The 57,671-nt window shown below is 40.6% G+C and carries 56 protein-coding genes and 4 pseudogenes (1 of these 60 running past the window's edge); 20 read left to right on the top strand and 40 right to left on the bottom strand.

Annotated features, from left to right (window positions below; all coding sequences use genetic code 11):
• From ETB99_RS10285 to ETB99_RS10190, 20 genes and pseudogenes are all read right to left on the bottom strand, one after another.
• Positions 1-170: the start of a serine/threonine-protein kinase gene (locus ETB99_RS10285; RefSeq protein WP_171700546.1), read on the bottom strand. 1,279 nt of this gene lie to the left of the window's left edge; 170 of the gene's 1,449 nt are visible here — the first part of the coding sequence; the start codon lies at positions 168-170; its stop codon lies off the left edge, out of view.
• Positions 171-175: 5 nt separating this feature from the next.
• Complete coding sequence (locus tag ETB99_RS10280; protein ID WP_141603161.1) at positions 176-781, bottom strand: hypothetical protein; 606 nt, start codon at positions 779-781, stop codon at positions 176-178.
• The gene (locus ETB99_RS10275; protein ID WP_171700545.1) at positions 774-2,462 is read right to left on the bottom strand and encodes a helicase HerA domain-containing protein; all 1,689 of its coding nucleotides are present in this window, start codon (positions 2,460-2,462) and stop codon (positions 774-776) included. Before ETB99_RS10275 ends, ETB99_RS10280 begins: the two co-directional genes overlap by 8 nt.
• Positions 2,462-3,625, bottom strand: coding sequence for a hypothetical protein (locus ETB99_RS10270; RefSeq protein ID WP_171700544.1), 1,164 nt, complete (start codon positions 3,623-3,625; stop codon positions 2,462-2,464). Before ETB99_RS10270 ends, ETB99_RS10275 begins: the two co-directional genes overlap by 1 nt.
• Positions 3,612-4,421 (bottom strand): hypothetical protein, encoded by an 810-nt coding sequence (locus tag ETB99_RS10265; protein ID WP_171700543.1) that lies wholly within the window; start codon positions 4,419-4,421, stop codon positions 3,612-3,614. Before ETB99_RS10265 ends, ETB99_RS10270 begins: the two co-directional genes overlap by 14 nt.
• Positions 4,422-4,423: 2 nt before the next feature.
• On the bottom strand, positions 4,424-8,479 hold the full coding sequence (locus ETB99_RS10260; protein ID WP_171700542.1) for a hypothetical protein: 4,056 nt from the start codon (positions 8,477-8,479) through the stop codon (positions 4,424-4,426).
• A gap of 13 nt (positions 8,480-8,492) precedes the next feature.
• Positions 8,493-9,572, bottom strand: a complete 1,080-nt coding sequence (locus tag ETB99_RS10255) for a hypothetical protein (protein WP_171700541.1) — start codon at positions 9,570-9,572, stop codon at positions 8,493-8,495.
• Entirely contained in the window at positions 9,569-10,654 is a 1,086-nt protein-coding gene (locus tag ETB99_RS10250) for a hypothetical protein (protein ID WP_171700540.1), read from the bottom strand. Before ETB99_RS10250 ends, ETB99_RS10255 begins: the two co-directional genes overlap by 4 nt.
• A 32-nt stretch (positions 10,655-10,686) precedes the next feature.
• Positions 10,687-12,072, bottom strand: coding sequence for a restriction endonuclease subunit S (locus ETB99_RS10245; protein ID WP_171700539.1), 1,386 nt, complete (start codon positions 12,070-12,072; stop codon positions 10,687-10,689).
• A gap of 187 nt (positions 12,073-12,259) precedes the next feature.
• Complete coding sequence (locus ETB99_RS10240; protein WP_171700538.1) at positions 12,260-12,775, bottom strand: hypothetical protein; 516 nt, start codon at positions 12,773-12,775, stop codon at positions 12,260-12,262.
• Entirely contained in the window at positions 12,772-14,028 is a 1,257-nt protein-coding gene (locus ETB99_RS10235; protein WP_171700537.1) for an AAA family ATPase, read from the bottom strand. Before ETB99_RS10235 ends, ETB99_RS10240 begins: the two co-directional genes overlap by 4 nt.
• Before the next feature lie 4 nt (positions 14,029-14,032).
• Complete coding sequence (locus ETB99_RS10230; protein ID WP_216366154.1) at positions 14,033-15,910, bottom strand: HsdM family class I SAM-dependent methyltransferase; 1,878 nt, start codon at positions 15,908-15,910, stop codon at positions 14,033-14,035.
• Between the two features lie 14 nt (positions 15,911-15,924).
• Positions 15,925-16,284, bottom strand: coding sequence for a hypothetical protein (locus ETB99_RS10225; RefSeq protein WP_171700536.1), 360 nt, complete (start codon positions 16,282-16,284; stop codon positions 15,925-15,927).
• Between the two features lie 264 nt (positions 16,285-16,548).
• Entirely contained in the window at positions 16,549-17,316 is a 768-nt protein-coding gene (locus ETB99_RS10220) for a transposase (RefSeq protein WP_171700535.1), read from the bottom strand.
• Positions 17,317-17,609: 293 nt separating this feature from the next.
• Entirely contained in the window at positions 17,610-18,098 is a 489-nt protein-coding gene (locus ETB99_RS10215) for a hypothetical protein (protein ID WP_163151121.1), read from the bottom strand.
• A 401-nt stretch (positions 18,099-18,499) separates the two neighbouring features.
• Entirely contained in the window at positions 18,500-19,858 is a 1,359-nt protein-coding gene (gene rlmD, locus ETB99_RS10210) for a 23S rRNA (uracil(1939)-C(5))-methyltransferase RlmD (RefSeq protein ID WP_171700534.1), read from the bottom strand.
• Between the two features lie 11 nt (positions 19,859-19,869).
• Positions 19,870-20,058, bottom strand: a pseudogene (locus tag ETB99_RS10205) (DNA-3-methyladenine glycosylase 2 family protein); the annotation flags it as partial.
• A 50-nt stretch (positions 20,059-20,108) separates the two neighbouring features.
• Positions 20,109-20,873 (bottom strand): delta-lactam-biosynthetic de-N-acetylase, encoded by a 765-nt coding sequence (pdaA, locus tag ETB99_RS10200; protein WP_253263614.1) that lies wholly within the window; start codon positions 20,871-20,873, stop codon positions 20,109-20,111.
• A gap of 103 nt (positions 20,874-20,976) precedes the next feature.
• Complete coding sequence (locus ETB99_RS10195) at positions 20,977-22,500, bottom strand: fumarate hydratase (protein WP_171700533.1); 1,524 nt, start codon at positions 22,498-22,500, stop codon at positions 20,977-20,979.
• Between the two features lie 91 nt (positions 22,501-22,591).
• Complete coding sequence (locus ETB99_RS10190) at positions 22,592-22,786, bottom strand: SE1561 family protein (protein ID WP_035020549.1); 195 nt, start codon at positions 22,784-22,786, stop codon at positions 22,592-22,594.
• A gap of 112 nt (positions 22,787-22,898) precedes the next feature.
• Between ETB99_RS10190 and yfkAB the strand changes: the two genes are divergently transcribed.
• A complete protein-coding gene (yfkAB, locus tag ETB99_RS10185) occupies positions 22,899-24,023 on the top strand; it encodes a radical SAM/CxCxxxxC motif protein YfkAB (RefSeq protein ID WP_171700532.1) in 1,125 nt (374 codons plus the stop codon).
• Between the two features lie 34 nt (positions 24,024-24,057).
• Here the strand turns inward: yfkAB and ETB99_RS10180 are convergent, their stop codons facing one another.
• Positions 24,058-24,810 carry a YfkD famly protein gene (locus ETB99_RS10180; protein ID WP_375153717.1) on the bottom strand — a complete coding sequence of 251 codons (753 nt, stop codon included), beginning with the start codon at positions 24,808-24,810 and terminating at the stop codon, positions 24,058-24,060.
• Between the two features lie 174 nt (positions 24,811-24,984).
• Between ETB99_RS10180 and ETB99_RS10175 the strand changes: the two genes are divergently transcribed.
• Both ETB99_RS10175 and ETB99_RS10170 read left to right on the top strand, forming a co-directional pair.
• Positions 24,985-26,157, top strand: a complete 1,173-nt coding sequence (locus ETB99_RS10175; protein ID WP_171700530.1) for an MFS transporter — start codon at positions 24,985-24,987, stop codon at positions 26,155-26,157.
• A 65-nt stretch (positions 26,158-26,222) separates the two neighbouring features.
• Positions 26,223-26,369: a BH0509 family protein gene (locus tag ETB99_RS10170; protein WP_003398616.1), complete on the top strand. Its 147-nt coding sequence runs from the start codon at positions 26,223-26,225 to the stop codon at positions 26,367-26,369.
• A 206-nt stretch (positions 26,370-26,575) separates the two neighbouring features.
• Here the strand turns inward: ETB99_RS10170 and ETB99_RS10165 are convergent, their stop codons facing one another.
• The 3 genes from ETB99_RS10165 to ETB99_RS10155 are packed head-to-tail and all read right to left on the bottom strand — an operon-like array spanning position 26,576 to position 28,176.
• A complete protein-coding gene (locus tag ETB99_RS10165; protein WP_006322010.1) occupies positions 26,576-27,409 on the bottom strand; it encodes a YihY/virulence factor BrkB family protein in 834 nt (277 codons plus the stop codon).
• 19 nt (positions 27,410-27,428) lie between these two features.
• Positions 27,429-27,692, bottom strand: a complete 264-nt coding sequence (locus ETB99_RS10160; protein ID WP_077429720.1) for a glycine/betaine ABC transporter substrate-binding protein — start codon at positions 27,690-27,692, stop codon at positions 27,429-27,431.
• A 13-nt stretch (positions 27,693-27,705) separates the two neighbouring features.
• Entirely contained in the window at positions 27,706-28,176 is a 471-nt protein-coding gene (locus tag ETB99_RS10155) for a low molecular weight protein-tyrosine-phosphatase (RefSeq protein WP_006322008.1), read from the bottom strand.
• A gap of 75 nt (positions 28,177-28,251) precedes the next feature.
• Here ETB99_RS10155 and ETB99_RS10150 point away from each other — a divergent pair, with 75 nt between their 5' ends.
• Complete coding sequence (locus tag ETB99_RS10150) at positions 28,252-28,470, top strand: DUF1128 domain-containing protein (protein ID WP_004888858.1); 219 nt, start codon at positions 28,252-28,254, stop codon at positions 28,468-28,470.
• Here the strand turns inward: ETB99_RS10150 and ETB99_RS10145 are convergent.
• Positions 28,465-29,442 (bottom strand): HD-GYP domain-containing protein, encoded by a 978-nt coding sequence (locus ETB99_RS10145; RefSeq protein WP_077429719.1) that lies wholly within the window; start codon positions 29,440-29,442, stop codon positions 28,465-28,467. The two genes, ETB99_RS10150 and ETB99_RS10145, sit on opposite strands and share 6 nt — an antisense overlap.
• Before the next feature lie 181 nt (positions 29,443-29,623).
• Between ETB99_RS10145 and ETB99_RS10140 the strand changes: the two genes are divergently transcribed.
• Genes ETB99_RS10140 through ETB99_RS10110 form a run of 7 tightly spaced genes read left to right on the top strand, consistent with a single transcriptional unit; the run spans position 29,624 to position 35,095 of the window.
• Positions 29,624-30,331, top strand: coding sequence for a phosphoadenylyl-sulfate reductase (locus ETB99_RS10140; RefSeq protein ID WP_006321999.1), 708 nt, complete (start codon positions 29,624-29,626; stop codon positions 30,329-30,331).
• 13 nt (positions 30,332-30,344) lie between these two features.
• Positions 30,345-31,391 (top strand): sulfate permease, encoded by a 1,047-nt coding sequence (locus ETB99_RS10135; RefSeq protein ID WP_129000894.1) that lies wholly within the window; start codon positions 30,345-30,347, stop codon positions 31,389-31,391.
• A gap of 44 nt (positions 31,392-31,435) precedes the next feature.
• Complete coding sequence (gene sat, locus ETB99_RS10130; protein ID WP_171700529.1) at positions 31,436-32,512, top strand: sulfate adenylyltransferase; 1,077 nt, start codon at positions 31,436-31,438, stop codon at positions 32,510-32,512.
• Positions 32,512-33,099 carry an adenylyl-sulfate kinase gene (cysC, locus tag ETB99_RS10125; protein ID WP_091702987.1) on the top strand — a complete coding sequence of 196 codons (588 nt, stop codon included), beginning with the start codon at positions 32,512-32,514 and terminating at the stop codon, positions 33,097-33,099. The genes sat and cysC overlap by 1 nt, the downstream gene beginning before the upstream one ends.
• A 9-nt stretch (positions 33,100-33,108) precedes the next feature.
• On the top strand, positions 33,109-33,882 hold the full coding sequence (cobA, locus tag ETB99_RS10120) for a uroporphyrinogen-III C-methyltransferase (RefSeq protein WP_171700528.1): 774 nt from the start codon (positions 33,109-33,111) through the stop codon (positions 33,880-33,882).
• A 3-nt stretch (positions 33,883-33,885) separates the two neighbouring features.
• Positions 33,886-34,593, top strand: a complete 708-nt coding sequence (locus ETB99_RS10115) for a sirohydrochlorin chelatase (protein WP_077429714.1) — start codon at positions 33,886-33,888, stop codon at positions 34,591-34,593.
• A 4-nt stretch (positions 34,594-34,597) separates the two neighbouring features.
• Positions 34,598-35,095, top strand: coding sequence for an NAD(P)-dependent oxidoreductase (locus tag ETB99_RS10110; RefSeq protein WP_077429713.1), 498 nt, complete (start codon positions 34,598-34,600; stop codon positions 35,093-35,095).
• 24 nt (positions 35,096-35,119) lie between these two features.
• Here the strand turns inward: ETB99_RS10110 and ETB99_RS10105 are convergent, their stop codons facing one another.
• Positions 35,120-35,851: a DUF4397 domain-containing protein gene (locus ETB99_RS10105; protein WP_216366156.1), complete on the bottom strand. Its 732-nt coding sequence runs from the start codon at positions 35,849-35,851 to the stop codon at positions 35,120-35,122.
• Between the two features lie 113 nt (positions 35,852-35,964).
• On the opposite strand from ETB99_RS10105, the gene ETB99_RS10100 reads away from it, so the two are divergent.
• A complete protein-coding gene (locus tag ETB99_RS10100) occupies positions 35,965-36,243 on the top strand; it encodes an acylphosphatase (protein WP_128999410.1) in 279 nt (92 codons plus the stop codon).
• 16 nt (positions 36,244-36,259) lie between these two features.
• Here ETB99_RS10100 and ETB99_RS10095 read toward each other — a convergent pair whose 3' ends face one another.
• From ETB99_RS10095 to ETB99_RS10085, 3 genes and pseudogenes are all read right to left on the bottom strand, one after another.
• Positions 36,260-36,406: a FeoB-associated Cys-rich membrane protein gene (locus ETB99_RS10095; RefSeq protein WP_012574027.1), complete on the bottom strand. Its 147-nt coding sequence runs from the start codon at positions 36,404-36,406 to the stop codon at positions 36,260-36,262.
• Between the two features lie 14 nt (positions 36,407-36,420).
• Positions 36,421-36,685, bottom strand: a pseudogene (locus ETB99_RS10090) (ferrous iron transport protein B); the annotation flags it as partial.
• A 21-nt stretch (positions 36,686-36,706) separates the two neighbouring features.
• Positions 36,707-37,423 (bottom strand): arginase family protein, encoded by a 717-nt coding sequence (locus ETB99_RS10085; protein WP_128999411.1) that lies wholly within the window; start codon positions 37,421-37,423, stop codon positions 36,707-36,709.
• A gap of 181 nt (positions 37,424-37,604) precedes the next feature.
• Between ETB99_RS10085 and cdr the strand changes: the two genes are divergently transcribed.
• Positions 37,605-40,046, top strand: a complete 2,442-nt coding sequence (gene cdr / locus ETB99_RS10080; RefSeq protein ID WP_171700527.1) for a CoA-disulfide reductase — start codon at positions 37,605-37,607, stop codon at positions 40,044-40,046.
• A 129-nt stretch (positions 40,047-40,175) separates the two neighbouring features.
• On the opposite strand, the gene ETB99_RS10075 is transcribed toward cdr, so the two are convergent.
• Entirely contained in the window at positions 40,176-40,865 is a 690-nt protein-coding gene (locus ETB99_RS10075) for a TerC family protein (protein WP_077429709.1), read from the bottom strand.
• 225 nt (positions 40,866-41,090) lie between these two features.
• Between ETB99_RS10075 and ETB99_RS10070 the strand changes: the two genes are divergently transcribed.
• Positions 41,091-41,540 (top strand): C40 family peptidase, encoded by a 450-nt coding sequence (locus tag ETB99_RS10070; protein ID WP_171700526.1) that lies wholly within the window; start codon positions 41,091-41,093, stop codon positions 41,538-41,540.
• Between the two features lie 188 nt (positions 41,541-41,728).
• On the top strand, positions 41,729-42,298 hold the full coding sequence (locus ETB99_RS15070; protein ID WP_253263610.1) for an EAL domain-containing protein: 570 nt from the start codon (positions 41,729-41,731) through the stop codon (positions 42,296-42,298).
• On the opposite strand, the gene ETB99_RS10060 is transcribed toward ETB99_RS15070, so the two are convergent.
• Both ETB99_RS10060 and ETB99_RS10055 read right to left on the bottom strand, forming a co-directional pair.
• The gene (locus ETB99_RS10060; protein ID WP_171700525.1) at positions 42,215-43,696 is read right to left on the bottom strand and encodes a methyl-accepting chemotaxis protein; all 1,482 of its coding nucleotides are present in this window, start codon (positions 43,694-43,696) and stop codon (positions 42,215-42,217) included. The genes ETB99_RS15070 and ETB99_RS10060 overlap by 84 nt on opposite strands.
• 117 nt (positions 43,697-43,813) lie before the next feature.
• Positions 43,814-44,875 (bottom strand): nitric oxide synthase oxygenase, encoded by a 1,062-nt coding sequence (locus ETB99_RS10055; protein WP_171700524.1) that lies wholly within the window; start codon positions 44,873-44,875, stop codon positions 43,814-43,816.
• 234 nt (positions 44,876-45,109) lie between these two features.
• Between ETB99_RS10055 and ETB99_RS10050 the strand changes: the two genes are divergently transcribed.
• Entirely contained in the window at positions 45,110-45,457 is a 348-nt protein-coding gene (locus ETB99_RS10050; RefSeq protein WP_171700523.1) for a hypothetical protein, read from the top strand.
• 5 nt (positions 45,458-45,462) lie between these two features.
• Here the strand turns inward: ETB99_RS10050 and ETB99_RS10045 are convergent, their stop codons facing one another.
• On the bottom strand, positions 45,463-46,677 hold the full coding sequence (locus tag ETB99_RS10045) for an MDR family MFS transporter (protein WP_171700522.1): 1,215 nt from the start codon (positions 46,675-46,677) through the stop codon (positions 45,463-45,465).
• A gap of 639 nt (positions 46,678-47,316) precedes the next feature.
• Here ETB99_RS10045 and ETB99_RS10040 point away from each other — a divergent pair.
• From ETB99_RS10040 to ETB99_RS10030, 3 genes are read left to right on the top strand one after another with little or no spacing between them, the layout of a single operon-like run.
• The gene (locus tag ETB99_RS10040) at positions 47,317-47,898 is read left to right on the top strand and encodes a TetR/AcrR family transcriptional regulator (RefSeq protein ID WP_253263609.1); all 582 of its coding nucleotides are present in this window, start codon (positions 47,317-47,319) and stop codon (positions 47,896-47,898) included.
• Positions 47,891-48,223 carry a DMT family transporter gene (locus tag ETB99_RS10035; RefSeq protein ID WP_128999419.1) on the top strand — a complete coding sequence of 111 codons (333 nt, stop codon included), beginning with the start codon at positions 47,891-47,893 and terminating at the stop codon, positions 48,221-48,223. Before ETB99_RS10040 ends, ETB99_RS10035 begins: the two co-directional genes overlap by 8 nt.
• Positions 48,223-48,537, top strand: coding sequence for a DMT family transporter (locus ETB99_RS10030; RefSeq protein ID WP_091702949.1), 315 nt, complete (start codon positions 48,223-48,225; stop codon positions 48,535-48,537). The genes ETB99_RS10035 and ETB99_RS10030 overlap by 1 nt, the downstream gene beginning before the upstream one ends.
• 65 nt (positions 48,538-48,602) lie before the next feature.
• Here ETB99_RS10030 and ETB99_RS10025 read toward each other — a convergent pair whose 3' ends face one another.
• The 3 genes from ETB99_RS10025 to ETB99_RS10015 form a co-directional block, all read right to left on the bottom strand.
• Complete coding sequence (locus tag ETB99_RS10025; protein ID WP_216366153.1) at positions 48,603-49,115, bottom strand: IS630 family transposase; 513 nt, start codon at positions 49,113-49,115, stop codon at positions 48,603-48,605.
• Between the two features lie 65 nt (positions 49,116-49,180).
• The gene (locus ETB99_RS10020) at positions 49,181-49,657 is read right to left on the bottom strand and encodes a helix-turn-helix domain-containing protein (protein ID WP_253263608.1); all 477 of its coding nucleotides are present in this window, start codon (positions 49,655-49,657) and stop codon (positions 49,181-49,183) included.
• A gap of 319 nt (positions 49,658-49,976) precedes the next feature.
• The gene (locus ETB99_RS10015) at positions 49,977-50,768 is read right to left on the bottom strand and encodes a TerC family protein (protein ID WP_171700521.1); all 792 of its coding nucleotides are present in this window, start codon (positions 50,766-50,768) and stop codon (positions 49,977-49,979) included.
• A gap of 543 nt (positions 50,769-51,311) precedes the next feature.
• Between ETB99_RS10015 and ETB99_RS10010 the strand changes: the two are divergent.
• Positions 51,312-52,083, top strand: a pseudogene (locus ETB99_RS10010) (IS630-like element ISBs2 family transposase); the annotation flags it as partial.
• Positions 52,084-52,105: 22 nt separating this feature from the next.
• Here the strand turns inward: ETB99_RS10010 and ETB99_RS10005 are convergent.
• From ETB99_RS10005 to ETB99_RS09990, 4 genes and pseudogenes are all read right to left on the bottom strand, one after another.
• Positions 52,106-52,489 (bottom strand): annotated as a pseudogene (locus tag ETB99_RS10005) (IS110 family transposase); the annotation flags it as partial.
• 295 nt (positions 52,490-52,784) lie between these two features.
• Positions 52,785-56,126: a DEAD/DEAH box helicase family protein gene (locus ETB99_RS10000; RefSeq protein WP_171700520.1), complete on the bottom strand. Its 3,342-nt coding sequence runs from the start codon at positions 56,124-56,126 to the stop codon at positions 52,785-52,787.
• A gap of 48 nt (positions 56,127-56,174) precedes the next feature.
• Positions 56,175-57,056, bottom strand: a complete 882-nt coding sequence (locus ETB99_RS09995) for a restriction endonuclease subunit S (RefSeq protein WP_375153716.1) — start codon at positions 57,054-57,056, stop codon at positions 56,175-56,177.
• Between the two features lie 123 nt (positions 57,057-57,179).
• Positions 57,180-57,671, bottom strand: a 492-nt coding sequence (locus ETB99_RS09990) for an IS66 family transposase (RefSeq protein ID WP_171700518.1), incomplete at its 5' end; no start/stop codon positions are given.

Here is a 57,671-nt window from a genome sequence, read left to right as displayed (position 1 = left end):
CCACGTTCTTGGTTTTTCGGGATTTTTAACGCTACGATTTCTTCATCTTCACAGCGAAGGGCTTTCCATACATATCCGTATGACCCTTCGCCTATCATTTCTTGCAAAATATATTTATCCCCGATATTCATATCCTTTTTTGGTTGAATAGAATAACGCTTACGGACCATGATTGTTACCTCACTTGAATCCATTCATTTATGGTGAGATTTTCCTTCGTTCCACTTGCTACTGCTTGAAAAACGAGGTAATCGGTAACAAACGAATTAATCCCTGGAATAAAGCGGCCGTTCGGTAACGTGAACCCTTCATCAAAAATGCTAATGTATTTATCGATATTTTTCGGAATAGCCCCGCTGTAAGACCAGTAGACAAAAAGAATCAATGGTAAATCGCTACCAAGTTGATGATATGCTAATAATAAATTTTCAATCTTCTCTCTTAGTTTATCATGCTTACCCTTTGAATTTTCAAATCGTTCAAACTCTGAAACGAGAATTGGCTTTACGTCTTGTTGGCGATACCATACAGAATCCGGTCGAACTTCTCGAGTAATGCTATGACCATATTGTTGGTTAATTGGATAAACAGGGCATTCAGATAAAGCTGTTACTCCTTGAATATGTCTACCGATTTCCGTAATATAATTCAGTCCTGCTGAATGAACGGTTTCCGAATAATCACGAATCCCATGAACGGAGAGCATAGGAAAAAGTGAATCGCGAATTTTTCCATTCTTAAACTCTTCAATAATCATTTCCTTTAATTGCTCTTTATCCACCGAATACGCCCCATTCTTTGACAACTTCCGGCGATTGACCACCATGAACTAACGCTTTTGTTCCAACTTTCACTAATAGTGGAGCTGGAATCGAACGCCCCGTAATTAATGCTTCCCCTGTAGATAATGATGGAAGTTCGTCAATATCTGCTTTCGTTAACATATCGGATGTTTTCGTAATGAAACGCTGATCATCCGGATTTTTTAGACGCATAGTAATAATCGTGTTGCATTGCGATGTAACATCCGCATCCAATTTAGAAGGACGTTGTGAAACAATGGCAAAACCTACCCCGAATTTACGACCTTCTGCGGCAATTTTTTTAATAATTTTTTTCGAAATCGTTGGTGTGCCTGCTGGAGCGTAGTTATGACCTTCTTCATATACAAGGAAGCAAGGACGAATCGGACGTTGTTTATCTGCCGCTGCACGCATAATTTCACTGGATACAAGCGCCGTGACAATTTGCTTTGCATCGTCTGACAATCCTTGCAAATCAATAATGATTAATCGACCATATTTTTCGTTCATTTCACCAATTAATTTATAAATATCCGTCGGTTCACCAATCGCTTTTGTGTAAAAGCTTCGCGCTTCGTTAATGACGCGATTCAGCTTCATCGAAGCGACCGCTGCACTTCTGCCGCTTAAAGCTCTTGCTTCTGCTTCCGTTATTTCATCCCACCCCCGCAATTCTTCTAAATCACCCGAAAGCAACTCACGTAAATCTTTAATATCGCGAGGCGGATGTGGATATTTATATTTCCAATAACGAATCGCTACATCGAGTACCCGTTGCTGCGGTTCGGTTAAGCCAGGCAAAATCTCTTCGAAATCGTCCATTTCAAAACGGTCAAATTGCAACGCGAGGTGCTTATTTTTTCCAGCGTATTTGTAATCAAACTCTTCCATTTGCGGCGTATATACATGAATACCGCCTCCTGCCGCTTGTAAAGCGCGAAAACGTTCTTGAATAAATAAAATGCTTTCCCGATCTTTTTCATCTTCAATATGATCAAGGTTCGTATTGAAATGAATATCCCCTTTTTCAAATGCCTTTCCATACTCACCGTGCGTATCAAATACAACAACGGTTCCATTCATCTGCGCCACTAGTCGTTCGATGATACGACCGACCGTATAAGACTTTCCTGAACCAGTCATCGCTAAAACCGCTAAATGTTCTGTCACTAATTTATTGACATCCAAGTAAACAGGAACAATATTTTCCCCACGTTCATAACCGATTAAGTTGCCAATCGCAATGCTTTTATTTTCATCAAATTGATAAAACTTAGAAAGAAATTCATAATCAACACCATATACTTTACCTCCCGGATCTAACGGGCGACGCGGAATGCGAATTTGTCCTGTGGCTGCTTCCTTGTAACCGACAAGGTCAATAGAAGCAAATAATGTCTCTCCAGTCATTTGTGTTCCGGGTAATAATTCGATCGAATTCAATCCTTCTCCAAGATCGCTGTTATATAAAATATTACTGCGGGAAATAGAGGTAATCCGCCCAAGAACATATGTCGGCTGTTCATCCGGACGTTCTTGATGTAAAATTTTCACAAACTCGCCACGGCGTGCGGAAAAGCTATCTTGAAGCACCATTTTTAAATCATTCGGATTTCCGGTATTCCCAATCAGTTTACCGATATATTTTTCTTGACTCATTATTCATCCTCCCCGAAAAAGTCTACTTCCTCGGTCCAAACATTTTCTACTTCTTCCTTTTTGATCATTTCGCGTGCCTGTGTTTTAAAATAATGAATAATAGCACCACTTCGAATTGGTTTTAGTGCGTATTCGGCATACCAAAGCGGCAACGGGAGTGCCTTTGGTTGATCGAGCGTATAAAGCGAAACGAGATAGGATGTAAGCTCATCTAAACTTTGAGAATTCCATTCTTGAGCGTTTCCCATTATCTCTACTAATAAAGGTTGTGTATGCATCCCTGCCCGGAAATGAAAATTGATAATCCCTAGATTTCTCATTTCTTTAGGTTCCAACTGATTGGTTTGGACTAATAAATCGTATTGATAGGCAGCCGTGCGCGTTCTTCGAGTTAAAACACCGTGCAACAGTTTTTTTACGCCAACCTTTTTAATTTTGTATAACGATTCATTGTTTTGCTCGATATCGTTAAAACTCACTTCATCTACAATATACATCTCTTTATTTTTATTTTCAGAAAAGAGACCGTAGAAGATAGAACCGAAACGTTTAGTACTCACTGAAACAAGCCGAATACCGTTTCGATTAAAAGGAAAAATAAAATGTTGATATGTCTCCCAAAAATTTTTGATTCTTTCTACACAGTTTTGATAGTCAATATATAATTGGCCATGTGTATCCATTGGCGCGTCAGCCCGTTCTAGCATTAACGGAGTGTCGACAATCACCAGTTCCGGCTTATGGGCTTCTAACAACATCTCTTCTAACAAATCGTAAACTTGCATGATATGAATAAATTTTAATTTATGGTTAATATCAATATCATCCGCTTCATCAATGTCAACGAGGCTGTCTTGAAATGTTTCGTACACAGAGCCTTCCTCTATGTATAAATCTTGACGAACAGCACCAGCGCTATATAAAATACCGCCAAATGCCGGTATTGTTTTGCTTGCTGTTGCAATCCCCGATACCCGAATCGTTAGTGGCGATTTTTTTTCAACGGGACGAATGACACCACTGTTGCGAAGTTTCGGAGCAATATGATCAATAAAACGCATTTTCGCGCTTAATTTCGTAACCGTACTTGGCAACCCTAACTGGATTTTCGCTACTAAACTATTGGCAATCGCGGTATCCCGTTTCGTTTTACCATTCTCCATCGTCGTTCCTCCGCTTTATGATTTCTCTTACAAATGCACGATAACCATTTTCCATAATATACTGTTGCCCTTTCTCAGTGATGGTTCCGTCTGAATGAATATAATGTAAATTTTCGAGCTCAGCAAAAGCACTTTTCACATCATTTTCGCGTACTTCTAAATAGAAAAACTTTTGAATTAATGGAACGAGCTGTTTTCGTTCTATGACGTCGGCTGCTGAGAGAAGAAGTAAATAGTGATGAACAGGCTTAAAAGCAATTTGTTTTTCTTCGCTCATTTCATCTTTTGTATCTCTTTCATTGATGTGCATTAACGATTGAAATAGACGTTGACATATTTCACGTTGCTCAAGCAACCGGTAATCAAGAAGCGGAAATGTCGTGATTGTAATGCAGCCGCTGCTTGTGTCGTAATAAAAGTCAACGGCAACCGTTTGTTTTGTCGGTAATTGGATTTCTGGAGTTAAGTTAGTCACGATTTCTTCACGAACCGGAACTCCTTCATACATGCATTCATTCATTTCTTTAATGGAAAACGAGTGATTCAGTTGCAATAATGATGAAATATCCAAATTAAGATATGGTGGGAAAACCATTAGTTGGTTTCCCCACTCTTTTGTCCATTGAATAAGGCACGAACGATCGCTTTCTGACATTTTTAAAAGAATGATAGCTGGAATCACACAAATACCTGACCGTAACTCTCCGACATCTTTCTCTTCCACATCAAACCATTCGCGCAATATTTTATACTCTGTCCGTCCTGCGAATGGTTTTAAAATTTGCAAACTCGACATTATTAGAGAACCTCCACTTTTGTCCGAATCAATCCGATTTGCTCAAGCTCTTCTTTTTCTTTTTGGTAATTAGTCCAGTCTAACTCTCCTTTGCGGTCAACCACTTCTTTATAAAACTCAAATTGCACAAATTTGGCATGTTCCGCAAAAAACTGATGGGCATATGTTTCTAATTGTTTCATTTCCATCTGTACTTTATCTATTGTTTCTTTATAAGTTGCTTCTTGAATCGGTGCACTTAAGTCTGCTTGATATAGCGGTTGATGCTGCAGACGGAACAGGCGGTTCACCGCATCAATTAATAACTCATCGAAATATTGATTTCGCTTTTTCTTTGTCGTATTTTCCACTTTTGTTACTTGGGCAATTAAATCCGTCATATCGTTTTTTCGTTCTTGCAACAACTTTTCCGTTTCATCAATAAGTGTCATCGCATTTTCTTTCTTTGCGGTACAAATATCGTCAACCGCTTCTTCGAAACCAGATTCTAAAAATACGGTTAACTTGTCAAATAGTGTAGAAAGCTCAATAATCCCTACCTCACGTTTCACATCAGCATCACTATTTTCTTCATAATAAGCAATCCATTTCTCGACTTTCGGTTTCGATTCTACAAAAAGGTCTACCATTTGCACAAATTTATCTTTCAAATCGTAATAACGGCCGACGATACCGCTTCTTTCTTTCCACTCAACCTTTGTATGATCGACTTTCTTTAAGCCGATTTGGGAAATAATGATGTTCAAACGGTCGATCGCTTCTTTATAATTCCCTAACGATAAATGATGCGCAAGTGTTTCTTTATTGGATACCATTGTTCGCAGCTGTGAAGATTTCACGTGGTTCATCGCATTTTCAATTTCGTTTTTATATAATTCAAGTACATACGTAAACGGTGAAATTGGTATATAGTAACCTTTATACTCGTTTGTGCTTTTCATTTCCTCTACTTTTTCTTGTATTTTTGCGAGAATATCCTTTTGAATCGTTGATACATACTCATGGAACTGTTGCACAAGCTTCAGCTTTTGCCAAATTGGCATATCGTTCCGATCAAAGGTGAGGTTCGCAAAGTTACGCTCGTTTGGTTGAAGCGTATTCCATTTTTCTTCATCAAAGATGAAATTACATTCATCATGAAATTGTTGCAAATAACTTAATTGCTCTTTCCAAATAGCGAGATGGTTGTTTGTATGAACTTGCAATAGTTTTAAATCGATGTTACGTAAAGCTTCGTCAATTTTCTCTAAGTCTCCGTGGCGCTTATATCGCTTCAATAGCTCGATGCGGGCTTGGTCAAACGTTTCTTTAAACTCGTCGACGAGTTTATCATATTCTTTCTCATACCACTGTTTAATTTTATCCCGCTTTGCTTCTAACGTATGTGACGTGACATTTTCAACATGAGCATTGTTGTCGATTCGTACGACTTTTAACGCTTGCAAGAACGTCATCCATTGTTCAACGATTTTTGGCGGTTTAATGGCATCCACAGAGCTAAAGAAAAACGCATCTTCAATCTCTTTATATGTTACACGACGATGGCCAATAAACGACATTAAAGAGGCAAACGTACTTGGAATTTGCACTTCATATTGATCATTTTCGTGATTTTGAATAAATAAGCCCGTACCTCGATAACCGTCCTTATCTAATTTAGCCGGAACTTTCGTCGCTTTTAAAGCATGTTGAAAGCGAGTAAAATCTTCGCTGTCTATAAATTTTACGCCTTGCTTTGCCCCTAGTTCGGCAATTGTTGCATCGTGAATAATCATTTTCGCATATCCTTCCGCTAATACCGGAAGATAGTCTTCTTCTGATTTTGTAAAAACAATTGGGCGCAATATATATCCTTCTTTATCGATTCGTTCAAACCAAGCTCGTGCGATTCTTGTAATTTCATCTGTAATCGCACGAATTTTTGCGCGGAATGGCTGCGTTAATTGATGGGCTGACTTGCGGATATCCATCATCTCACGCTCAACCGATAACGCTTCTAATACTTTCTTCTGCGAATTCGTCACTTGGAAAAAGAGTAAGCAACGGCCGAGCCGCTCATACTTTCGTTTTATATCATCGATTTCTGTTTCCGCATCAGCGGTCAGTGCTAAAATGATAATCGGGTGATTTCCGCTATCTAGTAATTTACTGTCAACAAGATCGTGCAAGGAAGCTAGTTTGCTAGCCCAAATAATGTCGACACTTTTTTTCGGATGAACTCCTAAATATAGATGATTCGTTACTTTTATACGGAGCCCACATTTATTTCCTTTTACTTGAATTGTTTGCACGTCTGGATAGTCTTGCTCAATGGCTCTTGCAAAACCAAGAAGAAGACGTTGAATTTCTCCATCTTTATCATATTGTTTCGCCAATTCGTTTAAATGTTGTTGAAGCTGTTGATCTTTTTCTTCATTTAATAAATAGTTCGCAATACCTGTTTTGACGGCATAGCGACGATTTAACCGCTCAAGGAACGCAAAGTTTGGACCAATATATGTTTCGAATTGCTCTGTTTTCATTCGTTGCTCAAGATACGTATATAAAAGCTCCGCTGCTTCAACGACTTCGTCTTTCGGATAAAGCATGCGCACTTGCGCTAAAAACGTTTCCCGTTCTTTTCCGACAATAAAAGAACCTTTAGGTGCATTAATTGAGAACGTTTCAAGACTGCGCAAGAGGACTTCTAAACTAAATGATTCACCCGTCGTTTCATTCACGAATAAATGATCAGATTCAGCTTTATATTTGTTTTGCACAAGATAAAAACCTAAATCATTTTTCGCAAGCGGCAAAGCGACAAACTCTTTAAATAATGGTATGCCTTCAATATGTTTCGCTGATAATAAAATTTGTTGTTCTTCCTCACTATAATAATCTTTCGGATATGGCAGCTGCCGTAATAATGCTTTTTTCACAAACGGAATATGCACTGGCTTTGTATCAATGTAATCTAGCTGGGAATGGTCGATTAAACTTTCTTTAAAACGCGGCACTGAATAAGCTAAGTCTTGTAAAATTTCACCTGTTTCCTTGTCTGGATGCTGCTCAAGATATTGATCACAATGAGCCATAATTACATTTAGCCAACCAAAGTTTCCCGCGGCAATCGTGTAAGCTGCTTCAACAAGCCCAGCAGGATATTCACGCAATTTCCCACTTTGTTGTAACGATGCGATATAATCGCTAATATCTGCATAGGGGTTTTGATTGATTTCTAATTTATCTAAACGACGAGCAAGCGCCTCGAGCGCTTTAATTTGATCGCCGATGGCCGGAGAACAAAGCAGCAAGAAAGAGACATTTGGATGGCGAGTGCGGCTATCTTCATGTTTAATCGCTGATGTGATCACTTTAACCGCATCACCGTCTAGTTTCTTTTTCCGCTCTTCACTTTGTTCTTGAATCCCATCCATAAATAATTCGTATTCGGATTCCACTTCATCGACAATCACCATTAAATGTTCGATGCCAAACGATTTTAAGTAAGCTAAACCATTTTGCACAAGTTGATCAAGCTGATCAAGCTGCTGCAGTAAATCATCGGTTTCATGTTGTCCTAACTCAATTGCCTCTGCCAATTTTGCCGGTGAAAAACCAAGCGGAAGAAAATGATCTTGAATATGTTTCACAATCGAACCTTGAATCGTGCGGGCAGGTTGTTGTTCCGCTAATTTTGCTAACGCTACATACGCTCCATAACCGACCCAGTTTTCCCCATAAAGAAGATCCTCATGCATTTGCTCATAGCGGATATAAATAGGTAAAATGCCGTCAGCGAAATCCGGCTTTAATAACCGGACTTTTTGCAGTTGACCTGATTGGTCACGAATCGTCCATCCTTTATCAATTCCAAGCGCTTCGCTCACTAATTCATAAGCAATACGCGATTTACCAATTCCCCATTTAGCAATCAATGTAAAAACTCGCGCCATTGGTGCTGACTTTAAATCTTGTAAATACTCTTTAAACGCATCATAAAATTCACGCTGACCGACCATTGGCTGTTGAACCGGAAATGTGGAGACCCCATCTTTTAACCAGACAGATTTGCTCATCTTTTCAACCCCTTTATCGTTGAAATTCAAGTTTTAATAATTGGTATTCTCGTTTACCTAAATAACCCCTTCCATGTCTCGGCTGGCCTGATTCATAATCAGCAATATAAAACAAACCTTCACGAATACCTTTTGTCATATAATAATCGACAAAGCGCGCAAGCCCTTGCTCCCATGTTGGATAAAAACGCTCCATCAGCTTACGAAGTAACGGTTCAATCGCAACAAAACCGCGATCATCCTGCTCTTCGTTCACTTTTTTCTTTAACCATTCGATTTCTGATATACTCTGAACGTTCGTAAATGAAAATAAAGAATGTGAATCAATATGTTCTAACACCTTTTCTTTATTTAAAATGATGATTCCGACATCAGCTTCGATAAACCAGTCTAAATAGGCAAATAATTGCATCGGTGCCCGCATAAACGAAGAAATATTTGTTTTCGCCGGCTCTTTACCGCTTGAGCCAACAAACATCCAATCTTCATCTAATTCAATTTCTTCTTGAGCAAGAATGTTACGCCAATCTTTCCCTAATGCTTCATTTTTAAAAGTATGAAGAAGAAAGTTCATATCATTAAGATCTGGATTGCTTGAAAACGGATGATACAGATCATCGGCAAATCGTAATGTCCACTTGCTTAGCTGTTCGAGTGATTGACCGTTTGTTTCAAAAAAACCATCATTCAACAATAAATGCATGATGACTCGCGTTCTTGGCGAGTATCGCAATAGTTGTTTTGCAAGTAACAATTCCCATCCGTGTTGTTGTTCGTACGCAGCTACAAGTTCATTTGCTTCCTCTGTACGAATCAAATATCCATCGGCTGCTCTTGTTAGGAAATGGACACCTTTAATTTCAAAACTCCGCGAATGTTTCGAGTACTCATAACCATGTAGTCCAAATAATTCTTTGGAACGGTCTAGCTTTTTATCTTTTTCTTCCACATCTTTTCCTAAATATAATTTTGCGATTTCCTTGATTGAGCGTGCCTCGGTTTTTTCGGGAATGCGCGATAACAACTCACACCATCTCTCAAAATTCCCTGGCTCAATCCAAAATCGCTCAATCGATAGTTTGATTTGCTTCATCCTCTGTCCCTCAATTCATCAATCCACTGTTCGATTCGTTGGCGGAGCTGTTTACTGCCTGCCATCAGCGAAATAAACAAACTTGTATTGTATAACTCATCTTCAATATGGCTCGGAATGCGATATTCTTCATCGACAATCGTTAAAAAACCGCGATCATGCAAATGATGGAATATTGTTTCTAAACCTGCGATTTCGCTTGGGAATAGTTGATAGTTGCTCACTTTACAAAACTCTAAAACGAAATCATTGATCGTTCCGTACCGATATTCTTGTTTTTTTGACGACATTAAAATAACGTCAACTTCGTCGTTTACCGCATGAAACCGAATGGTCGTCATCCCTTGCGCCTCCGTCTGTTCGCGGACAACGCAGCAAAGGAAAATAAATAAGTTCCAAGGATGTGCGAAAATATGCTTGAATAACGGATTCTTTAATGAAATATTTGGCTCATGCGGGGCTAATACAGCAAGCGGTGCATCTTTTAACGGCGATAACTGCAAGTTAGTAGCTATTTTTCGCCTTTTCACCCATTGCTCATCAATTTTTTTGCCGAGCAGTTCGTCTTGTTCAACCGCTTCTTGTTGATACTGTTGGATATGGGTTAAATAGTAAATAATGCGCTGATAATACGGTGCCCCGTTAAAAATCAAATGATTGCGCTCACGGAAAAGAGGCTCAACTTCCTTTACATGTTGCTCTAAAGATTCCGTTTCGTACCGCTCACCATGTTTCAACTCATCTAATATTTTTACGATTTCTCCTGCAAACTTTGGCATTTTGTGAACGAAATCAACAATTCCATCAATATCCTCTGCCTCACGCATTTTTAATACCGTTAACAAAGATGTTTTCAACAAGTATTGTTGATACGACTCATCAAAGCAAAGCAATGTATGAAGAAAATCAGTTTGATTCGGAAACCGCTTCACAAACGCAATCCAATTGTTCGTGATCACTGCCTTCTTCCCACGTACATATAAGAGACCTTTCGCAATAAACGGCTCAAGTTCAGTGACATAAGCCGTTTCACCATAGTGATACAGCCTCTCTAAATGACTATGTAACCTTTTCAACTCCAACGCATTCACCTCCTAGAAAAGAAGGAGTGTCCTTACACTCCTTCAGAAATTTTCGATTCATCGAACTTGCCCTCGATAAGGTCTTCGACGTCTTGTTTGGCTTCACCAATCAATTTTTTAGACATATATAAATTATGACATGCCTTATAAAGTTTTGTAGATATTTCTTCCAATGTTTTATTATCTGGCAATACAATAAGTATATTTTCTATGTCCCGGAGACTTATATGAGCAACTGTTGTTATGACAGACTCACGATTGAGTTGTACCTGTCCTAAATAATGATTAATATAAAAAGCTAAATAATGGGCCATAAATTTATCGTAAGTTTTTATTATTCCAATTCTCTGATTGATAAATACTTTAGGCATCTCTTCAATAAATGCACCGGCTATAAAATTACCGTCCATACCTACTACAACAGTTTCGCTATCAGATAAATACATACTTTTGTCCATAAATTTGTTTTTATCTAAGTAAGTATCCACATCGGTATTAATTAGATCTGGATTAATATCTCGAATTCTTATTAAAGGGATTCCATTATCTGAACTAAAATCGTCACTTGAAAAAGGATATCCGCCATAAATAGTTTTAACTAAATCTCTTAACCTAGTTACTTGTAAACTTTCACCATCCAAAAATTTTCTAACAAATAAATAATCTTGATTATAGTAATTAATATCAAGACGTTCACTCATAATTTGTTCGGGTACTATCCAACTTTTACTTTCAATATTTTTCTGCTCGAATTTTAATATTTCATCAAACATAACTGATACTTCTTCCTTCAACCGCTTCGCTTCTTCCCGTAACTCTTCCGCTTTTCGCACTTTGTTGCCGATGTAGGTTTGGATTTCTTTGGAAGGGTAAGGAACAATTATTTCAATACTATCTTCTAACCGAAGTTGTCTTTGATTTACACCTGTGGTAAATCTATCAAATTGTTTTTTTCCATATTTAGTATTTATAAAAGTACAAAGAAAGTAAACATCTATCCCTTCTAAATCTAATTGTGCAACTCTTCTATAAGTAACAGATAGGGGCACGTTTTTACCTGAAATAAATGCGTGACCTACATCACCTACTAAACCATATACCAATGTTTCTGGTTTGAGAATAAACTCTTTGATACTTGGTTGGTCTAAGTACACTTTATCAAGGTAAATAACATTATTTGAAATATCGTATTCAAAATCTGTAAAATTAACAAATCTTATAATAGGAACTCCTCTTTCTTTAGTACTATACATTGACGAGTGTATCGGAGGTTCAGACCTTTTATTTACTACAAAATCTTTTAATTTACGATGAGGAAGCTTCCTTAGTTTACTAACTATATTTACAGTTTCGTAATCATAAAACTCACAATCGAACCTATCAGTTAGCAAATCATTTGTAACCCAACCAGCTTTCATACACATTTCACCTTCTTAACTATTAAAGCTAATCTCTTAAAAATTCTATTTAACAATTCAGTTTACTCTTATAGAAGTAATCACATCCCCTTTTTATACACCTCAACATTTTGTAGCAAATCGTTTCTATCGTTTACAAGTTGTACTTCAACCTTAAAACAAAAATCCTTAACGACCGTCATAAAGATTATTTCTTCCTTCTCCTCGGCGTTCTTGTTGGTTTAGTCGGTTCATATGCTTTTAACCCTTCATCACCAGTCAGAATTTCAACTTCCCATCCGTTGATTTTGGCGTAGTATTCCGCAACCGATTTGATCGTGGCGTCGCCAATCGATAAACGTTGGTTCGCCTGATCTGGCCATTCCTTGATGAGTTTATGCAATTCAGCGGCTGTCCACAATTTGGCCTGCTCAGAAAATTGCGCCCAAGGAAACTTTTTATCTAACGCTTTTTGAATAATGCGAACGAGCTTTTGCGCGCATTCATAACGATCTTTTGCCGCTTGGGCGATATGGTTGCCTGTTTCAATGATCGTTGCCAGCGGAAGAACGAACGTTGCTCCCTGACGTTCCTCTTCCGTCAGCAAATCGTTTACACGTTTATAGTCCCATACGTTTCCTTGCGCTCCGCACGTTTCTTTGCCAGGGACTTGCAGCCAGCAACATAAAATCGATGTATCAATGACGAGAATTTTTCGCTTCATCGCTTCACACTTCCTTGCTGTGTAAGCGTTTCTTCAATTTCCCCTTCTGCTACTAGCTTTCCGATCGAGCCGACGGCAAGCAACTTCGGCAGTGCTTGAATATCTTCTAATAACGTCAGTTCACTTGCTCCATTTTCTGCTGAGCGATGGGCGACGATAATAAATGGAATCATTTCCGGTCCTAGCTCATCAAGCAACGCCGGATTATGGGTTGTCATTAAAATATCAATTTGCCGCTCGCTACCAATTTCATTCAACATATCAAGCAAAATTTCAGCGCGAGACGGATGAAGACCGTTATCAATTTCTTCAATTACGATCAGGCTGCCTTTTGGGCGCGTTAACAAAGCAGTTAAAATCCCAATAAAGCGAAGCGTGCCATCTGACATGCCGCGTGCATCGACGATTAATTTTTCGCTGCTCCCCGGCCATTGTTCTTCACAATACAGCATCGCGTCTTTCTGAAAGCGACCGACGGGCTCTGCCCATACCCGCTGTATATCTCCTTCAGGAAGGCGGGAAACATATTTCGCAAGCAACGACTCAATATGGTTTTTTTCTTCTTCCGGCAATGCGGCCAGCACTCCGGCCACGTTGGAAGCATTGCTTGCCAGCCGATTCGAAAAAGGCTTATAGTCACGCATTAAAGACGGAGCAGGATCAAGAATAAAAATATGTTCTAACGTATGAACAACAAACTGAATCGCTTCATTGACTTCCTCGCGCGTTTCTTGATTTTTTAATTGGCTAATGACCGAAACAGAACGTTTTAATTGTTTATGTTTCGGACGACCTTTCCCATTATAAACAGCAGCTTCAATACTTGGACTACCTTCCTCCGCTGTAGCCGTAAATATATTGGTTGTTTTATTTGTTTTGCGGTTTATTTTGATTAATGACTCAGAAACAATTTCTACATCTGATTTTGTACTCACTTCAATTCCGTAGAGATAGTCAATTTCCTCATTATATTCAATAACAGCTTCTAATGTAAAAGTTGTGAAAGGACGTTTAGCGGCCCATTCCACACCGCCTCGAATCGCTTGAATGTTCGCTTCTAAAAGCAGGGCGGGGTCTCCTGATAAGATCGTTTGCAAGTCTTTTCCTTGCACCACGCGATTTAAAAAAGCAAGACCGTCCAGCGCATTCGATTTTCCGCTTGCATTTGTACCAATTAAAATGGTTAGCGGATCAATATATAATGTCGCATCAGAAAAACTTTTCCAATTTTTATAACGAATTTCTTTTAACATCGCGTCACATCCCTTTTTTATACGCTTCAACAATTTTTAATAAATCGTTCCGATCATTTCCAAGTTGTACTTCGACTTTGTTCTTCACATCAAACCCGATCTCTTCAGCAACCGCCATAAATACTGATCCTTGTTTTTCGTTTTCGTGTTCTTTCTTTTTAATATAGAGGAATGACGTTTTCGCACCTGTACCAGATAATTGGAATGTAACTGTCGGTAATGAAACAACCGCTTTCACAATCGCGCGGCCACCTTCAAATTCGCCTGTTACTTCGTTTTTCTTACCCATTAAATATTCACGTACATGTTTATAGCTTGAGTTACTTAAAATTCCATCTGGAAGGACCATAATCAAATAACCACCTGGTTTTAATAACTCTAAATTTCGGTCAATGAATAATACCGCTTGGTCTGTCGAATTGACTTGTTTCCAAACACCTTTATTATTTGGCTTTGCTCCAAGACATAAACCTTTTTTCATCGGTTTTCCGTCTTCGTCAATTCCGGATGTGTAACGTTCTAGAATTGCTTTACCTTCTTCTGTTTTATTCGATACAGACCCGGAGCCAAACGGCGGGTTTGTGATGATCACATCAAATGTTTCAGGTTGCAATGAATCGGTCATTAACGAGTCGCTTACCCAGAAAATCGGTGCTTTCGGCAATCCGTGCATCGCCATATTCAAACGTGCTTTTACAATCATACTCCGTGTTTTATCGGCACCAACAAAGCTATGCTCTTTCATTTTTTCTAAATGTTCTTTTATTTTTTCTTTTTGAATTCCTGCAAATTCTCTCGTAAAGTATCTTTTTATTGCTTCATAGGCTTTAATTAAAAATCCTCCAGAGCCGCAAGTTGGGTCAAGTACACGAAAGGTTGGATTTCCGTTTTCATCCGTTTCTAGTAATTTAGCCGCTTCTTTTGGATTTGTTGTTAAATCGTGCATCACCATATCAACCATTGCTTCAGTTACTTGACGCGGTGTTAAATACGTCGCTTGACCGACTTTACTATCGTATTTACCGCGGATTAAAACGTCGAATAGACGCCCCAAAATATCAGCTGTTACATCTTTTAATGTCGCCTTTTTAACGACTCCGTTATCATCTTCGAACTCACCGAGCTCTTGGAATGTTTCAAACGCGGCAACATAGTTTGCTGGATTTTCCAACTTGATATACTCATCTTCGTTAAAAATGTAGCATTTTTCACCTTTGTCGTTGATCGCTACATAGTCGTCATGATTTTTTATTTCTTTAAATGCCGCTTTGATTTGTTTTACCGCTTCTTTTCCATGCTGCTTTATGTACTCATACTTTAAAATGTCATATAATTTTAAACCAGCATTTTCTCCTTCTCTTAATACGTAGTCAGGGTGATAAAGGCGAAAAATTTCCATAAACAATAATTTACTTATTTCATCGATCGCCTCGTTCGTAGAGCTAATATTATCGGCACCAGCAGGACCGTAAAGGCGTTCGTGTAAATCATCAAACCGTTTTTGCAAAGTTGAATAAATATCTAACGACCAAAGTTCTTGCTTTGTTAATTTTTTCTTTTCTTTTTTTGTTACATCGACAACAGATGGAATTTCCGCAATAGGCGTAGATTCAATACAGTCAGCGTAATAGTTTACCTCTCCGTTCGTGGCCCAAATAAAGTCAGGAGCCGATTCATGATATTGTGCTTCAATGAGTGCCGATTGTTGCACAGCGTATGATAAATCAGCATCTTTTTCAAAAATTTTTACATAAACGACTTTCTCATCTCCTGTTGCTGTGAAAATCGTTGTTCCGTCCTCTTCATTTACAGTAAGTTCAGAGAACTGGCCATATCCTTTCATTGTTAATTGATCTTGTACTTGTTGAATTGTCGTTTCCATGTTGCTGTCTCCTCCTATTTTCGTTTGACACGAAGTAAATTTTCCCGCGGTGATTCGTATTTGCCGCTGCTAATGGCAACATCAATAATTTCACGTTGCGGCACAATCATATCAGCAGGGAGCTGAGCGAAAACATCGGGATCAATCTTTGTTAGCGGGCGGCCTTGCAACGCCCGCTCGATTGCTGCCAAAATGATTTGCTGACGTTCATCTTGTTTTACTGTCCACAGCCCTGCTTTATTTTGCACAATAGTTGGATCTAAGCGCACAAACAACTCCATTTGTTCCCGATTCCAATATAACTCATTTTCATGCGCAATCGTCACAAGCTGTTCAATCGTTTTTGGGGTTTTTAAATATTCATATAAAATCATTTAACCCCTCCTTCTTTCATTCACTATTTTTCTAGCAATTTTAAGAACTTGCTCAATAGGTGCAGCAATTACATTATTATAACTTTCTTCATAAGTGAGTCCTTTTGGTACCGTCAAGAATTTTCTGTAATGTAAGATAGATAGGGCATCCCTGAAATGGATTTAGAATAGAGAGGGGCTGTTTCTTCCCCACAAGAGACTGAATATTCAGTCTCCTGTGGGGAAAGGGAGAATCCCCTTACCTCATTTATTTACATTATTTGGTTAATTGTAACGTTCTTCAAACATTCGTTGAAGGGCTTCATGTGCTTCGGCAAATCCTCGCAACTTTCGCCCTGCCCATTTCTCATTAAAATCTTGGATCGTCAAATACACGACTTTTTCAGCTGCTTCTAAACTACTCAAACTGTTCATCGGCTTGAGACGTTTCCGAATCTCCTTGATCGTTCGTTCAATGGCATTCGTCGTGTAAATCACACTTCGAATACTGCTTGGATCATCCATAAATGTAAGGAGGACATCCAACTCATTGGCCCAAGATTGAACTTCTCTCCGATACTTGCTGGACCATTTCGACTCAAACTGTTGAAACATCTGTAACGCCATCTCCTTATTCGGTGCACGATCAATCAGTTTGAGATCTTCTATCACTTCCAATTGATCTTTTTTCCGAACACGGCTGAGGGTGTTGGGGACTTTGTGCACGACATAGCGCTGCACATCGGCTTTCGGATAAACTGCCTTAAAGGCTTCCTCCAGCCAGCCGGTGTGGCGTTGATAAGGGGCAAACAACTGCGTTTGAAATTCTCCGTTTCGGTCTCTTGGCACCAAAAGCCCTTCAATCCGGCCATATTGTGTATCTAGATTTCGTTGATAGTAGCCGTTTCTCATATTGGATGTGTCTGCCTGTTCGATTTCGAGGAAATGTTTGATTTCTTCCCGCATAGTCAGCTCTAATTTTTCCTTCACAAACTGACGAACGACACTTTCCAGTTGATTTGCCCAGTCTACATTCGGTACACTTTTAGACATAGGTAGGGTTCTCCTTTCTCTAAGATTTTTGGTCCAATCAGAGAATACCCTACCTTTTTTCTTTTGTTCTAGCAAAATGCTTTACACAAAATTTTATACATCATCGAAATATTTGTACTCTATTTTACAAAAACATCAAAAAAGCCGTCCATCGTTTTCTACTGCAATACTAAGTTTTTTTGTACATAAGAAAATAGAGTTATATTAGCCCCCCTTCTGTTTTAAATGCGATAACAAGTTATAGCCCAGGAGAACAGTGACAGGCACTGTTTGCCAATAAAGCAAATTTTTCTTTATCTTAAATGCTCAAGAATTTGCAGCACCCTTAAAAATGGATTCCCTAAGTCATTTGTATTTTTCGCTGCGAATTTTCTCATTTCTTCAATACAGTGAGTATAATCTTTATTAATCACTAATTGAAGCGTCTCGATCTTTCCCAACTCTGTAGTGATATATCCCTCTGGCACATAAGGTGACCAAAACATGTAAATACGATTAGGAAAGTCTTTTAATAATAATTCGGCGTATTCTTTTTGCACTTCGTGTTTTTGCTTTATCTTTTCAACGGTCGTTTGATTATTGCCATAAAGCAACCCACGTATGTGTGTCGTCACTTCACATAAATACGCTGTTTTTGTTTTAAAATCTAATCCGACAACATCGAGTTCACTCAATCCTTTTAGCCCGCCGCCTGGCATACGAACGTTATAATCGACAAAGTCACATTGTTTGATGACTTTTAAATACCCACCTACTATGTATTCGCCTATGTCTGTTTTCATCGTCTTTGGCGAGGAGACCCCGACTTCTAAGCGAGAGCGAAAGTCAGGGAGGAATCGCCCTTCCTCCTTTCTTTTGTATATGATAGAATAAGAATGTGGAGAAAACCGTTGAATCAAGGCACTCCAATCCCCGTTACTCGATGTAGGGAGTTGGTTGCAGGAAACGTTGCAACCGTAAAACATCGAGCGTACATCCGTCTGTTGTGCGTGGAAGTCAAGTACTGCCTACAGACATGCCGAGCCACTCGGTAGCGATATAGGCATGACCTATGTCGTTGGGTAGTCGTCAACCTGCCCCTGATGTAACCCCAAGTCAAGGAAGGAGGACGAAGTCCGTTCGCACTTCTGGGGAGTTGCAAGCCCCCGCTTCAAGCGTTAGCTAAGTGGGGGTAGTTGACTCATTACTTCCTCACCAGCTTCGCGACACTCTCGACATGCGCCGTGTGTGGAAAAAGGTCGAACGGTTGAATGTATTCGATGTGATAGTGCTTTGCAAGGGTGTCGATGTCGCGTGCGAGGCTGGATGGGTTACAAGAAACGTACACGACTGTTTTCGGTTTCACTTGTAACATCGTTTTTAATAAAGCGTTGTCGCAGCCTGTTCGTGGAGGGTCGACAACGATGACGTCTGGCTTCCACCCTTCTTTCACCCATGTTGGCAACAATACTTCCGCTTTTCCAACCGCATAAGTGACGTTGGTGAAGCCGTGACGTTCGGCATTTTGGCGCGCATCGTCAATCGCTTCGGGGATCGTATCCATACCGCGCACTTCTTTTGCCTCGCGAGCGAGCCAAAGCCCGATTGTGCCGACGCCGCAATATGCGTCGACGACGCGTTCGTTTTTCGTTAGTGCTGCTGCTTTTTTTACTTCGTCGTATAGCTTGATCGTTTGAATCGGATTAAGCTGGAAAAAGGCGCGAGCTGATAGCTCAAAAGATAAGTCGCCGAGCACTTCTTGAATGTACGGTTCACCTGCGAGAACGATCGTTTCATCGCCAAAAATAAGCGACGTTTTTTGACCGTTCACGTTTTGGGCGATCGATTTTACTTCCGGCAGGCGACGTTTTACTTCCGCTACAAATAGCTGTTTGCGCGGCAGTTCTTTCGTCGCTGTCACGATGACAAGCTGTACATCGCCAGTGTAAAATCCGACTCGGACGACAATCGTGCGCACAACACCTGTTTTCTTTCGTTCGTGATAAACCGGAATGCGCAAATCTTGTAAAATCGCTTTCACGACCGTTGTGACGCGATTAGTCGCGTCATGTTGAATCAAGCAGCGGTCAATGTCAACGAGCTCGTGCGAGTTCATGCTGTAAAGTCCAGCGATGACACGCCCTTTTTTCACTCCGACTTGAAATTGGCTTTTATTGCGATAATGCCACGGGTCTTCCATTCCGATCGTCGGACGAATATGAAGTGCTTCTATATTTAATCGGCTATGGCGTTCCAATGCTTGAATGACGATATCGCGTTTTGCCTCTAATTGCGCGTGATAGTCAAGATGTTGCAGTTGACATCCACCGCACCGTTCATATACTGGACAAGGCGGCTTAACACGATGAGGGGAGCGTTTTCGTATGCGCACCATTTTTCCTTCTGTATATGTTGGGTACACATTCGTCGCTTGAACGACGACTTCTTCTCCTGGAAGCGCTCCTGGAACGAACACCACTTGTTTTTTAAAATAGCCGACCCCTTCTCCGTTAATGCCTAATCGTTTAATCGTTAATGGAAATTGCTGTCCTTGTTGTAACATCGTTCTCTCCCCTATTCTATACTTCTCCACAAATACAAAGCGGCATAGCTTGCATATGGTTCCCACATTCGTTGAAATGCGTCCATTTCTTTCATCGTCGGGCGATGATCGAGCTGAAATGTTCGTTCAATCGCCCGTTGCAAACCGACGTCTCCTTTCGGGAATACATTTGGACGCCCCAGACCAAACAATGAATCATTACCATCTCTCCCCTTTCCCATTGTATCAAAACAAATCCCTTTGCACATCGTCAAAGGGAAAAAAGCCAAGTAGGGACGTTTATTTTTTGCAAGATCAAATCATCTAAGCTTTTAAAAACATATCCTTCTTTTCGTAAATCGTCAATAATTTTCGCAAGCGCATCGGCATTGTCTTTGGATACTGTATGCAGCAATATAATCGCACCAGGATGAATTTGTTTCACGACGTTATTGTAGGCATACAACCAACCTTTTTGATCGTGAACGTGCCAATCGACGAACGCTAACGACCAAAAGACATGATAATAGCCAAGTTCGCGCGCAATACGCATCGTGCGCTCATCAAAAATGCCGCGTGGAGGACGCATGTAGCGCATATGCTTCTGACCCGTCAACAGTTCTGTTTTCTTTCTGACCATCTCTAGCTCCTCACGTAACTTCTCATCGCTGACTGTCGTTAAATCCGGATGATGCCATGAATGGTTACCGACAATATGTCCTTCATTCACCATTCGTTGTACTAAGTCGGGGGCCGATTGTAAATAATGACCAGTTACAAAAAACGTCGCAGGAACGTTTTTTTCTTTAAGCACGTCTAAAATTTGCGCGGTATAGCCATTTTCATATCCATTATCAAACGTTAAGTAAATATGTTTTTTCGTCGGATCGCCTAAATAAAAAGCATCGTATTTGGCGAGTAGTTCGTCTAACTGTTTCCCAGCAGAAGGAGGAAGATGATTTTCACTTCGCTTAAACCCCCATGACATCGCATCAACTTGACTAAGCGGAAAACATAAAAAGAAAAAAAGCAACATGATCGTTTTTTTCACTGCTTGCACCTCCGTATTCATTTCAATAATAGGTTGTGCAAAAAGAGATATAAAAAATCCGCCTAGCCCATCACTAGACGGATTTCCATTAAAATACACGTTCTTTAAACTGGGCTAATTTTTCAAGGGATGATTTTTCAACATCTTCGTGCAAGCTGTTTCCGTGCGAATCCATCGTGACGACGGCGGTAAAGTCTTTTACACGCAAATGCCACATCGCTTCTGGGATACCAAATTCTAAAAAGTCGACGCCTTCAACGGATTGGATACAGTCCGCATAATATTGCGCTGCACCACCAATAGCATTTAAGTACACGCCCCCATGTTCTTTTAACGCCGCCAACGTTTTCGCCCCCATGCCACCTTTTCCGATGACAGCACGAATGCCGAATTTTTTCATAATTTCCCCTTGATAAGGCTCTTCGCGAATGCTCGTCGTTGGACCAGCTGCTTTCACGTGCCATTTTCCATTTTCATCTTTTAACATCACCGGCCCACAGTGATAAATGATTTGACCGTTTAAATCAACAGGGGCATCATGATCCATTAAATGTTTATGAATCGCATCTCGTCCTGTGTAAATCATGCCGTTAATGCGAACGACATCGCCGACTTTTAATGAGCGAATTTGTTCTTCTGTAATTGGCGCTTCAAGCACCACTTCACGCGCTTCGCCTACAACTTCCGTTTCTTCTTGTTGGAAGTCAACATCGTCTCCCTCTTGATAAAGCCATTCTTGAATATCGCCCGTATGCGGATCAATGATGACGCCTAAGCGACGAAACGCCCAACAGTTATACGCAACGGAAACGAAAAAGCTTGCAGGGATGCGATGCATCACGCCGATTTTACAGCCGAGCAACGTCGTTTCCCCACCAAATCCCATCGTACCGATGCCGAGTTTATTGGCTGCTTCCATAATATATTCTTCTAATTTGCGCAAGTCTTCGTTCGGGTTCACATCGTCAACAGAACGGAATAACTGTTCCTTTGCTAAGTCGTATCCAGAGGAACGATCACCGCCAATGCCAACGCCAATGAATCCTGCGCTACAGCCTTGTCCTTGTGCTTGATATACCGCATGTAAAATACATTTACGAATGCCATCTAAGTCACGACCGGCACGACCGAGCCCTTCTAACTCACACGGTAAGCTATATTGAATGTTTTTATTTTCACAGCCGCCACCTTTTAAAATTAAGCGAACATCAATGTAATCTTTTTCCCATTGCTCGAATTTGATGACAGGTAGCCCGATCCCTAAATTATCACCGCTATTTTCGCCTGTTAGCGAATCAACGGAGTTTGGACGCAATTTTCCGTCTTTCGTTGCTTGAGCGATCGCTCGACGAATCGCCTCTTTCATCTCAATTTGGTTAACTCCTACAGGCACTTTAATTTTAAATGTCGGCAATCCGGTATCTTGACAAATCGGCGATACATTTTCATCTGCCATTTGAATGTTTTGCACGATCGTCGCAAGTGACATCGCAGCTCTCGTTCCTGCGTTTTCGCGTAGCTTTGCTTTTAAAATGGCACGTCGTACATCTTTCGGCAATTTCGTTGACGTTTCAACGATTAGCTTGTACATACTCTCTTGAAACTTTTCCATCACGATTCCCTCCCCCTTTGTTCAATATGTAACAATTTTTCGAATTCTCCACTTGTATTATACATCTTTTTTAAACGCAAAAAAAAGCCGCTTAGCGACTTTTTTCCCAATCTTTTTTAAACCGCTCGTATTTCATTTCTAAATCATCAATCATTTGAATAAGACGGTCAATATCTTCTAATTCGGCCGTTTCTGGATCGAGCGCTTCGAGCACTTCAAGAAACATATTTAAGCGCGTTTTTAAATAGGATAGTTGTAGATTTTGATCTGATACTGCGTTGCCCAACATCGTCACCTCGCTTTTTCTTTATCGTACACGATCGCAACATCGTTGACAATCGTTCCATTTCATTTGCATAATTATCGTTAGGTCTATTTTAATTAAAAGGAGCTTGATTATGGGAACATTATTGCGTCAAGCAATTACTCCTACGTTTGATCCGTGGGAAGCATATATGGACGTTGAACAGTACGGCAGCATGCAGTTGACAAATATCGAGTTTACAACAACGACGCTCTGTAATATGCGTTGTGAGCATTGTGCAGTCGGTTACACATTGCGTACGAAAGATCCTGAGGCGTTGCCGCTTGATCTTCTTCTTCGCCGTCTCGATGAAATTCCGCACTTGCGCTCGTTAAGCATTACAGGCGGTGAACCAATGCTTTCGCTCAAGTCTGTCGAGCAATACGTCGTGCCGCTGTTAAAATACGCACATGAGCGGGGAGTGCGCACACAAATCAACTCGAACTTAACGCTCGATTTAGAACGTTACGAAAAAATTATCCCTTACTTAGATGTTTTGCATATTTCGCATAACTGGGGCACGATCGATGATTTTGTCGAAGGCGGTTTTGCGATGATGGAGAAAAAGCCAACCGTCGCACAGCGTGAACGTTATTTTATACGCATGATCGAAAATGCACGTGCCATTTCAAAAACGGGCGTCATCGTATCCGCGGAAACGATGTTAAATAAACGGACGCGCCCACACTTAGCAACGATCCATCGCCAAATTGTAAACGACATGGGCTGTAAACGACATGAAGTGCATCCGATGTATCCGAGTGACTTTGCTAGTAGCCTAGAAACATTAACATTAGATGAACTGCGTGAAACGATCCATCATTTGCTTGATATACGAGATGAAAATGTTTGGATGTTATTCGGTACGTTACCATTTTATCCATGTAGTCACAACGAAGAAGATTTAGCTCTCTTAAAACGTTTATATGCAAGTAAAAATGTTACAGTACGAAACGATCCAGATGGACGTTCACGGTTAAACGTCAACATCTTTACAGGTGACATCATTGTGACTGATTTCGGTGATGAACCGACGCTCGGAAACATTCAAACCGACTCGCTTCTTTCTGCTTATAATAAATGGATGACATCACATTTAGCTAAATCGTTGAACTGCCACTGCCCTGCGGTGAAATGTTTAGGACCGAACGTGCTCGTGAAAAACCGTTATTACCCAGACGTTGATTTTACGACGCGAAAAGCAAAAATTGAACGATAAAAAGCTTGTCGAACGCTCGACAAGCTTTTTCTTGTCATCGTGGTACGTCGCTAGCAACAAATGCGAATGATAGACGGTCTTGCACAGGAATCCAAGCACCGATACCTTGCGATGTTACGTTTTTCACGACAATGCTCTTTTTCTTCCCTTTTAAAACAATATACACTTCTCCATATGTGACTTTTCCCTTTTCGTTTACCGCAGGAGCATAGGCATATAAATAGCCTAACTTTTTCGGCGGAACGTTATACGCTTGTTCCTTTTTCGTCCCAATGCCGATCCATGTGCTGAAAGAAAGTGGTAAATTTGTTTTTTTCATCGCTGTTAAAAGCATCATTTTTTTCACATCTTCTTCGTTCGGTATGCTTGCCGTTAGGCCTCCGCGCACTTGTTTTTGTATTTCTTGTCTATACGTTAATCGCACCGCTGTTTTTCCGCCACGATTGTCAATAAAGTTTGTATTCACTTTTTGATACTCCCAGTTCGTTGATGTTTCTATCGATTCGTAATTCAACGGCCATTGCCCTAAATAAATCGTCGCTTCGTAACCGATCGCAAATGGCGTGCTTGAAATCGACGATTCGTTTAAGAGACGAATTAATTCCGGATTTTCAATTTTTACATTCGCCGACTGAAGCAGTTGTTTCGCTAGTTCGCTCGGTTGTAAATACGGCAAATTTTGTGTCGGATTCGGATACGTATTTTCTTTTGAAATGTCAATGACCGATGAAGGAAGTTTGAAAGTTGCTTCACTAATCGTTGGCATACATGCGAAAATGAGTATCATGCTTAAAGCAAACCATCTTTTCATGGTGTAAACTCCTTTCTTTTTCCGTCGTTCATCGTTATTTTTTTCAAAAGTGAGCAATTTATCCTTTCCATAAAAAAAATCCACCATTGTTGCTTCTTTTCATGAAACGTTTTAACATCGAACATAGTGAACGTATTACAGGAGGTCATTATGCAACAACGTCATTTTTTCATCTTAGTTAGCATCGTCATGATTTCAGGGCTTTCCCAAGGACTGTTGTTACCGCTCATTTCTGTCATCTTTGAACAGAGCGGCATTCGTTCTTCGTTGAGCGGCATACATGCGACAGCGATGTATATCGGCGTCCTAATCGTCTCTCCGTTTTTAGAACGCCCACTTCGCCGCTACGGCTTTAAACGTCTTATTATGCTCGGTGGAGCGATCGTTATTGCTTCTTTAGCGATGTTTCCGATTTCATCATCACTATCGTTTTGGTTTGTGCTTCGTTTGTTAATCGGAATTGGCGACCATATTCTTCATTTCGGTTCTCAAACATGGATTACGTCTGCTTCGCCCGCTCACCGACGAGGTCGCAACATTTCGTTATACGGTTTGTCGTTTGGGGTCGGCTTTATGATCGGGCCGCTTCTCGTTCCGCTTGTTCACATACATGAGTCGTTGCCGTTCATTGTTTCATCATTGCTTAGCTTATGTGGATGGATGTTATTATTTTTCCTACCACATACGTATCCACAAGCGACGGAAGCCGAGAAAATCGGGGTCATGCGCTTTTTTCGTGCGTGGAAACAAGCATGGCCAGCTTTGTTGTTGCCATTTGGTTACGGCTTTTTAGAAGCATCACTCCATAGCATGTTTCCCGTGTATGCGTTACGAAACGGCTTACACGTGGAGACGGTTGCGATGATGCTTCCCGCGTTTGCGCTTGGCGGAATCGCTTTTCAACTTCCGCTTGGAACGTTAAGTGATCGCTTTTCACGCAAAATGATCATTGTTGTTTCGTTAACCATCGGCGCCATTTGTTTTATGATTGCGCAATCGTTCTCTTCTCCTATACTACTAACGATGTGCTTTTTTATTGCTGGTATGTTTGTCGGTTCACTTTTTTCGCTCGGCATGGCGTATATGACCGATTTGTTGCCAAAATCACTTCTTCCTGTCGGCAACATTTTATGCGGGATGTTATATAGCATCGGTAGCATATGTGGACCTACGATTGGGGGCATTGTATTACAACAGCAAGAAAGGCTATTTTTCTTTAGCGTAAGTTCGCTACTGTTTCTTTTATTACTTGCCCAACGCCCGTTCACGAAATTTTCAAAATATTTTTTGAAAAAACAAGAAAAAAACATTGACGCTTTTTAAGTCTCTGTTATATAATACAATTAAGCAAAATAAACTGTTTTAAAACAGAAGGGAGAGCGATCATAATGAGCAGAGAAGAAAGAAAAAATATGATTGAGTTTATTACAAAATTACGGGGCTTTAATCAAGAACAACTCGTTTATATGACTGATGCAGAAATTGAGCATATTTACAACCAAACATACTATCATTACGAAGAAATCGCAGAATAAAGAGGGATGCGTGCCGCATCCCTCTTCTTTTTAGTGATATCCGTTTTGTCCATTCGCACTGCTACTTGTTTTATGTTTCGGGCGGTTTTTTCCTTTTTGCTTTGTTCCGCCGTCTTTTTTCGTTTTTTTCGTCACGTATAGTCCCCCTTCATATCCACGTTCACTTTTAATATGGTTTAACCGCGTTTTTTTATAAGAGGGAATAACTACCGTATGCGCATATTTCCTTCTCGTTTACAACAAAAAATAGCGTTTAGCTCCCCACCTAATACAATCATCATGCCAGATAAATAAAACCAAACCATTAACGCAATAATTCCGCCTAAGCTGCCATACATCGCAGAATAGTTACCGAATTGGTTTACATAGGTAGAAAAAGCAAGTGAGACGCCCATCCAACCTACAGTCGCAAATAACGCTCCTATCCATACGTCGCGAAACCGGACATATTTGCTTGGGGCAAAAACGTATAACACAGAAAAAACAAAAAATAAAATGACAAAGCTAACAAACCAACGAATCGTTTCCCATACGTGTAAAAACACATCGGAAAGACCAAACGCTGAAAAAAGAAATGTACCGATCATTTTTCCGAATACAGGAAAAACGAGTGCCACAATAATGACGAAAATCATCGCAAATGTAAGCAAAATTGAAACGCCACGTGCGACGAAAAAGGAACGCGTTTCTTTCACATCATACGCACGATTTAAAGCGCGAATAATGGCTGACATGCCGTTTGATGCCGCCCATACGGTCGCAAGGACGCTAAAGGATAGCCATTTTCCGCTTTGTGATTCCATAAGCTGTTTTACGTTTGTTTCGATTAAATGTGCCGTTTCGCTCGGAGCATATTGACTGAAAAAGGCAATGACATCTTCATGCGGAATCGGCAAATACGACAAAAACGTCAACAAAAACAGTAAAAACGGAAATAAGGAAAGCAAAAAGAAATATGCTAATTCTGCAGATAGATCAAAAATTTCATCTTCATTAAACCGCTTGATTAGCTCACGAACAACAGAAAAGCTAATAATCATTTCCTCACCACCTCGCTCCTTATGTGGAGCGTTTGCGAATTAACTCTCCGATCCACTCCATCACTTGCGGTGTTGTTTCTTTCACTTCACTTAGTTTATTCATAATAAACTGCAAATCATTCATCATCTCGTCTACATGTTGTCTCGTTTGATGAACAGTCTCCTTTACTTGTTCTACGCTATCCATCCACTCACGACACGTTTCTTTAATGACTTGTCTTGTTTTGTTATTCGCTAGCAACAAAGCTATCCCTGCTAATGCAATCCATTTCCCCTTTCCCATCGTCTTCTCCCCCTTACAACGAATGATCTCGTTTTATTCGCTCTAATATATGTTTACATCCTTCTTCGACTAATTCGTACACTTCTTCAAAATTTCCTGTAAAGTACGGATCAGGGACATCGTCTACGCGACGGTTTGGCACAAAATCCATAAAACGAGCAATCACAGCGTGCGACGAATCGCCAACAAGGCGACGAAGATGAGCGATATTATCGCTATCCATTCCGATAATATAATCGAATGTATGAAAATCTTCTTTTGAAATTTGACGCGCTTTTAACCCTGTAAAGTCAATTTGTTTTTCCGTTAAAATACGCTGAGTCCCGTGATGTGGTGGTTTCCCCACATGCCAATTGCCCGTTCCTGCCGAATCAACAGAAATGACATGATCGAGCCCTTCTTGTTTTACAAGGTGACGAAATACAGCTTCTGCCATCGGCGAACGACAAATATTCCCTAAACAAACGAATAATACATGAATCATTTCCTCTCACTCCTTAAAACAAAGTAGAATGAACCTTTAAACAATGATACAATAGACGCAAGCATACAGGAAAGGATGACGACGATGCATTTATCCGTTGAACAAATGATCGAACAAATAAAAGAAAAGTTAAAAGTATTAAATTTTGATGCCATTAAACCGGACCATTTCGATGAACAGCTATACGATGAATTAAAAGATATATACGATATGGTGATGAAAAAGCAAACATTTAGTCCAAGCGAAATGCAGGCAATCGCTGAAGAGCTTGGAAACTTGCGAAAAAAACTATAAAATTGCCTGTCCGACAATGAGGAGCGACGGATGATCAACAAGCGAAACTTCCTCATGTGTATCCATATATCGGACATATGGACGTTGCATATGCTCAACAATTTTTGTCACGATTGCGTTTCTTCCGTCGCTCATTTTCACTGTCGTTCCCGGCAAATAAGCAGGAATCGTATCAACGAACAACCGTACGAGCTGCTGGCTATATCGAATACTACTTCGCGCCATAATAATTTCAAGCGCTTCGTGCGGCGGTACAAATTCCGTTGAAATTAAGTTTTCATATTCATTCGCAATCGCACATATTTGAGCGTACAAATGAATGTTCGTTTCTTTTAATCCGCGCGGTGCACCAGAACCATCTGCATGCTCATGATGTTGATACGCCATATGTGCGCATAATAAACTCACTTCCCGCTCTTTTCGTAAATATTCAAATCCTTTCACTGTATGATGTTCTTCTCCTTCTATTTCTTTTCCAATGTCGTGAAGTAATGCTCCTATCACTACGTCACGTAACTGTAAATCGTTCAAATGTAACTTCTTCCCTAGTTGCAATGACAATAATGCAACGTTGACGGCATGAGCGTATGGTTGCGCTTCCATCGCAAGCGATGTCGCTGGAATGACCGCTAACACCTTTCTTTTTTTCACTTCATCAACGAGCTTGACCGCTAGTTTAAACAACGAATGGATCGGTAATTCTTCTCGCTTTCGTACAGCGTCAAACGTTTGCTGAACAACTTCAATCGCATCCATCCACGATGGCATATCGAGCAACTCTTCCAACGTGATGCCTTCCGATACCGTATCTTCTACAAATACATAACGAATATCCATTTGTTTTAACCGTTCGACATATTTTGGATGAATTTTTCTCCCAGCTGCTAATAATACGCGACGATGACGGTCATAAATGGGCCGTGCCAATTCCATCGTTCGCTCATCATATTCTTCCAATAAAATGAGTCGCAAACATCTCCACTCCCTTCAACATCTCCCATACAAACAGTATAATCGTGTTTTTTTTCATTTGCCATGACGTTTTAAAAAAATAAATTCCGATAGAAAAACTATGATTGACATTCGAGTGAATTGTGTTAAAATTTAAAACAATCAAACATAAGGGCGAGAAAGTACGAAAGGAAGATGCGATATGATCACGTATGAAACGTGGGATATTGAACAAAAACCGACTTTTCCAATCGATAATAATGAAAAAGGGGCACTACATGTGCTGTCATGGGCGTACGATCATTATGGTGATGATCTTTTGTATGCTTGCAGTTTCGGTATTGAAGGGATTGTGCTCATTGACCTTATTTCGCAAGTACGTGACGATGCGGAAATTGTTTTTCTCGATACGCATTTACATTTTTCTGAAACGTATGAAACGATTGAACGCGTTAAGCAAGCGTATCCTCGCCTGCGTATTCATTTACAAACACCGTCTTTATCACTTGCAGAACAAGAGAAACAATTCGGGGCAGAACTTTGGAAAAGAGATCCAAACAAATGCTGTGAACTAAGAAAAATTATTCCCCTTCGGCAAGCGATGACAGGAAAAAAAGCATGGATTTCCGGACTGCGCCGCGAGCAATCACCAACACGGCAACATGTCGAATTTATCAATCTCGATAAAAAGTTTCAAAACATTAAAGTTTGCCCGCTTATTCATTGGACGTGGAAAGACGTATGGCGCTACGTGCATCGCCACAATCTTTCCTATAACCCGCTTCATGATCGTGGATATCCGAGCATCGGTTGTGCACCATGTACAGCCCCTGCTTATACGGAAGAAGATTTGCGTTCTGGACGGTGGGCTGGGCTAGGAAAAACAGAATGCGGCTTGCACGAGTCGTAAAGGGGGAAACGCGTTGGTTACAGTTGCTTTTATTATCGCTTTTTTCTTTGCGATGAACATCGGGGGAAGCGGTGCTGCCGCAACGATGGGTGCTGCTTATGGGTCAGGCACATTGTCAAATAAGCGCATCGCTTTATTCATATGCGCTGTTGCTATTTTTCTCGGCAGCTTAAGCGGAGGAGAAGTCGTCAAAACGATCGGTTCTGGCATCGTTCCGACATCCATTTTAAAAACAGACGTTGTCGTCATCGTTTTAGCAGCGGCAACGATTTCGCTATTTGCCGCCAACGTGCTCGGCATTCCGTTATCCACAAGCGAAATTACAGTTGGGGCGGTCGTTGGCGCAGGTATTGCGTACCAAAGTTTGTACGTCGGCAAACTTCTATGGATCGTATCATTTTGGCTTATTACACCTCTTGCTGCGTTTTCTTTAGCTTTTTTTATTAGTAAATGGCTAAAAGGAAAAACATTGAAACAAAACAAATGGATCGGCTTTTTGCTTATTATTGCGGGATTTTTCGAAGCGTTTTCAGCAGGAATGAACAACGTTGCCAACGCTGTCGGTCCTCTCGTGGGAGCTGGTTTATTATCTGTCAAATATGGCATTATTTTTGGCGGATTGTTCGTTGCACTCGGAGCGCTTTTGCTTGGCAGCCGCGTGTTAGAAACGAATGGAAAAAAAATTACGACGTTCTCTCAACTAGAAGGGTGCATTATTTCAGGCATCGGGGCAACGCTCGTTATCGTTTCATCTCTTTTTGGTCTCCCCGTTCCACTAACACAAATTACGACATCAGCCATTATTGGCATCGGTACAACAAAAAATGGTTTTTCGATTTGGCAAAAGCAAATTGTTATTCAAGTGCTGAAAGTATGGGTAGTCTCCCCTATTTTCGCCTTAGCTGTTTCATATAGTTTAATTAAATTATTACTTCATAGCGATATTTATACAGCAATCGCCATTGTTAGCGTTTGTTTTGCTACACTCGGAACAATTAGCTTAAAAAAGACGATCACAGAGGAACGTCGTTCGTTTCACGAGCACGGTGGCGGTATTTAATCCTAGTTATTTTATAAGAATAATAAGTTTAGGAGGCATAAAAGATGAAACAAATTGTATTAAGTAAGGCAGAATTAAGTGACCTTGAATTGCTTGCGATTGGCGGCTATGAACCTCTCACCGGTTTTTTAGGAAAAGACGACTATGATTCGGTCGTCGAAACGATGCGACTAACGAATGGAGCAGTATGGAGCATCCCCATCACACTTGCGGTAACCGAACAACAAGCAAAACAGCTATCGCTCGGGGATGAAGTCGAGCTCGTTTACGAACAGACGGTATACGGCACAATGGAAGTGCAACATATATATCGACCAGATAAACGAAAAGAAGCGCTTTTTGTATACCAAACAGAAGACTTAGCACACCCTGGCGTTAAAAAATTATTTGAAAAACCAGATGTATATATTGGAGGCCCTGTCCAACTTGTACGCCAAACAGACAAAGGAATTTTTACACCGTTCTTTTTTACACCAAAAGAAACAAAACAACGATTTGCGGAACTTGGTTGGAAAACGGTCGTCGGGTTTCAAACGCGCAATCCGGTTCACCGTGCTCATGAATATATTCAAAAATGTGCACTTGAAATTGTCGACGGTCTTTATTTAAATCCGCTCGTTGGCGAAACGAAAGAAGATGACATCCCAGCAGACATTCGCTTAAAAAGCTATCAAGTATTGCTTGAGCATTATTATCCAAAAGATCGTGTTTTCCTTGGCGTATTTACGGCCGCGATGCGCTATGCAGGTCCACGTGAAGCCATTTTCCACGCGCTCGTACGTAAAAATTTTGGTTGCACACACTTCATTGTCGGACGCGACCATGCGGGAGTTGGCAACTATTACGGCACGTATGATGCCCAAAAAATTTTCTTGCAGTTTACAAACGAAGAACTTGGCATTACTCCTCTCTTTTTCGAGCATAGCTTTTACTGCACAAAATGCGAAGCGATGGCGTCAACGAAAACGTGCCCTCATGACGCGACGGCTCACGTCGTTCTTTCCGGCACAAAAGTAAGGGAAATGTTACGTGCTGGTGAGATGCCACCGAGTACATTCAGCCGTCCCGAAGTGGTTCGCGTGCTCATGGATGGTCTACAAACAGTCGGAGGTGGGCGATGATGAATATTATTTGGCATAAAGAAAGTGTGACAAAAGAAGATCGCCGAAAAAAAAATAACCATCATAGTTTTGTCCTTTGGTTTACTGGATTATCGGGATCAGGGAAATCCACGTTAGCGAACGCTGTCGCGAAAACGTTGTTTGAACAAAACGTTCAATGTTACGTGCTTGATGGTGATAACGTGCGTCACGGTTTAAATAGCGACTTAGGTTTTTCCGCTGAAGATCGCACCGAAAATATTCGTCGCATTGGTGAAGTCGCAAAGTTGTTTGTAGACAGCGGCCAAATCGTGCTCACGGCCTTTATTTCTCCTTTCCGCCAAGATCGCCAACTTGTTCGCAATAAACTAGAACAAGATGAGTTTGTAGAAGTTTACGTCCGCTGTCCACTTGAAACGTGCGAACAACGTGATCCAAAAGGGTTGTACAAAAAGGCGCGTAGTGGCGAAATTCGCGATTTCACCGGCATTGATTCGCCATATGAACCACCGCTTTCACCAGAACTTGTTGTCGATACAGAACAATATTCGATTGAACAATGCGTGCAACAAATTGTTTCTTACTTAAAAAATAAACAATGGATTTAGGTGGAGACAATGGGAAAAGTATATTTAGTCGGCGCTGGCCCTGGGGATCCTGAACTGATTACAGTAAAAGGATTAAAATGTATCCAACAAGCAGATGTCATTTTATATGACCGCCTTATTAACGAACAGCTACTATCATATGCCAAAAGCGATGCTGATTTGATTTATTGCGGAAAATTGCCGAATTACCATACAATGAAACAAGAAACGATTAATTACCTTTTAGTCAAGCATGCGAAAAAAGGGAAAACGGTCACGAGATTAAAAGGTGGCGATCCATTTATGTTTGGACGCGGTGGCGAGGAAGCGCAAGCACTTATGAAACACCGCATTCCTTTTGAAATCGTTCCAGGCATTACATCCGGCATCGCTGTTCCAGCATATGCGGGTATCCCTGTAACTCATCGCGACTTTAGCACAAGTGTTGCGTTCGTTACAGGCCATCGCCGATGTGATGCCACAGACGCCATACAATGGGAACATTTAGCAAAAGGCGTAGATACACTCGTCATTTATATGGGCGTAAAACAACTCCCTTTCATTTGTAAACAGTTACAATTATATGGAAGAAAACCTCAAACTCCCGTTGCAATCATTCAGTGGGGAACGCTCCCTCAACAAAAAACAGTTGTGGCAACATTAGGAACGATTGTGGACGTTGCAAAAAAACAAGAGATTGCTAACCCGAGTATCATTATTGTCGGAGAAGTTGTTCAGCTGCATGAACAACTGCAATGGTTTGAAACGATGTTAGAAGAAAAAATGGCTCATGGAATGAGGTAACATATGAAAGCTGTATTGTATATTTGTCACGGGAGCCGATCGAAAGAAGGACAAAAAGAGGCGATCGCTTTTGTTGAACGCCTCTCTTCTTCGGTCTTCATCCCTATTCAACATATATGTTTTTTAGAATTATGCGAACCGGATATTGTCACAGGAGTAGAACGTTGTGTTCGTGACGGAGCAACAACGATTTTAGCCATTCCGCTTTTACTATTGGCAGCGAATCACGCCAAACACGACATCCCGTATGAATTAGAAAAAGCAAAAAAAATGTTTCCTTCTGTGACGATCACATACGGAAAACCATTCGGTGTACAACATGACATTATTTCTGCTCTCTCTGCGATGATCCAACACGCCGATGCTATTATGCTCGTCGGTCGCGGAAGTAGCGATACGGAAGCACAAGCGGATTTTCAGCAGATCGCTTATTTATTGCAAAACGAAACAAACATACCCGTATATCCATGTTATTTAGCAGCTGCTTCGCCTTCTTTTTCTGACGTTGTCACTTCGCTTTCCAAAACAGCAAATCATAAACGAGTGGCCGTTGTTCCATACATCTTATTTTTCGGTCAGCTGCTTGACTATATTCATAAGACGCTGCAAGCACAACAAGCGAGCGATGTATCGTTTACATTATATCCTCCTGTGCGAACGTATGACGTATTAGACCATCTCGTTGAACAACAAGTGAAGGAATGGGGATGAACATATGTTTCCTCTTTTCATACGAATGACAGGAAAAAAAGTTGTCATTGCTGGTGGGGGACGGATTGCATATCGCCGCCTCCTCCCACTTCTTGATGAAGGAGCGTATATTACCGTCATTAGCCCACAAGCGATCGATGCCATCGTTCATTTAGCTGAGCAGAAACAAATTACGTGGCACGCGCGCCCCATTGAACCAGCCGATTATATCGATGCTTTTTTGATTATCGCGGCAACGAACGATTCAAGCGTCAATGAACAAATTGCTGCACATGCGTCACCTAATCAACTTGTTAACGTCGTAAGCAACCATCTGCTTGGGAATGTTCATGTTCCCGCTTTCTTTTCACGTGGAAAATTACAAATTGCCGTTACAACAGGTGGGGCAAGCCCTACGTTAGCAAAACAAATTAAAAAACAACTGGAGCAACAATTTGATGAATCATTTGCTAAGTATGTAGATGAACAATATGAAAAGCGGCAACAACGAAAAGAGCCTTGATCCTTTCGATCAAAGCTCTTTTTTTTACGACTCTAATACTAACACTTCTAATGAAGGAGTGCGGGATACGTAACCGACGGCAACGACCGTATAAGACTTATTTGGTTGGAAGCGTACATTGGGAATGGATAAAACAACTTGATTTGTCCCTGCCACACGCACATCGACATGTAATTTTTCATTGACTGGCGCTTCAATATAATCCGTCACCTTTCCAAATGAAGCATTGCGAAATAGCACATCACCATTGCGCAACGCAATATCGACGGCTGGTGCGTCTGGTGAAAAGTGAGCAAAGCGCACTTTCGCTTTCCCGTACGGTGCATACGGATGGTCAAGAATAGGAAGAAGTTGCAAGCGATGCACATCACCGATCACCGCAAGCGTATACGTCATTTTCGGCAGTATTTGAATGGTTTGACTAAGAACCGGAGACGTCGTGTGTCCTGCTGGATACACATCGATACGATGTTCTCCTTTTGGCACTTTCATATACTGACTTAGCTGTTTATATTTCATATGGCGTAATATTTTTTGACCATTGATATATACGTCAACTGCAGGAGCATTTGGCGATGCATGGAATAAACGAACACGTCCAGCATCATCATCTCGCCCTTCTTCGCGTGACTTCACTATTTTTTCTACATACTCTATATGTTTTCGCATATACTTTTCATACTGTTCCCAATCTTTATATTGATAATAACGCGCCAACAAATCATACATAACCGCTTTTTGAATGTAGCGATCCATTTCGTTCACAACTGTTCCTCCCCTGTAAATCTTTTTACGTATTCAACGTATGCATGACAAGGTAGGCTGTTGTATGATTTTTATAGAAAATTTTTAGCAAAGGAGATAAGCGAATGATCGTTCGTTATGCCATCGTTGCGCACGGTCGTGTACAAGGTGTAGGATTTCGTTACTTTGCTCAATACGAAGCAAGAAGACGAGGATTGACTGGCTGGGTAAAAAATTGTGATGCCGATCATATGATTGAAATGGAAGTTCAAGGGGACGTGGAAAAGGTTGAGGCGTTTGTTGATGAAATAAAAAAAGGGCCGCCGTTTGCCCGTGTAGAACGCATCGAGCAATACTCTATTCCGACGATCTCTCACGAAAAGACTTTTCGCATCATCTATTGAAAAAGGCTGACTGATGTCAGCTTTTTTCATGACAACTTGTGCCGCACGATCCTTTGACAGAGCAAGCCGCACATGTTCCACGCTTGCTTTTTTGAATGAAACGAAAAATCGTCCATGCTGCGTATCCAAAAATGACTGATCCGATAACAATATTCGCAACCATATATATCCCTTCCTTTAGAAGCCAAGCAAGCTTCCGCCTTGGTAAATCACAAATGAAACAATATACGCCAGTACGAGCGCATATCCAATGGAAAACATCGTCCATTCCCGCGAACGAGTTTCTTTATAAATGGTCGCCACAGTTGCTAAACATGGAACATATAATAAAACGATTGCCATAAAGCTAAATGCTGACAGCGGGGGTAAAGTGTGATGCCATCAATCCTTGAAGTGACTCTACATCCGGCACGTGATAAATGATGTTCATCGTCGACACAACTTTTATCATGTTCACAAAATGTTAAGACGCCGATGATATCGAGATATGTTTGAAACATGCACGTATAATCGCTTCATTTGCTTTTTCGTTTTTAGCACAAAATGAAACGTCTTCACCACATATATCAACACCGAGCACATGCTTATATCGGAAAAGATAATCAACGTAAGTGGTAAGTGTGCGTAACGACATCATTCCTTGATCCCAATTTGTTTGGGCATCTTGTGGGCGAAGCACATCTTTGTCAATGCTAATGTATATATGTTTTGTCGGAATCGCGCGCATAATCGTCATTGGTGCATACATGAAATCGCTTTTTGGAAAGATCGTGACCTGTGAAGATGTGTGTGAAATTGCAGAACCGATGATGACAACATGTTTTAATGTCGGAACGTGTTTTTGAGCATACGATACCCATGAGCCACACGAGAGAAGTGGAAACAACGTTTGCTCATTCATATCTGTATGATGGTCAAACAATACGAGCGTAAACGGCTCATGAAGCTGCTTAAGTAATGCATATGAAACGTAATGATAGTTGCCGCTTCCGATAAACGTTATCCCTCTTGTATGGCGGCATGCAAGTCGCTTCTCAATTTCTTGCATCGCATCATCATCGCAATATAAATTCGTTCCTTTTATGTCATACATATCGATCCATTCATGAGGAAAACGAAGAAGGTTCCGTTGCCACGTATACGTATGATCGAAGTTTAAAAACGTTACACTTGGATGCATACTTCTCCCCACCCTTGTGCAAGTTTTTTCTTCAATCAAATTATACAAACATCTTAACCATACGTACAACGTCATTTTTTTTCGTGAAAACATTCACAAATTCGACACATTCTAATACCAATACCCCTTTATCTATATATGATCTTGTGATACAATTCACAATACAAGGAGGTTGATCACTATGAGCAAAAAAATTGTCATTGTCGGTGGCGTAGCTGGTGGTGCAACGACAGCTGCTCGCTTACGTCGTTTAGATGAACAAGCAGAAATCGTCATGTTTGAACGTGGAGAATATATTTCATTTGCAAACTGTGGTCTTCCATATTACATTGGTGGAGCAATTAAAGAACGCGACGCATTGCTCGTCCAAACCGTTGAAGGAATGTCGGAAAAATTTAACCTCGACATTCGCATTCAAAGCGAAGTGATCGCGATTAACCGTGAACAGAAAACGGTAACTGTAAAACATTTACCAACTGGAGAAACGTACGAAGAAAGCTACGACTATCTTGTTTTATCACCGGGGGCAAGCCCAATCAAGCCAAATATTCCGGGCATTGAAGAAGCAAGCAACGTATTTACATTGCGCAACATTCCAGATACCGACCGAATTAAAGCACATGTCGATGAAAAGAAACCGAAAAAAGCTGTTGTCATCGGCGGTGGCTTTATCGGGGTGGAAATGGTTGAAAACTTATGGGAGCGCGGCATAGACGTGACGCTTGTTGAAATGGCGAAGCAAATTATGGCACCTGTCGACTACGAAATGGCAGCCATTCTTCATCAACATATAAAAGATAAAGGGGTACGCCTCATTTTAGAAGATGGGGTGGCAGCATTTGAACAACAAGGAAAAATCGTTCGCCTACAGAGCGGAACAACACTTGAAGCGGATATGGTCGTCTTAGCTATCGGTGTAAAACCAGAAAATGAATTAGCTAAACAAGCTGGATTAGCGATTGGGGAACGTGGTGGCATTCAAGTCAATGAATATTTACAAACATCCGATCCTTCAATTTATGCGATTGGCGATGCAATCGAAGTGATCGACTACATTAACGGCAAACCGACTCACATTCCGCTCGCGTGGCCAGCAAATCGGCAAGGACGCATCGTTGCCGACCATATTAACGGCCGAAACGTACACTACAAAGGAACGCTTGGCACAGCGATCGCCAAAGTATTTGATATGACGGTGGCAGCAACAGGAAACAACGAAAAAACGTTGCAACGTCTCGGCATACAATATGAAGTCATACACATTCATCCAAATTCACATGCAAGCTATTATCCAGGTGCATTTCCGATTGCTCTAAAACTATTGTTCGATCGAAAAACAGGGCGCATTTTCGGTGCCCAAGCTGTCGGTTACGACGGTGTCGATAAACGTATCGACGTCCTTGCAACAGCCATTAAAGGCGGGATGACTGTATTTGACTTACCAGATTTAGAATTAGCGTACGCACCGCCATATTCATCTGCTAAAGATCCTGTTAATATGGCTGGCTATGTCGCAACAAACATCATTGAAGATATGGTTGAAACCATTCAATGGCATGAAGTAAATGAGTTAGTAAAAAATGAAGCGTGTCTCGTTGACGTGCGTGAAGAAATAGAGCGCGATATGGGCTTTATTCCTGGATCTATCAACATTCCGCTTGGACAATTACGCCAGCGACTTCATGAACTGCCTAAAGATGAAACGATCTACGTATATTGCCAAGTCGGATTGCGCGGCTATTTAGCGGCTCGTATATTAACCCAACATGGCTTCCGTGTAAAAAACTTAGATGGCGGATATAAAACATATGTTGCTGTTTATAGCGAACAACAAGAACAACGAAAAGAGGAACAAACAGAAAAACAAGTGGAGCGTGTAGACGTCATGAACGTTCAAGCGACAACAACATTAGATGCATGTGGGCTCCAATGCCCTGGACCAATTATGAAAGTATATCAAACGATGGAACAGTTAAAAGACGGAGATGTGCTAGAAGTAAAAGCAACGGACCCAGGGTTTGCACGCGACATTCAATCATGGTGCAAAAAAACAGGCAATACGTTGTTAAAAACAACGTTTGAAAATAAAACGTTCACCGCATACATTCAAAAAGGAACAAAAACAACTGCTTTCCCTGAAAAAGAAACGAAAAAAGACGGCGCAACGCTTGTTGTGTTTAGCGGCGATTTAGATAAAGCGATCGCATCATTTATTATCGCATCTGGGGCTGCTGCAATGGGTAAAAAAGTAACGATGTTCTTTACATTCTGGGGTCTCAACATTTTACGAAAAAAAGATGCGCCACCTGTACAAAAAGATATGCTTGAAAAAATGTTCGGCATGATGATGACAAAAGGTGTTCACGATCTTCCGCTATCAAAAATGAACATGGCAGGCATGGGACCAAAAATGATTCAATACGTGATGGAAAAGAAACACGTAGACGATATTGAAACGTTAATGAAAAATGCGATGGCTGCAGGTGTTAAACTCGTCGCTTGTTCAATGTCAATGGACATTATGGGCATTAAAAAAGAAGAACTAATTGACGGAATCGAAATTGGCGGTGTCGCCACATATTTAGGCGATGCAGAAGAAGCAGGATTAAATTTATTTATTTAAAAAAAAATCGGGCTATCTCGTTACGGAGATAGCCCTTTCAAGTATATTCACAGGGGGATCGGGGGAATACACTTAGCATTATCCATTATGACCGTTCTTTTGTGTTTTATACGCATGTTTATAAAATTTTTATGCGATTTTTCGTTTATCTGTCTTTTTATTTTTTACATATCCCGCTAGCAAAATAAATGCCGTCACAACAATGAGAAATACGAGCGACTGCGAACCTTGCGGAAAAGCAATCCACCGCTTTATTTGTTCATCCTTTAACAGCATTTCCCCCGCCGTCCACGCTAAAATACCGGAACCAACATACGGAATCCACTTATATTTTTCCATCGCCAACACAATAGCCTTTGACCCGAAAATCATAATCGGAATGCTAATGGCAACACCGAAAGCGATCATGCCGATGTGCCCACCTGAAGCTCCTGCAATTGCGACAACGTTATCTAAACTCATGACCGCATCGGCTACAATAATAGTCCAAATCGCCTTCCATAAACGATCAGCAGCTTGTACGTTCGCTTCTTCCTCTTCGTTAATCAGCACTTTATACGCAATCCAAAGGAGCAACAATCCTCCAACAAAATGAACAAGCGGAATTTGTAATAAAAAGACGATAACAGCAGCAAACAATATGCGCAAAATGACTGCTCCAGCAGTACCAAATAAAATTGCCCGATTGCGTTGTTTTTCCGGCAATCGACGTGTAGCCATCGCAATCACAATGGCGTTATCCCCAGATAAAATAATATCGATCGCAATAATTTTTAACAAAGCGACAATCGCTTCTGACGAAATGATCCAATCACCCATTTGAGGTCCCCTTTTTTCATGTACTTCCCCCCTATCTTATCGCGAAGCTCGTCTACATTCAACTTTTCTGTTCCGACATATATGCTAAATTCTCTCTTTATTTTTGCAAAAATCGATCTTTGTAATGTATTTGTAACATAATTTAATGGCTATGTAACAATTTTTCGACATCTTTTTTGCTATAATTTACTCGTCCATGGAACAAGTCTTTTGGAGGCTCAAGCAATGAAAAAAGCTCTAGTCACTACCACTCTCTTTATGTTGCTATGTTTAACATTTTTTGCAAACCCTTTTAAAACAGAAGCCGCGTTCTCAGCTAACAAGCTGATTGCTGAAGCGCACAAAGTGATTGGCACACCGTACCGTGCAGGAGGAACGACACCAAAAGGATTTGATTGTTCCGGCTTTGTTGGTTATACATACAAAAAAGTAGGCGTTTCTCTTCCTCGTTCTTCAGGAGCGATGTATAAGAAAGGAAAGCCTGTTTCCCTCAAACAATTAGCACCAGGAGATTTGCTGTTTTTCAAAACATCGAAACATAAAGGAATCTCACACGTTGCGATTTATATCGGCAATGGTCGAATGATTCATGCCACATCGTCGAAAGGAGTTAAAGTAGACTCGATTCACCAATCTTATTGGAAACAACGTTTTGTTGGAGCAAAACGACTATAATGCGAAGGCAAGCACTTCATGCCGAACGTTTTTCGACGCGGAGTGCTTGCTCTCGACAGTAAAGCAGGGAATGTTCCCTGCTTTTTTTCATAATTTTTTCATTTCCCCTGCATTTTTCCAATATATAATGTATGTAACATGGGGATGATGGAGGGACATAACACCGATGACAAAAAGAAAAGTGGCCGATGATCGTAAGCGTCCTTGCAACGATATGTTTTATTCCCATTTTGCTGCTTTGTCCGTCACTAACAATGACGTTTGAACAAAATCACTTTTTATCGTTTCACACCATTCTTGAACTTTTCAGTATTACATTCGCTATGGCCATTGCGCTTCAAGGGTGGATTTCGTTTCCACAATCTTTGTCACGTCGACGCTTGCGCATTGCGACGACATTTTTATTGGAACAAACTTGCTTTCAACCACAATATATTGAACTAGAAATTACAGAAAACATCGCTTTAAGCGATGAAAAACAAGTCATTGAAACGATTCAGGCACTAAAACAAATGGGCATTCGCATCGCCATTGACGATTTCGGCAGCGGCTACTCATCGATCGCCTACTTACGCCATATCTCCGTCGATACACTAAAAATTGATAAATCGTTTCTTTCCGAAATCGTCACATATGAGAAAGCACCTCCAATTTCTCGAGGTGCTTTCTACATTTTATACTATTTGTTGTTGAATGACTGCAGCGCGTTGGGCGGTTTCTGTCACATATGCTGCCATTTTTTCATTTGCGTCTTTTAAATGTTCAACTGTTGCGCTTACTTCTTCAAGCGATGCGCTCGACTGCTGAATGAAAACAGAAAAATCACTAATCGAACGATCCATTTTTTCTCCTTGCTTCTCGAGCTTTTCGCTAATGATAAAAAAGTAAGATAATTGTTCTTGCAAATGATTTAACGACTGATACAATTTTTCAAAATACATATTTACTTCATCCGTCAACGTTTCATTTTTCGTTAACTGCTCACTCGTTTCATCCATCCGCTCTAATAGCTCATTGTTGCTTTCATTCACTTCTGACAAATTGCGAACGATATGTTGTGTCGTTTCTTCCGTCAATACAGCCAACTTGCGAATCTCTTCAGCGACGACCGCAAATCCTTTTCCATACTCTCCTGCTCGCGCAGCTTCAATGGTTGCGTTTAGCGCTAACAAGTTCGTCTGATTCGTAATTTGCTTAATTTGTTTCGTTAACTCATTTGTATTAGCAATTTTACTTGTTAACGCATTTAATGTTGCTTTTGTCGCATGAATCGCCTCATGAAATTGTTCTGTGTGGGTTAATAAAAGATGCATTTTTTGTATACCCGCTTGTGCCATCTCGCTCGATTGCAAGGAGTGCTCCTTTAATTGTTTAGACGTTTCATAAATTTGCTCACCCATCGCTTTCGCTTCCGCTACTTCATCATGAATATCAATGACTTGTTCACTTTGCGCTTGACCTGCTACCGCTGCTTGTCGAATCGCTTCTTTCATTTCTTCTTGCGCTTGTACATTTTGAAGTACTTGTTGATGAATGTGTTTAACATTTTCAATAATATGCTTTAACTGACCTTCAAGTTCATGTCTTCTTGCCATTTGTTTTTCCTTTTCGGCATGTGCTTGCCCTACATGTTCAACGAGTTGATGAAATTGCTTCCGACTTAAATGCAATAACACCGAAAGGGCAATGCCAATCATCACATAAACAATAAAAACCGTATGTCCTGTCTTTTGAAATACTTGCTGAAAAGAAGATGGAACAAGTGCACCGACAACTAAAATGATAATGCCAAGCAGAAGTCCTGTTACAAACAACGTGCGATTCAAATGCAATACAGATAACACAACTAAACAAAAAGCGAGTGCGATCGTTCCTAAACTTCCCCCTGTCGTAAATAAACTACCTAATGTCGCAGAAAATAATATAAAAATAATAAAATATGGATAGATGTGTTCGTACTTTTTCATCTTTTTTAACGCCATATACACGAGGGCATTTAGAACAAGACTGCCACCATAAATGGTAATCTTCTCAACTTTCTCTCCAATCAAAATAAGCCCGATCACACCTGTTACTGCGCTAAATGTGTAAATAAGGAACAAGAAAAAATTTTTCCTTCGCATTTCTTCCATTTTGAGTTGCTCAATAAAATCCACTCGAGCCTCCCCCTTTTCCTTTTTTCTATAACTATATCAAAAAAATAAGAAAGTAGTAAATGATATTCTGAAAATTAGGAATATATTCATATAAAAAACACCGCGCGAACGGCGGTGTCATTCATAAGGACGTTGTTGATAAAAATAATTCGGTTTGACTATTGTATTCTCGTAATATTGATGGAAGATGTGCGTTGTTGCAGGCGAAAGCGGAGGAATAAGCCACGTCCAACTGCCCGTTACTTTCCTTCCTACTTCTTGCTCTTGCTGTTCAAAACGTTTAAACTGCTGAGCCGCTGTATGATGATCGACAATACTTACCCCTGCTTTTTTATATGAGTATAGAACAGCGATATTTAATTCAACAAGCGCCTGATCTTTCCATAGTGTGCTATTTTTTGACGTATCAAGCCCCATGCATGAAGCGATTTTCGGAAGCATGTTATATCGGTAATCGTCAGCGAAATTGCGCGCACCAATTTCTGTTCCCATATACCATCCGTTAAATGGGGCCGCTGTATAACGGATGCCGCCAATCTCCAAACACATATCTGAAATAATCGGCACAGCATACCATTTAAGCTGTAAATCATGAAACCACGAAAACGTCGGATGTTCAATCGGCACTTCAAGCACAATATCCTTTGGAATCGGAAATAACTTCGGCTCGCGACCATCGACTTGGATGACAAGCGGTACAATATCAAAATGCGTTCGTTCCCCTCTCCACCCTAACTTCTCACACGCTTTCGTAAACGAAATTGACGATGGATCCCCGATCATTCCGTGCTCTGTCTCATAACCAGCGTAGCGAATTAACTGATGATTCCAAATGCGCACACGCTCCGGACGAAAAATCGTAATGGTCGGACGGATTTTCCCACCGTTTGTCGCAAAAGCAATGTGATGGAATAGCCACTCGGCAACATCTTCTTCTCTCTCTATCGCACGTGCATCAAACACATGAAGCGTTTGCCAAAATAAACGTCCAATACAACGATTGCTATTGCGCCATGCCATGCGCGCCCCGTGCTCAAGCTCCTCATATGTATGTTCATACGTCCCTGTTTGTTCAATCTCATGCTGAATTTGTTGCAAACGTTCATGCATGTCATCATCGCTTTTTCCTAACTCTGTATAACATAAAGTGATAAATTGTTCCGCCTCTTTCCATAACATGTATGCTCGTCACCCCATCATCGTATCTCCTTACTACAATACATCATATATAGAGAAAATGAAAATAAAGAGCGCATATTTTCTTATTCCGATCCCTGTCTTTATGATTTATAATAGATATCGGGGAACGGTCTTCACCTACACTACCACACAAACAAAACCTCTTCTTAACACCCGACATGCCACATAGCTGTTTCCCTCTCTACTTTTCCAAACGAAAGGAGGGATATAAATATGGAGCGTACGTTGCTACAAATTTTGGACAAGCTTGAAAAAATGGAAACAAATATGGTAACGAAGCAAGAACTTTCAGAAATCAAAGCAGAACTTGAGAAAGTCAAAGATAATATGGCAACAAAGCAAGAGCTACAAGAAGTCAAAGATCATATGGCAACAAAGCCAGACTTCATGCTTATCCAACAAGCTGTACTTGAGACAAATGAAATCGTCAAAAAGCTAGAAAGTAAAATCGACACCCATGAGCAACTATTGACTCTTCTTTCGCATCGCTCTCTTGAACATGAGGCAGCCATTTCTAGCATTCGTTTCATTCCACCATCTCTCCGGCTACAAAAAATATAAAACGGTTATAAACTATACTCAATATGCCGTTTCGTCACCTTCATTAAACGGCCAACATATAAGAAAACAGGAAAACCGATGGAAGTACATAAAGCTAATAAGCTAAAAATAAGCAAATGGTTGCCATAACCAAGATGTTCAAGCATCAATCCTCCAATCCAAGGACCAACGGCGTTACCTATGGCCGTAAAACCGATAGAACCAAAATATAATCCTTTCATATGTTGAGGTGCAATTTGGTCAATAAATATGTCGACCATTGAAAACATCATCACTTCCCCGACGGTTAATACAAACATAGACGCAAATAACATCGGAACAGCAGTAAATAAACCAAATCCAAAAAGACCTAAGGCTACCGCGCCAATGCCAAGCATAATCGATGTTAATGCAGAATAATGCTTGCCAATTCTTGAAACGGGATACTGTACAACGAGTACCGTAATGGCGTTAAATACAATTAAATAAGAAAAAAGCTGTACACCATCTTCGTATTGCGACAAATATTGTGGAATGGTTGAATTAAATTGCGAATACCCTGTAACACCGAGAATCATTCCAATCACGGTGAATAAAAACACACGATCGTTCCTTAATACGTTGACAGCATTGCGAAGTGTTACATGTTCGGATGTATCGCTATCGTTTTGGTCAATCGTATCGTTTGAAAAAAGAGCGACGAGCAAAATGAAGTAAAGAAAATAAACAAAAGCGGTAATAAAAAAAGCGTCTGTTGATGACGAACTGCCGATTTTCAACCCCACTAATGGACCAATCGCCGCCCCTACATTAATTGCTGCATATCGCAAGTTAAACACAAGCAATTTATTTTCTTGTTTTGTCACTTGCGACAACAACGCTCGCGACGAAGGTTCAAAAAACGAACGACATAAGCCGTTTAACGCATTTAATAGAAAAAACGTCCAAACACTCTCCGCTGTCGCAAAACCAATAAACACGAACGTCCACATCAAAAGAGAAATTTTCATCACTTTCTCTCGCCCGTATCGATCGGAAACATACCCGCCAAAAAAACCACCAAACAGTCCTACAATCGAACTAATCCCAATAATTGCCCCTGCAAACGAAGCGCTGACTCCTTTTACGCTCGTTAAATAAATGGCTAAAAACGGAATGGTCATAAACATCGCCATTCTTGCAAATAACGTTCCGATAATGATGGTTATGCTAATAGGATGTAGTTTTTTTATATTCTCCATAATTCCCCTTCTATCATGAAAATGAACTTTATGTAAAATTATATTATAATTCACAATAAATCAAAAATATTTTAATAACATTGTAGTGAAGCGGAAAACATCATCATTACTATATAGAAGGGCGATCTCACAAATGAAAAAGGAAAGGGATGTCCTTTCCTTTTTTTGTTATCAATATTTCTCTAATAGAACGATTGACCTTTTACAAACCGCGTTCTAATTTCGCAACACACTCCACATATGCTGAGTGTCGTACGTTGAAAAGTAACAGGAGGAAAACAGTTTGTTTTACCTGTTTATTTTGGCTTCCATGATGAAACATCTTCATATGACTTGCAGAACGAAAAGTTTGTAGAAGATGAGGAAAATGGGTTTAGGAATCACTATACATCTATATAAGTTGCAATTTTGTTTTACATGGCATTGTTCGCTCTTCTTGTCACCGTGCCAGCTTGTCAGGTGATAAAGACGGGACATGGAGATCGGAAATTCTTTATTACAACCTATATACATAAAAAATTTTGGTAACGGAGTAAGGCTAGGGGATTTGACTTCGAATATAGTATGTGTTAATTTCACCTTACGAACGTTCGGGAAGGTGGTTGGAGGTAAACATTAGATCAACTGAAGGAAGTTTCATTGCATCATTTTGCATTGCGTGGCTATGAGGGTGCTTCGCTGGCACATACTGCGAAGGATGTCGGTATTAAAAAACAGTCTATTTATACGTACTTTGCAGGGAAGGATGATTTATTCCTTCAAATCTGTGAGGACGCTTGTAAATTTGAAATCAGCATGGTGATGGAGGATTTAGTTCTGACTAAGGGTAAGCCAATAAAAAATATTTTATACAATTTTTTGGAGCAATCGATGGAACGCTGTGCAAAGTATGATTCAACGAAATTCATGCTAGGGAATGCCTTTTTGCCACCAGTTCATTTACGTGAGCAAGTGATGAGTGAGCTGTATAGCTATTTAGATAAGCTAGAAGAGTTATTTATTCCGATATTCAATAAGGCAAAAGAGGCAGGCGAAATTTCTTCAATGATAGACGAAGAGATGGCGACGGCGGCTTTTTTAGCTGTTTTAGATAGTTTATTTGTTGAAATGTTATACGGAGATGCCCATCGCCTAAAAAAGCGTTTTCATGCTTCATGGTATCTATTTTGGTGTGGTCTTACAGCAAAGGAAATGAAATTGGAGGACAATAAACATGAGTAAAAGTTGGCTTTATGTTGTTTTAGCAGGAATAGTCGAGGTTTTATGGGTAATTGGTTTGAAGTATTCAGTCAGTTGGTTTGAATGGGCTGCCACAGCAGTATTAATCGGTTTATCTTTCTATTTAATCATCCTCTCAACACAAACTCTACCTGTTGCGACAGCCTATGCAGTTTTTACAGGGATGGGTACAGCTGGAACAGCAATTGTAGATATACTTGTATTTGGGGAAGAGTTTAGTTGGATGAAGATGCTGTTTCTTGTTTTACTTATAATTGGTATTTTAGGCTTGAAGCTCGTTACAAATGAAGAAAAGGATGTAGCATAATGGCTTGGGTTACGTTAATTTTAGCAGGAATATTTGAAGTGGTTGGCGTGATAGGTATTAACCTAGTTGCAAAGCACAATAAAATCCAATCATATATGGTATTAATCCTTGGTTTTCTAGTAAGCTTTAGTCTATTAAGTATAGCGTTAAGCACATTGCCAATGGGAATAGCCTATGCAGTTTGGACAGGGATCGGTACTGTTGGAGGAACACTAGTGGGGATGTTTGTTTATGGTGATGCAAAGGATTGGAAAAGAATATTATTTATAGCCCTCATTATAACGGCGATTGTGGGTCTAAAACTATCATCATAGTATTCTAAAAGCTGTTTATGTTTATACAATATATATACATCCAAATTGGCATTTTAACCTCTGATTCACACAGCACACCCCATGCGGCGTAACACCTCATCTGGATGTTGTAAGACGTACTGTTTAAAGCGAGTAATGGATTGGGTAATGTCGTTTTGATCCTTGTGAAAAACGTTGGCAATCACCTCATCTTTCAACCACTTCCATAACCGTTCAATCGGGTTCAACTGTGGAGAATACGGTGGCAAAAAGATGAAATGAAAAGCAGCACCTTCCCCGCCATCAAGAAAGGCTTGTACCATCTTGGCATGATGAATACGCACATTGTCCAACACAAGCACGAGGAATCGATCAGCATATTTCTCTTTCAATCGGCGCAAAAAGTCAAGGAACGTTTTGGCATTGGCGGATGATGCACGATGAAACACCACATCGCCTTGTTGAACGCCAACTGCACCAAAAATGGACACATGGTCATGGTGTCCGTAGCTTGGCACTTGTTTCTGATTCCCTACTTCTGCCCATGTCGTACGCAACGCTTGATAGGCACGAACATGTGTCTCATCCACATCAAACATGGTAACAGTCTCGGTAATTAGTTTTTTTTATAAATTCAAGTTCTCTTTGAAAAGCAGCTTGACGCTTAGCGTCTCCTTTGACTATACGTCGGGCGTGTCCATGACAAACGCAAACGATGCAACAACTTGCGAATCCCTTCCCGTGACATGGAAACACCATAGGTTTGTTGAATGTAAGATTGTAAAATGCGCGTGTTCCATGACGAAGCGATGCCCCAGCCAGCATCCACAGGTGTAGTAGTTAACACGAGTTGTCTAATTTCTTGTTGTTGTTCTTCCGTAAGAAACGGCACACGACCAGGCGGCAACCGACGATCGAGTAGATGATCGAGCCCACCTTGATTAAACCGTGCAACGTAGATGGCAACGGATTGACGGCACACGTTGACCATTTTGGCCACATCTTTACCGAGGTGACCTTCCATGACAAGACGAACAGCGGTCACCCGAACACGAAGGGAAGCATCTTTGATTTTCCGTTCTTGTTTCCGAAGGGTTCGAGGTGTCCAGCCGTGATCATTTGTGATTTTCAGACGTTTCATGCCAATTCCGCTCCTTTTGTATAGAAATATTTAGGAGCAGTATAGCCATGAAGAAAGGTGTTCATACAGAAGTCATGGTTTTAAGGTGCATGTATATATATTTGTTGACTGAATCTTAAAATTGCTTTTTCCTGCGCCGATAAATTCCAAATCTTGTTCTTATCATTCAGTAATATTCTCGAACTTTTCTTTGTACACACCTTTGAACCAATTCATTGAACGATTTCAAATAAATGTTCTCTTTCTAGATTATTAAAGCCCGAGCCGTCCAAATAAAGGGCGGCTCAAGCTATGTTTCTAAAAGGGAAAATCTTTGAAACTACCCATTTCCATTGGATTCTTCTGCGGAAGGCAGTTCTTTTTTCTCCTTTGATAAAAACCAGCCACCTAATGCGATCAGAACGAGTACAGCATAGAATGTTATTTTCCATTCAGGTGATTTTGCAAACCCTTCAGGTAATATTGCCAGCTGAGGGTGTGATAACGTATAAACAGATAGCTTTACCCCAACCCAGCCAACAATGAGAAACGCAGCGATTTCCAAACCAGGTTTCGAATGAAGCAATTTTACAAAGAAATTAGCAGCAAAGCGCATAATAATTAAGCCTATTAATCCTCCAGCAAAGATAACGAGAAACTTACCTCCATCCAGTCCGCCGATTTGCGGAAGATTTGTATTCGGAAGCGTAACTGCTAATGCTACTGCTGCAAGAATGGAGTCGACTGCAAATGCGATATCGGCCAATTCTACTTTGAAAACAGTTCCCCAAAATCCGGATTGTTTCTTTTCCTGTATTTCTTTATTTTTTTCTTTTTCTTTATTTACAGCAACTTTTCTAAAAATATGATTGATTGCGATGAATAAAAGATAAAGAGCACCTATCGCCTGAATCTGCCATACATTGACAAGGAATGAAATCACAAATAGTGAAGCAAAACGGAAAACGAATGCACCTGCAAGCCCATAAAACAACGCTTTCTTTCTTTGTTCTTCCGGAAGATGCTTGACCATAATAGCTAAAACAAGTGCATTATCAGCTGCCAAAATCCCTTCAAGTGCAATTAGAAGTAGTAATACCCAGCTGTATTCTAATAAAATTGAAAGTTCCATGTAACCTGAATCCTCCTTTAGTATTTTACTGTAGTTTGATGTTTCATTTTCTAAATAAGACCGTATTTTCCTTTAGGAGAGCCAACATTCATTTTTACCAACCATTATGAATTTTATCCTTTTTATACACTCAAGCAAATAAATCATCCTTTTTACAACGAGTAAATGCTGTCTTTTTTTTATACACTTACCTCCCAGATTATCAAATAAAAAACCTTTACCATGTATGGTAAAGGTTTTACATACAAATAAAGACCTTTACCAACGGGTAAAGGTCTTGCTAACAACGTTAACGTTGCCAACAAAGCCGGGAGCGGCAAAACTCCGAAATGACGACTTTGTTGTAAAAGCTACTCCCCTTTAGGAGAACTATTCAACTGTCCAATTTAATCATAAAATAACCTATATGAATCTGTCAATTATTATTTTTACCCGTGGTGCTAGTTGAGCGTTAAGACTCAACTATATAAATTGAAATAAAGGTTTTCTCCCGTTCCACGGCGAATAAATACAAAGAGAAAATAGGGGAACGGAGAGAAAACTATGATGCCAAATCACAAAGACGAGATCGAAAAGTTGTCCACTGCCATGAAAGAAGCAAAAAGTAAACGAGCATATGAACGCTACCAAGCGATTTATCTTCATTTGCAGGGATATACCAAAGGAGAAATCGCAACGATTATTGGTCGATCCAAGAAAACTATTTATAACTATATTCATGCCTACGCCCAGCGCGGTCTTGATGGACTGGAGATGAAATACTCACCTGGCGCCCCACGTCGATTGACCCCTGAGCAGGAAAAAGAGCTGGCTTTGATCATTGAACATCAGCTCCCCGTAGATGTGGGATTCGAAGCAAAATATAATTGGACGCTTGCGATAATCGCTGAACTCATTCAACAAAAGTGGGGGCCAACATACACGCTTCGCGGAACAAGTGACATTCTGCATCGGTTAGGGCTAAGCTATACGAAACCGACCTATACACTAGCCAATGCCGATGAAGAGAAACAAAAAGAATTCGTCGAAATCACCTTCCCTGAAGTAAAAAAAACTGGTAGATGGGAACATCGCCCATGTCCTCTTTCAAGATGAGTCGATGATTCGTGATTACCAAGCGATTCAAAAAACATGGTTTGTCAAAGGAAAACAACGAATCATTCCGACGTTTGGAAAACATCAAGGGTTGAAGCTGATTGGCACGTTGAACTACGAAACAGGGGAAGTGTTTTGCATCGAAGAAGAACGCTATGACGCGGAAACATTTCTTCGATTTCTTCAACTTGTGTTAGAACGCTATCCCACAGGCAAAATTGCGAACAGTGCCAGGCACTATTCGCAATGACGAGAGCGTCTTTGGCATCGTGCTTCGTTGGCAAGTTGTCGTCCAGTTCCTTCGACCGTTTGACATGCATCGGATTGACCATCACCAATGGGATCCCTTTTTCCTCAAGGAAATAGGCGAGGTTCAACCAGTAATGTCCGGTCGGTTCGATTCCGACGATGACTTCCGTTTTGCCAAACTCCCTCATCGTTTCTTGGATCAACGCATAGAACTGCTCGAATCCGATTCTTGACTGGGACACCGAAAATGACTCTTTCAGTACCCGACCTCGTGCATCTACGATCGCTGCGTAATGTTTTTGTTTGGCAATATCCATTCCTATCACTAATGTTTGATCGGTGACTTGTTCAATTTTGAGATTTTGTGTACAATTCATAGTAAGTCCTCCTTGGTTTGATGATAGGGTCAACTTTCCATTGACACCCCTGCATCATACCAAGAGGGCTTTTTTCTTTCAAGTCCCCCGAAAACCTTTCTAACAGGAATGCTCCCTAGACAAACTTTGCGACTACAAAACCTAATCTTCCGTCTTTTCTTCTATTCAAACATATTAAGACACCTTTGAGATGCTTCACCCTCAAAGATGCCTTAACACCGAAGAAAAACAAAATATATGGAAATTATTAGCAACAACCACAACGGCTAACTAGATACCACAAAGAATGTTTGCGTTACGCCCCCACAATATCTTCCGAATTCCGGTTAATCTCATCGATAATGCGAATGATCCTCCGCGCGTCATCCATGTTGTCTTTAAAGAGTTCAACAATGCTGCCGACGGTTTTAAATGGTTCTTCCTGCAACACTTTTTTATCCATGACCCCATTTTTCACAAAGTAATCGACGATCAATTTGACAAAGCGGCTTTGTTGGATGTTCAACCGTTCGCTTGATAAAAATTCAGAAAACGCTTCGTTGGCGGCCTGCGGGTCAAGGCCGACGATTTGGCGGACGAGTTTTGTAATCGGTGTGTCTCCGAATTCTCTTTTATAATCTTCCTGTGTGCCAAGCTCATTCCAAAGAATATGCTCCAACGTTTTTAAGTCTTGGACTGTTAGCTTTTTATTATTTCGCAACTTGTAAATGGCCATCTGGTCGCGGTGTTCGTGCAGATAATGTTCAACCTTTTTCCGATAATTTTTCAGATCATTGACATTAAACATCGGACCATTTTCTTTGACCTCTAAAACTTGGTCTTTAAAGTTCGTATAGTAAATTTTTTGCGTTTCTTTTTCAAGGAATTTGACTAAGTCACGCAACGCTTCGCGAACGGCTTCCAATTCGAAAATATCGGCTTCGCTCCAAAACTCTTCCGTCTGCACCTTTTCGATGATATATTTTTGTTCCATCACTTGAGGAATGGAACCGAGCTTAGATAACGCCTCTGCGGTGCGAATCACACTGCGAATCGGCTTTGTGGCATTTTTCGTTTGCAGCTTCGCCAACTCAATCGTGTACATAAGCAAATCAAAACGTTTCGCCAATTCATCATCGTTTAGCGGAACAATCAGCGGCGAAATATGTTCTTTGATTTCATTGACATCCATCGCCGTTAAGGAATCCCATTTCGCCCGATTTTTAAACTTGTGTACGTATTGAATATGTTGGCGTACGCGGAAGTTTTCTTCGTTTAACTTATTGATTTCCGCTAGCACTTCGTCAATCAATTCATTGCGATGGGCAATATACTCTTCTTCTTGATATTGTAAATGCTGCAGTTCTTTAATGATTTCAATTTTGGCGTTAAACAAACGCTCTGTTAAGCTTTCCACCGCTTTTCCTTCGATTCCCTTTGGATTCTCGCGGAAAAACTCGAAGTTGCCGCAATAGTCAAAAATAAGGAAATGCGTTTTATCTTGTCCAACTCCGAATAATTCTTTGCATAAACGGGTTCCGCGCCCGATCATTTGCCAAAACTTTGATTTGGATCGTACTTTCTTGAAGAACACAAGGTTGACGACTTCCGGAATATCGACTCCCGTATCGAGCATATCGACCGATACCGCAATTTGCGGCAATTTGTTACGGTCGGAAAAATCATCGATTAATGTTTGGTAGTAGTTCACGCTGTAATCAATGACTCGTGCAAAGCCGCCCTTGTATTCAGGGAACAATTGATCAAAGCGCTCCACGATTCGTTCCGCATGACGATGATTTTTCGCAAAAATAATCGTTTTGCCGAGTTTGTCTCCGCCTTCGACGCGAATCCCTTTTTCCATTAAATCTCTCAGTACCGTATCAATCGTATCGTCATTAAACAGCCATTCGTTTAACGCGGCACTGTCAATGTCCTCGCCCACTTCCTCATCAAATGTTTCTTCATATCGTTCTTTTTCTTCATCCGGTAACTCATCGTAATGAATGCCCTCTTCAAGAAATTTGAGCTTTGTTTCAATGGTACGATAATCGACTAAATAGCCATCTTGAACGGCTTGATCTAACTCATAGGCATAGGTCGGCACACCGTTTTCTAAATCGAATACTTCATATGTATTGCGATCAATTTCGTCCTTTGGTGTGGCGGTAAGCCCAAGCAATATTGCGTCAAAATAGTCAAAAATTGCTCGGTACTTCTTGTAAATACTGCGATGGGATTCATCGACGATAATTAAATCAAAATGCCCGACGGTAAAGAGGCGTTTGCCGTCTTTTCGCTTCGCTTCGTCAATCGCGTTCATCATTGTCGGGTACGTCGAAAACACCATGCGGCTTTCCTCTGGATTGTCTTTGTTATCGAGCAAATTACAAAGTGTCAAGTTCGGCAACAAATGGCTAAAGCTGTTTTTGGCTTGCGTTACCAGAGTTTTGCGGTCCGCTAAAAACAAAATATTTTTTACCCAATTGTGGCGAGTGAGAACATCGACAATCGAAATCGCCGTCCGGGTTTTGCCGCTCCCCGTCGCCATGACAAGCAATGCTTTGCGCCGTTTGTTCTCGAGCGCGTCGCATACGGCTAAAACCGCTTCTTTTTGGTAATAGCGATTCGTTATGTTGTCATTGATTTGCACATTTTTTAGCGGCTTCTTCATCGTCCGACGATCAATAAGCAAGCTTAATTCTTCCTTATTGTAAAAGCCGGAAACTCTCCGCGCCGGATAGTTAAGGTCGTCCCAAATATACGTTTCAAAACCGTTTGTGTTAAAAATGATTGGACGTTGGCCGTGCATTTTTTCAATACAGTCGGCATACAATTTCGCCTGTTGCTTTCCTTTGTTCGGGTCAGCGGTTGTCCGTTTCGCTTCGATGACCGCCAGCGGCTTCCCGTTGTCGCCAAAAAGGACGTAATCGACATAGCCGACTCCTTCTTGATTCGGCATGCCAACGACAGGGTATTCCACAATAACGTCCTTTTTAAATTCCCAACCCGCCAGCTTCAAATCTAAATCAATATATTTCTTTCTTGTTTCCCATTCGCTTAGTTCATCGACTTGGAAGTGATATTCTTTTGTATTCGCTTCCCGTTTGGCGGTGAGAAGAGCGCAGAGCTGTTCGTTTTCTTTCATCATTTCCTCAAGACGCTTGTCTTTGGAGCTTAACCGTTCGTATAAATCTTTTAATTCTTCCGGACGCTCGCGCTTTTCCTCGCCAATTGGCAGCAATGATTCGTCAAAGTCCGTAGCCGTATATTCATCTGAATAACAATAATCAATCCAAGACACAAACTGATGAAGATTATGCAGGGAAAGAATCGCTTCTTCCCTCGTAATCATCGAGTTCGTATGAACCGCGACATTTCCCAGTTTGACAATGTAACGCAACAACGGCAACAAGTCTTCATCAATAATGGACAAAAAGACGTTGTCATGAATCAAACTGGAAAGATTATCTTGATACGGAACTTTCAAAGCGCTGTCAAAGCTGTACACCCACTTCACCGCAAGCTCCAGCGCACGGCGCGTCAAAATCGCGCACGTCGCCGGGCTGACGACCAAGCTTTTCTCCGCCTCCAAACACGCATTTGTAAAGCTCTCATAATGAGGTTTTCCTATTAAAAAACGAAAGTTGGATAACAACAAATCCCCCTCCCTCGACCAAACCAACATGAATTTCCTTCACATTTATTAATCGTTGAATAGTTCTCCCTTAAATGCCTGTTGCATGAGGGAACTGAAGTTATTTTCGAGTTCTTCTAGGCTCTTTTGAAGAAGGTCTTTTTGAGATTCTATTTTTTGTACTATTTCTGCAAATTTGTTTTGGAGCTCCAATGGTGGTAATAAGATATTAAAGTTTTTAATTTGTGTGTAATTTAGCGCCTCCCTAGTTGCTCCTGAGTTTAAAAACTTAATAGAATGCTGAAACTGAGGACTCGCTATGTAATAAGACAAGTAAAATGGATTAACTCCTTCGGTTAACCTAATGATACATACATGTTGATTAACATTTGCTTGGTTATTTTCCCCAAGATAAACTGCCACTCTTCCAATTGAAGCTCCTGTAATATTGAGTAAAACGTCATACTTTCTTAATTGACTTCTTTTCATACTTTCGTGAACTTCTTCAGTGATGAAAACAACATCATCTAAATTAAGTTTATTCATATGGACATTTTGGCTTCTTATTAGGGGAATACCTTGCGGAACATAAGCACTTTGTCCCCCACGAGGCGTGACTCCGCTAGAAACATGAGTTGTATACTCACCTAATTTAACAACTTCAAAATTTTTATTATTCCTCAATGGATCCCCAAACATCTCCAAAAACACACTTTGCGTTAACTGGTCTAACGCTTCAATTTGAGCTTTACGTTTGTCGATGAGTTCTTGAGTTTTGTCTAGAATAGAAACAATTTTTAATTGAGTTTCCTTTGAAGGTAAGTCTATACTCAAGCTTTTTAAATAATTATCTAATTTCAAGTTAATGATCCCAGTCGTTTTGTTCTGATATTTTAACACAGCTTTAGTCTTGTACTTATAAAATAAGTAATAAAAAAGATATTTGTTTATAACCTTATTACTATCTGGTCTTAAAATACTAGTGAAGTTATTACATAAATGTAACTATTCACCCCAGTGCTAGTGTATAAAAAAGCCCAGCACAAATAGGGCATTTCGGTCATAGAAAATGCCCTAGGTAGCGGAAAGAACTCGATCGATCGTTTCGCCTGCCAACAGAAGACACAACGAGTCCCACACGTTTTTTTCGTGTTTCGTAAGTGTGGAAACGATGCTTCTTGCGATGCAAAACGACTGCGCGAACGTTTCGTCACGAAATGTACCCGAGATGTTCTCTTTGACTTTGACCATGCGAAGATCTCGCTCGGCTTGGTTATTGTCAAAGGGAACATGCACTTCACATAAGAAACGCAGCGCTTCTTCCTTTCGTTTTTGAAGGCGTCGAACAAAAGCGAGTGCTTTTTTCGGAAGAGGCGTCTTCGCTTCCAATCGGTGCTGTGCTTTCGCTAGGATACGATCATACACTCGTTCCCATCGTTTCGCTTCTTCTTCGGAAAGTGCACCGTGATGGGCTTCGACGGCTTGCTTGGCGGCTAACAGAAACGTGGTCATGCGCATCGCCCACGTATGCCCTTGTTCGATGAATCCTTTTAACTCACGCAAATG

Origin of the sequence: Anoxybacillus sp. CHMUD (assembly GCF_013096965.1) — a bacterium.
GTDB classification, from domain to species: Bacteria; Bacillota; Bacilli; order Bacillales; family Anoxybacillaceae; genus Anoxybacillus; species Anoxybacillus kestanbolensis_A.
Note: the sequence above shows the minus strand (reverse complement) of the source record. Positions and strands in the feature narration are given on the sequence as shown.

Excerpts from the sequence above, each read along its gene's own strand:
- ETB99_RS10275 (WP_171700545.1), bottom strand. The coding sequence starts at position 2,462 with ATGAGTCAAGAAAAATATATCGGTAAACTGATTGGGAATACCGGAAAT.
- ETB99_RS10270 (WP_171700544.1), bottom strand. The coding sequence starts at position 3,625 with ATGGAGAATGGTAAAACGAAACGGGATACCGCGATTGCCAATAGTTTA.
- ETB99_RS10265 (WP_171700543.1), bottom strand. The coding sequence starts at position 4,421 with ATGTCGAGTTTGCAAATTTTAAAACCATTCGCAGGACGGACAGAGTAT.
- ETB99_RS10260 (WP_171700542.1), bottom strand. The coding sequence starts at position 8,479 with ATGAGCAAATCTGTCTGGTTAAAAGATGGGGTCTCCACATTTCCGGTT.
- ETB99_RS10255 (WP_171700541.1), bottom strand. The coding sequence starts at position 9,572 with ATGAAGCAAATCAAACTATCGATTGAGCGATTTTGGATTGAGCCAGGG.
- ETB99_RS10245 (WP_171700539.1), bottom strand. The coding sequence starts at position 12,072 with ATGAAAGCTGGTTGGGTTACAAATGATTTGCTAACTGATAGGTTCGAT.
- ETB99_RS10240 (WP_171700538.1), bottom strand. The coding sequence starts at position 12,775 with ATGAAGCGAAAAATTCTCGTCATTGATACATCGATTTTATGTTGCTGG.
- ETB99_RS10235 (WP_171700537.1), bottom strand. The coding sequence starts at position 14,028 with ATGTTAAAAGAAATTCGTTATAAAAATTGGAAAAGTTTTTCTGATGCG.
- ETB99_RS10230 (WP_216366154.1), bottom strand. The coding sequence starts at position 15,910 with ATGGAAACGACAATTCAACAAGTACAAGATCAATTAACAATGAAAGGA.
- ETB99_RS10225 (WP_171700536.1), bottom strand. The coding sequence starts at position 16,284 with ATGATTTTATATGAATATTTAAAAACCCCAAAAACGATTGAACAGCTT.
- ETB99_RS10220 (WP_171700535.1), bottom strand. The coding sequence starts at position 17,316 with ATGTCTAAAAGTGTACCGAATGTAGACTGGGCAAATCAACTGGAAAGT.
- ETB99_RS10215 (WP_163151121.1), bottom strand. The coding sequence starts at position 18,098 with ATGAAAACAGACATAGGCGAATACATAGTAGGTGGGTATTTAAAAGTC.
- rlmD (WP_171700534.1), bottom strand. The coding sequence starts at position 19,858 with ATGTTACAACAAGGACAGCAATTTCCATTAACGATTAAACGATTAGGC.
- pdaA (WP_253263614.1), bottom strand. The coding sequence starts at position 20,873 with ATGTTGCTTTTTTTCTTTTTATGTTTTCCGCTTAGTCAAGTTGATGCG.
- ETB99_RS10195 (WP_171700533.1), bottom strand. The coding sequence starts at position 22,500 with ATGGAAAAGTTTCAAGAGAGTATGTACAAGCTAATCGTTGAAACGTCA.
- yfkAB (WP_171700532.1), top strand. The coding sequence starts at position 22,899 with ATGGGAACATTATTGCGTCAAGCAATTACTCCTACGTTTGATCCGTGG.
- ETB99_RS10180 (WP_375153717.1), bottom strand. The coding sequence starts at position 24,810 with ATGATACTCATTTTCGCATGTATGCCAACGATTAGTGAAGCAACTTTC.
- ETB99_RS10175 (WP_171700530.1), top strand. The coding sequence starts at position 24,985 with ATGCAACAACGTCATTTTTTCATCTTAGTTAGCATCGTCATGATTTCA.
- ETB99_RS10170 (WP_003398616.1), top strand. The coding sequence starts at position 26,223 with ATGAGCAGAGAAGAAAGAAAAAATATGATTGAGTTTATTACAAAATTA.
- ETB99_RS10165 (WP_006322010.1), bottom strand. The coding sequence starts at position 27,409 with ATGATTATTAGCTTTTCTGTTGTTCGTGAGCTAATCAAGCGGTTTAAT.
- ETB99_RS10160 (WP_077429720.1), bottom strand. The coding sequence starts at position 27,692 with ATGGGAAAGGGGAAATGGATTGCATTAGCAGGGATAGCTTTGTTGCTA.
- ETB99_RS10155 (WP_006322008.1), bottom strand. The coding sequence starts at position 28,176 with ATGATTCATGTATTATTCGTTTGTTTAGGGAATATTTGTCGTTCGCCG.
- ETB99_RS10150 (WP_004888858.1), top strand. The coding sequence starts at position 28,252 with ATGACGACGATGCATTTATCCGTTGAACAAATGATCGAACAAATAAAA.
- ETB99_RS10140 (WP_006321999.1), top strand. The coding sequence starts at position 29,624 with ATGATCACGTATGAAACGTGGGATATTGAACAAAAACCGACTTTTCCA.
- sat (WP_171700529.1), top strand. The coding sequence starts at position 31,436 with ATGAAACAAATTGTATTAAGTAAGGCAGAATTAAGTGACCTTGAATTG.
- cysC (WP_091702987.1), top strand. The coding sequence starts at position 32,512 with ATGAATATTATTTGGCATAAAGAAAGTGTGACAAAAGAAGATCGCCGA.
- cobA (WP_171700528.1), top strand. The coding sequence starts at position 33,109 with ATGGGAAAAGTATATTTAGTCGGCGCTGGCCCTGGGGATCCTGAACTG.
- ETB99_RS10115 (WP_077429714.1), top strand. The coding sequence starts at position 33,886 with ATGAAAGCTGTATTGTATATTTGTCACGGGAGCCGATCGAAAGAAGGA.
- ETB99_RS10110 (WP_077429713.1), top strand. The coding sequence starts at position 34,598 with ATGTTTCCTCTTTTCATACGAATGACAGGAAAAAAAGTTGTCATTGCT.
- ETB99_RS10105 (WP_216366156.1), bottom strand. The coding sequence starts at position 35,851 with ATGGATCGCTACATTCAAAAAGCGGTTATGTATGATTTGTTGGCGCGT.
- ETB99_RS10100 (WP_128999410.1), top strand. The coding sequence starts at position 35,965 with ATGATCGTTCGTTATGCCATCGTTGCGCACGGTCGTGTACAAGGTGTA.
- ETB99_RS10095 (WP_012574027.1), bottom strand. The coding sequence starts at position 36,406 with ATGGTTGCGAATATTGTTATCGGATCAGTCATTTTTGGATACGCAGCA.
- ETB99_RS10085 (WP_128999411.1), bottom strand. The coding sequence starts at position 37,423 with ATGCATCCAAGTGTAACGTTTTTAAACTTCGATCATACGTATACGTGG.
- cdr (WP_171700527.1), top strand. The coding sequence starts at position 37,605 with ATGAGCAAAAAAATTGTCATTGTCGGTGGCGTAGCTGGTGGTGCAACG.
- ETB99_RS10075 (WP_077429709.1), bottom strand. The coding sequence starts at position 40,865 with ATGGGTGATTGGATCATTTCGTCAGAAGCGATTGTCGCTTTGTTAAAA.
- ETB99_RS10070 (WP_171700526.1), top strand. The coding sequence starts at position 41,091 with ATGAAAAAAGCTCTAGTCACTACCACTCTCTTTATGTTGCTATGTTTA.
- ETB99_RS15070 (WP_253263610.1), top strand. The coding sequence starts at position 41,729 with ATGATCGTAAGCGTCCTTGCAACGATATGTTTTATTCCCATTTTGCTG.
- ETB99_RS10055 (WP_171700524.1), bottom strand. The coding sequence starts at position 44,875 with ATGTTATGGAAAGAGGCGGAACAATTTATCACTTTATGTTATACAGAG.
- ETB99_RS10050 (WP_171700523.1), top strand. The coding sequence starts at position 45,110 with ATGGAGCGTACGTTGCTACAAATTTTGGACAAGCTTGAAAAAATGGAA.
- ETB99_RS10045 (WP_171700522.1), bottom strand. The coding sequence starts at position 46,677 with ATGGAGAATATAAAAAAACTACATCCTATTAGCATAACCATCATTATC.
- ETB99_RS10035 (WP_128999419.1), top strand. The coding sequence starts at position 47,891 with ATGAGTAAAAGTTGGCTTTATGTTGTTTTAGCAGGAATAGTCGAGGTT.
- ETB99_RS10030 (WP_091702949.1), top strand. The coding sequence starts at position 48,223 with ATGGCTTGGGTTACGTTAATTTTAGCAGGAATATTTGAAGTGGTTGGC.
- ETB99_RS10025 (WP_216366153.1), bottom strand. The coding sequence starts at position 49,115 with ATGTTTGATGTGGATGAGACACATGTTCGTGCCTATCAAGCGTTGCGT.
- ETB99_RS10020 (WP_253263608.1), bottom strand. The coding sequence starts at position 49,657 with ATGAAACGTCTGAAAATCACAAATGATCACGGCTGGACACCTCGAACC.
- ETB99_RS10015 (WP_171700521.1), bottom strand. The coding sequence starts at position 50,768 with ATGGAACTTTCAATTTTATTAGAATACAGCTGGGTATTACTACTTCTA.